At 72.9% G+C, this 56651-nt stretch carries 51 protein-coding genes and 2 pseudogenes (1 of these 53 running past the window's edge); 32 read left to right on the top strand and 21 right to left on the bottom strand.

From position 1 onward, the window contains the following. From ABZ806_RS27105 to ABZ806_RS27080, 6 genes are all read left to right on the top strand, one after another. On the top strand, positions 1-548 hold the end of the coding sequence (locus ABZ806_RS27105; protein WP_500220209.1) for an 8-oxoguanine deaminase. It extends 817 nt beyond the left edge of the window; only the last 548 of its 1365 coding nucleotides appear in the window; its start codon lies off the left edge, out of view; its stop codon occupies positions 546-548. Between the two features lie 62 nt (positions 549-610). Beyond that, a complete protein-coding gene (gene pucD, locus ABZ806_RS27100) occupies positions 611-2878 on the top strand; it encodes a xanthine dehydrogenase subunit D (RefSeq protein WP_500220219.1) in 2268 nt (755 codons plus the stop codon). Continuing rightward, positions 2875-3678, top strand: a complete 804-nt coding sequence (locus tag ABZ806_RS27095) for a hydroxypyruvate isomerase family protein (RefSeq protein ID WP_500220208.1) — start codon at positions 2875-2877, stop codon at positions 3676-3678. Before pucD ends, ABZ806_RS27095 begins: the two co-directional genes overlap by 4 nt. After that, a complete protein-coding gene (locus ABZ806_RS27090; protein WP_500220207.1) occupies positions 3663-5033 on the top strand; it encodes an amidohydrolase family protein in 1371 nt (456 codons plus the stop codon). The genes ABZ806_RS27095 and ABZ806_RS27090 overlap by 16 nt, the downstream gene beginning before the upstream one ends. Then, a complete protein-coding gene (gene alc / locus ABZ806_RS27085) occupies positions 5030-6043 on the top strand; it encodes an allantoicase (protein WP_500220206.1) in 1014 nt (337 codons plus the stop codon). Before ABZ806_RS27090 ends, alc begins: the two co-directional genes overlap by 4 nt. A gap of 154 nt (positions 6044-6197) precedes the next feature. Then, positions 6198-7541, top strand: coding sequence for an alpha/beta fold hydrolase (locus ABZ806_RS27080; protein WP_500220205.1), 1344 nt, complete (start codon positions 6198-6200; stop codon positions 7539-7541). 87 nt (positions 7542-7628) lie between these two features. On the opposite strand, the gene ABZ806_RS27075 is transcribed toward ABZ806_RS27080, so the two are convergent. Together ABZ806_RS27075 and ABZ806_RS27070 are read right to left on the bottom strand one after the other, a co-directional pair. Beyond that, the gene (locus tag ABZ806_RS27075; protein WP_371938953.1) at positions 7629-7865 is read right to left on the bottom strand and encodes a DUF397 domain-containing protein; all 237 of its coding nucleotides are present in this window, start codon (positions 7863-7865) and stop codon (positions 7629-7631) included. An 87-nt stretch (positions 7866-7952) separates the two neighbouring features. Continuing rightward, positions 7953-8600, bottom strand: coding sequence for a TetR family transcriptional regulator (locus tag ABZ806_RS27070; protein ID WP_500220204.1), 648 nt, complete (start codon positions 8598-8600; stop codon positions 7953-7955). Between the two features lie 213 nt (positions 8601-8813). On the opposite strand from ABZ806_RS27070, the gene ABZ806_RS27065 reads away from it, so the two are divergent. The 3 genes from ABZ806_RS27065 to ABZ806_RS27055 are packed head-to-tail and all read left to right on the top strand — an operon-like array spanning position 8814 to position 12743. After that, the gene (locus tag ABZ806_RS27065; protein WP_500220203.1) at positions 8814-10463 is read left to right on the top strand and encodes an AMP-binding protein; all 1650 of its coding nucleotides are present in this window, start codon (positions 8814-8816) and stop codon (positions 10461-10463) included. Next, positions 10464-11570 carry an acyl-CoA dehydrogenase family protein gene (locus ABZ806_RS27060; RefSeq protein ID WP_500220202.1) on the top strand — a complete coding sequence of 369 codons (1107 nt, stop codon included), beginning with the start codon at positions 10464-10466 and terminating at the stop codon, positions 11568-11570. After that, the gene (locus tag ABZ806_RS27055) at positions 11571-12743 is read left to right on the top strand and encodes an acyl-CoA dehydrogenase family protein (RefSeq protein WP_500220201.1); all 1173 of its coding nucleotides are present in this window, start codon (positions 11571-11573) and stop codon (positions 12741-12743) included. Between the two features lie 3 nt (positions 12744-12746). Here ABZ806_RS27055 and gad read toward each other — a convergent pair whose 3' ends face one another. Then, positions 12747-14177, bottom strand: a complete 1431-nt coding sequence (gad, locus tag ABZ806_RS27050; RefSeq protein ID WP_500220200.1) for a glutamate decarboxylase — start codon at positions 14175-14177, stop codon at positions 12747-12749. A 113-nt stretch (positions 14178-14290) separates the two neighbouring features. Next, complete coding sequence (locus tag ABZ806_RS27045) at positions 14291-14962, bottom strand: TetR family transcriptional regulator (protein WP_500220199.1); 672 nt, start codon at positions 14960-14962, stop codon at positions 14291-14293. Positions 14963-15139: 177 nt separating this feature from the next. On the opposite strand from ABZ806_RS27045, the pseudogene ABZ806_RS27040 reads away from it, so the two are divergent. Together ABZ806_RS27040 and ABZ806_RS27035 are read left to right on the top strand one after the other, a co-directional pair. Next, positions 15140-16748: pseudogene (locus ABZ806_RS27040) on the top strand (MFS transporter); the annotation flags it as partial. Between the two features lie 10 nt (positions 16749-16758). Continuing rightward, the gene (locus ABZ806_RS27035) at positions 16759-17442 is read left to right on the top strand and encodes a rhomboid-like protein (RefSeq protein WP_500220218.1); all 684 of its coding nucleotides are present in this window, start codon (positions 16759-16761) and stop codon (positions 17440-17442) included. A 7-nt stretch (positions 17443-17449) separates the two neighbouring features. Here the strand turns inward: ABZ806_RS27035 and ABZ806_RS27030 are convergent, their stop codons facing one another. Beyond that, positions 17450-18706 (bottom strand): RNA polymerase sigma factor, encoded by a 1257-nt coding sequence (locus tag ABZ806_RS27030; protein WP_500220198.1) that lies wholly within the window; start codon positions 18704-18706, stop codon positions 17450-17452. A 274-nt stretch (positions 18707-18980) separates the two neighbouring features. Between ABZ806_RS27030 and egtA the strand changes: the two genes are divergently transcribed. The 4 genes from egtA to egtD are packed head-to-tail and all read left to right on the top strand — an operon-like array spanning position 18981 to position 23267. After that, entirely contained in the window at positions 18981-20189 is a 1209-nt protein-coding gene (gene egtA / locus ABZ806_RS27025; RefSeq protein WP_500220197.1) for an ergothioneine biosynthesis glutamate--cysteine ligase EgtA, read from the top strand. Next, the gene (egtB, locus tag ABZ806_RS27020; protein WP_500220196.1) at positions 20180-21550 is read left to right on the top strand and encodes an ergothioneine biosynthesis protein EgtB; all 1371 of its coding nucleotides are present in this window, start codon (positions 20180-20182) and stop codon (positions 21548-21550) included. The genes egtA and egtB overlap by 10 nt, the downstream gene beginning before the upstream one ends. After that, positions 21551-22300, top strand: a complete 750-nt coding sequence (gene egtC / locus ABZ806_RS27015; protein WP_500220195.1) for an ergothioneine biosynthesis protein EgtC — start codon at positions 21551-21553, stop codon at positions 22298-22300. A 13-nt stretch (positions 22301-22313) separates the two neighbouring features. Beyond that, positions 22314-23267 (top strand): L-histidine N(alpha)-methyltransferase, encoded by a 954-nt coding sequence (gene egtD, locus ABZ806_RS27010; RefSeq protein WP_500220194.1) that lies wholly within the window; start codon positions 22314-22316, stop codon positions 23265-23267. Positions 23268-23294: 27 nt separating this feature from the next. Here egtD and ABZ806_RS27005 read toward each other — a convergent pair whose 3' ends face one another. Beyond that, positions 23295-24098, bottom strand: a complete 804-nt coding sequence (locus ABZ806_RS27005; protein WP_500220193.1) for an SGNH/GDSL hydrolase family protein — start codon at positions 24096-24098, stop codon at positions 23295-23297. Between the two features lie 156 nt (positions 24099-24254). Here ABZ806_RS27005 and ABZ806_RS27000 point away from each other — a divergent pair, with 156 nt between their 5' ends. Continuing rightward, a complete protein-coding gene (locus tag ABZ806_RS27000) occupies positions 24255-25397 on the top strand; it encodes an acyltransferase family protein (protein WP_500220217.1) in 1143 nt (380 codons plus the stop codon). Continuing rightward, a complete protein-coding gene (locus tag ABZ806_RS26995) occupies positions 25321-26496 on the top strand; it encodes a hypothetical protein (RefSeq protein WP_500220192.1) in 1176 nt (391 codons plus the stop codon). The genes ABZ806_RS27000 and ABZ806_RS26995 overlap by 77 nt, the downstream gene beginning before the upstream one ends. Positions 26497-26639: 143 nt before the next feature. On the opposite strand, the gene ABZ806_RS26990 is transcribed toward ABZ806_RS26995, so the two are convergent. Then, positions 26640-27164 (bottom strand): cysteine dioxygenase, encoded by a 525-nt coding sequence (locus ABZ806_RS26990; protein WP_500220191.1) that lies wholly within the window; start codon positions 27162-27164, stop codon positions 26640-26642. A gap of 171 nt (positions 27165-27335) precedes the next feature. Here ABZ806_RS26990 and ABZ806_RS26985 point away from each other — a divergent pair, with 171 nt between their 5' ends. Beyond that, positions 27336-28343: a LacI family DNA-binding transcriptional regulator gene (locus ABZ806_RS26985; RefSeq protein WP_500220190.1), complete on the top strand. Its 1008-nt coding sequence runs from the start codon at positions 27336-27338 to the stop codon at positions 28341-28343. A gap of 5 nt (positions 28344-28348) precedes the next feature. On the opposite strand, the gene ABZ806_RS26980 is transcribed toward ABZ806_RS26985, so the two are convergent. Then, complete coding sequence (locus tag ABZ806_RS26980) at positions 28349-29812, bottom strand: aromatic amino acid ammonia-lyase (protein WP_500220189.1); 1464 nt, start codon at positions 29810-29812, stop codon at positions 28349-28351. Positions 29813-29971: 159 nt separating this feature from the next. Between ABZ806_RS26980 and ABZ806_RS26975 the strand changes: the two genes are divergently transcribed. The 4 genes from ABZ806_RS26975 to ABZ806_RS26960 are packed head-to-tail and all read left to right on the top strand — an operon-like array spanning position 29972 to position 33399. After that, entirely contained in the window at positions 29972-31126 is a 1155-nt protein-coding gene (locus tag ABZ806_RS26975) for an ABC transporter ATP-binding protein (RefSeq protein ID WP_500220188.1), read from the top strand. Next, complete coding sequence (locus ABZ806_RS26970) at positions 31126-31776, top strand: ABC transporter permease (RefSeq protein WP_500220187.1); 651 nt, start codon at positions 31126-31128, stop codon at positions 31774-31776. The genes ABZ806_RS26975 and ABZ806_RS26970 overlap by 1 nt, the downstream gene beginning before the upstream one ends. Continuing rightward, complete coding sequence (locus tag ABZ806_RS26965) at positions 31773-32459, top strand: ABC transporter permease (protein ID WP_500220186.1); 687 nt, start codon at positions 31773-31775, stop codon at positions 32457-32459. The genes ABZ806_RS26970 and ABZ806_RS26965 overlap by 4 nt, the downstream gene beginning before the upstream one ends. 16 nt (positions 32460-32475) lie before the next feature. After that, the gene (locus ABZ806_RS26960) at positions 32476-33399 is read left to right on the top strand and encodes an ABC transporter substrate-binding protein (protein WP_500220185.1); all 924 of its coding nucleotides are present in this window, start codon (positions 32476-32478) and stop codon (positions 33397-33399) included. A 56-nt stretch (positions 33400-33455) separates the two neighbouring features. Here ABZ806_RS26960 and ABZ806_RS26955 read toward each other — a convergent pair whose 3' ends face one another. Together ABZ806_RS26955 and ABZ806_RS26950 are read right to left on the bottom strand one after the other, a co-directional pair. Next, positions 33456-34430 (bottom strand): hypothetical protein, encoded by a 975-nt coding sequence (locus tag ABZ806_RS26955; protein WP_500220184.1) that lies wholly within the window; start codon positions 34428-34430, stop codon positions 33456-33458. A 67-nt stretch (positions 34431-34497) separates the two neighbouring features. Beyond that, positions 34498-35451, bottom strand: coding sequence for an Lrp/AsnC family transcriptional regulator (locus tag ABZ806_RS26950; protein ID WP_500220183.1), 954 nt, complete (start codon positions 35449-35451; stop codon positions 34498-34500). A gap of 85 nt (positions 35452-35536) precedes the next feature. On the opposite strand from ABZ806_RS26950, the gene ABZ806_RS26945 reads away from it, so the two are divergent. The 3 genes from ABZ806_RS26945 to ABZ806_RS26935 all read left to right on the top strand — a co-directional run bounded on the left by ABZ806_RS26945 (position 35537) and on the right by ABZ806_RS26935 (position 38923). Further along, complete coding sequence (locus tag ABZ806_RS26945) at positions 35537-36421, top strand: VOC family protein (protein WP_500220182.1); 885 nt, start codon at positions 35537-35539, stop codon at positions 36419-36421. Continuing rightward, positions 36418-37761, top strand: coding sequence for a carboxylesterase family protein (locus ABZ806_RS26940; RefSeq protein WP_500220181.1), 1344 nt, complete (start codon positions 36418-36420; stop codon positions 37759-37761). The genes ABZ806_RS26945 and ABZ806_RS26940 overlap by 4 nt, the downstream gene beginning before the upstream one ends. Positions 37762-37837: 76 nt before the next feature. Continuing rightward, on the top strand, positions 37838-38923 hold the full coding sequence (locus tag ABZ806_RS26935; protein ID WP_500220180.1) for an SDR family oxidoreductase: 1086 nt from the start codon (positions 37838-37840) through the stop codon (positions 38921-38923). 34 nt (positions 38924-38957) lie between these two features. Here the strand turns inward: ABZ806_RS26935 and ABZ806_RS26930 are convergent, their stop codons facing one another. From ABZ806_RS26930 to ABZ806_RS26920, 3 genes are all read right to left on the bottom strand, one after another. Further along, a complete protein-coding gene (locus ABZ806_RS26930) occupies positions 38958-39842 on the bottom strand; it encodes an endonuclease/exonuclease/phosphatase family protein (RefSeq protein ID WP_500220179.1) in 885 nt (294 codons plus the stop codon). Positions 39843-39907: 65 nt separating this feature from the next. After that, entirely contained in the window at positions 39908-40879 is a 972-nt protein-coding gene (locus ABZ806_RS26925; protein WP_500220178.1) for a hypothetical protein, read from the bottom strand. 206 nt (positions 40880-41085) lie between these two features. Beyond that, positions 41086-41502 carry a hypothetical protein gene (locus ABZ806_RS26920; RefSeq protein WP_500220177.1) on the bottom strand — a complete coding sequence of 139 codons (417 nt, stop codon included), beginning with the start codon at positions 41500-41502 and terminating at the stop codon, positions 41086-41088. Between the two features lie 248 nt (positions 41503-41750). On the opposite strand from ABZ806_RS26920, the gene ABZ806_RS26915 reads away from it, so the two are divergent. After that, the gene (locus tag ABZ806_RS26915; protein ID WP_500220176.1) at positions 41751-44045 is read left to right on the top strand and encodes an MMPL family transporter; all 2295 of its coding nucleotides are present in this window, start codon (positions 41751-41753) and stop codon (positions 44043-44045) included. 199 nt (positions 44046-44244) lie between these two features. Here ABZ806_RS26915 and ABZ806_RS26910 read toward each other — a convergent pair. Further along, positions 44245-44625 (bottom strand): annotated as a pseudogene (locus ABZ806_RS26910) (DsbA family protein); the annotation flags it as partial. A gap of 260 nt (positions 44626-44885) precedes the next feature. Here ABZ806_RS26910 and ABZ806_RS26905 point away from each other — a divergent pair. Further along, positions 44886-45284 carry a hypothetical protein gene (locus ABZ806_RS26905; RefSeq protein WP_500220175.1) on the top strand — a complete coding sequence of 133 codons (399 nt, stop codon included), beginning with the start codon at positions 44886-44888 and terminating at the stop codon, positions 45282-45284. 35 nt (positions 45285-45319) lie between these two features. Here the strand turns inward: ABZ806_RS26905 and ABZ806_RS26900 are convergent, their stop codons facing one another. Together ABZ806_RS26900 and ABZ806_RS26895 are read right to left on the bottom strand one after the other, a co-directional pair. Next, on the bottom strand, positions 45320-45508 hold the full coding sequence (locus ABZ806_RS26900) for a DUF397 domain-containing protein (RefSeq protein ID WP_500220174.1): 189 nt from the start codon (positions 45506-45508) through the stop codon (positions 45320-45322). A gap of 2 nt (positions 45509-45510) precedes the next feature. Then, positions 45511-46386: a helix-turn-helix domain-containing protein gene (locus tag ABZ806_RS26895; RefSeq protein WP_500220173.1), complete on the bottom strand. Its 876-nt coding sequence runs from the start codon at positions 46384-46386 to the stop codon at positions 45511-45513. Positions 46387-46679: 293 nt separating this feature from the next. On the opposite strand from ABZ806_RS26895, the gene ABZ806_RS26890 reads away from it, so the two are divergent. Continuing rightward, on the top strand, positions 46680-47111 hold the full coding sequence (locus tag ABZ806_RS26890) for an ATP-binding protein (RefSeq protein ID WP_500220172.1): 432 nt from the start codon (positions 46680-46682) through the stop codon (positions 47109-47111). A gap of 47 nt (positions 47112-47158) precedes the next feature. Here ABZ806_RS26890 and ABZ806_RS26885 read toward each other — a convergent pair whose 3' ends face one another. Both ABZ806_RS26885 and ABZ806_RS26880 read right to left on the bottom strand, forming a co-directional pair. Continuing rightward, positions 47159-47644, bottom strand: a complete 486-nt coding sequence (locus ABZ806_RS26885) for a DUF4189 domain-containing protein (protein WP_500220171.1) — start codon at positions 47642-47644, stop codon at positions 47159-47161. 386 nt (positions 47645-48030) lie between these two features. Beyond that, positions 48031-48657, bottom strand: coding sequence for a TetR/AcrR family transcriptional regulator (locus ABZ806_RS26880; protein ID WP_500220170.1), 627 nt, complete (start codon positions 48655-48657; stop codon positions 48031-48033). A 75-nt stretch (positions 48658-48732) separates the two neighbouring features. On the opposite strand from ABZ806_RS26880, the gene ABZ806_RS26875 reads away from it, so the two are divergent. Further along, positions 48733-49569, top strand: coding sequence for an SDR family oxidoreductase (locus ABZ806_RS26875; protein ID WP_500220169.1), 837 nt, complete (start codon positions 48733-48735; stop codon positions 49567-49569). Then, positions 49562-50671, top strand: coding sequence for an MBL fold metallo-hydrolase (locus ABZ806_RS26870; protein WP_500220168.1), 1110 nt, complete (start codon positions 49562-49564; stop codon positions 50669-50671). The genes ABZ806_RS26875 and ABZ806_RS26870 overlap by 8 nt, the downstream gene beginning before the upstream one ends. Positions 50672-50692: 21 nt before the next feature. On the opposite strand, the gene ABZ806_RS26865 is transcribed toward ABZ806_RS26870, so the two are convergent. The 3 genes from ABZ806_RS26865 to ABZ806_RS26855 form a co-directional block, all read right to left on the bottom strand. Continuing rightward, on the bottom strand, positions 50693-51463 hold the full coding sequence (locus ABZ806_RS26865; protein ID WP_500220167.1) for an ABC transporter permease: 771 nt from the start codon (positions 51461-51463) through the stop codon (positions 50693-50695). After that, positions 51460-52365 carry an ABC transporter ATP-binding protein gene (locus ABZ806_RS26860; RefSeq protein ID WP_500220166.1) on the bottom strand — a complete coding sequence of 302 codons (906 nt, stop codon included), beginning with the start codon at positions 52363-52365 and terminating at the stop codon, positions 51460-51462. The genes ABZ806_RS26865 and ABZ806_RS26860 overlap by 4 nt, the downstream gene beginning before the upstream one ends. Before the next feature lie 131 nt (positions 52366-52496). Beyond that, positions 52497-53264, bottom strand: coding sequence for an IclR family transcriptional regulator (locus ABZ806_RS26855; protein ID WP_500220165.1), 768 nt, complete (start codon positions 53262-53264; stop codon positions 52497-52499). A gap of 80 nt (positions 53265-53344) precedes the next feature. On the opposite strand from ABZ806_RS26855, the gene hutH reads away from it, so the two are divergent. Next, a complete protein-coding gene (gene hutH, locus ABZ806_RS26850; protein ID WP_500220164.1) occupies positions 53345-54889 on the top strand; it encodes a histidine ammonia-lyase in 1545 nt (514 codons plus the stop codon). Between the two features lie 12 nt (positions 54890-54901). Beyond that, a complete protein-coding gene (gene hutU / locus ABZ806_RS26845; RefSeq protein ID WP_500220163.1) occupies positions 54902-56554 on the top strand; it encodes a urocanate hydratase in 1653 nt (550 codons plus the stop codon). The last annotated feature ends 97 nt before the right edge of the window (positions 56555-56651 follow it).

Here is a 56651-nt window from a genome sequence, read left to right as displayed (position 1 = left end):
TCCACGACACCGACGTCAAGCGGCTGGCCGAGACCCGCACCGGCACCGCGCACTGCCCGAGTTCCAACGCCCGCCTCGGCGCCGGGATCGCACGCGTGTCGCACCTGCTGGCGGCGGGCGCGGCGGTCGGCCTCGGCGTGGACGGGGCGGCGTCCGCGGAACTCGTCCCGCTCGCCGGGGAGCTGCGGCAGGCCCTCTACATGCAGCGCGCCCGCTACGGCCCGACGTCCCTGACCGCCCGGCAGGCGCTGGAGATGGCGACGCTCGGCGGCGCCCGCTGCCTCGGCCGCGAGGACGAGATCGGCTCCCTGCGACCCGGCAAGCTCGCCGACATCGCGCTGTGGCGGATGGACGGCTTCCGGGCGGCGATCGACGACCCGGTCGTCGCGTTCGCGTTCGGCCCGGTGCCGCCGCTGGAGCGGCTCCTCGTCGGCGGGCGGACCGTCGTGGACGGCGACGCCCTCGTGACCGTCCCGCAGGACGAGGCCGCGCGGCGCGGAGCCGCCGCCCACCGCCGCCTCATGCGGCTCGCGGAGGAGGTGCTCTGATGGCGTCCCCGCTGGACCGGGCCTCCCCGGTGAAGAGCCCCGGCCACGTCGCCGCGCCCGGAATGGGCGGAGTCGGGGAGAGCCCGCTGCGCCCGGACGGGACGCTCAAGGTCGCGGGCGAGTTCGCGTACGCGTCCGACCTGTGGATGGACGGCATGCTGTGGGGCGCGACGCTGCGCAGCCCGCACCCCCGGGCGTTGATCGGGTCGATCGACATCGGGCCGGCGCTGGCGCTGCCCGGCGTCCGCGCCGTCCTCACCCACGAGGACGTGCCGGGCCGCCCGATGTTCGGCATCGACCACACCGAGGACCAGCCCGTCCTCGCGATCGACCAGGTCCGGCACCAGGGCGAGCCGGTCGCGCTGGTCGCCGCCGACCATCCGGAGACGGCGCGCCGCGCGATGGAGCGGATCGCCGTCGGCTACGAGGTCCTCGAACCGATCACCGACCCGCGCGCCGTGATCGCCGATCCGGAGCGGCTGAAGGTCCAGGACCGGGGCGGCATCACCCGGTACCAGCCCGTCCGGGTCGGGGACGTGGACGCCGCCAGGGCCGGCGCCGACGTGGTCGTCTCGGGGGAGTACGAGGTCGGCATCCAGGACCAGGCGTTCCTCGGGCCCGAGTCGGGGCTGGCGATCCCGTCCGAGGACGGCGGCGTCGACCTGTACGTCTCGACCCAGTGGATCCACAACGACCTCAAGCAGATCGCGCCCTGCCTGGGCCTCACCGAGGACCAGGTGCACATGACGCTCGCGGGCGTCGGCGGCGCGTTCGGCGGGCGCGAGGACCTGTCGATGCAGATCCACGCGGGCATGCTCGCCCTGCACACCGGCCGGCCGGTGAAGATGTCCTACAACCGGTACGAATCGTTCTTCGGGCACGTCCACCGGCATCCCGCCCAGATGCGGTACGAGTACGGCGCCACATCGGACGGCCGCCTCCTGTACGCCGACGTCGAGATCGTCCTGGACGGCGGCGCGTACACGTCGTCCACCATGAACGTCGTCGGCAACGCGGCCTCGCTCGGCGTCGGGCCGTACGAGATCCCCAACATCAGGATCGACGGGTACGGCGTCTACACGAACAACCCGCCGTGCGGGGCGATGCGCGGGTTCGGCGCCGTCCAGGCGTGCTTCGCCTACGAGTCGATGATGGACAGGCTGGGCGACGCCTGCGGGCTCGGTCCGGTCGAGATCCGCCGCCGCAACGCCGTCTCGCAGGGATCGAGGCTCGCGACGGGCCAGGTCATCGAGTCGCCGGCGCCGCTCGCCGCGATGCTGACGCGGCTGGAGGCGATGCCGATGCCCGCCGGCGCCGACACGACCGACCTCCGGAACCTGCCGGGCGGCGTGTCGCAGACGACGCACGGCGAGGGCGTCGTGCGCGGTGTCGGGTACGGCGTCGGCATCAAGAACATCTGCTTCTCCGAGGGCTTCGACGACCTGTCCACGGCCCGGGTCCGGCTGGAGGTCATCGGCGGCGAGGCGACCGCGCTCGTCCACACGGCGGCGGCCGAGGTCGGGCAGGGGCTCGTCACCGTCCAGGCGCAGGTCGCGCGGACGGAGCTGGGCGTCCAGCGGGTCGTGATCGCCCCGGCGGACAACGGGGTCGGCGACGCGGGCTCGTCCAGCGCGTCGCGCCAGACGTACATGACGGGCGGCGCGGTCAAGGCCGCCTGCGAGGCGGTGCGCGCCGAACTGCTGGCGCTCGCCGGACGCCGCCTCGGGCGCGGCGACCTGAACGTCGCCGGCGGCAAGATCGTCTCGCGGGCGGACGGCGTGCTCGGCACCATCGAGGACGTCCTCGGCTCCGCCGTGATCGAGGAGACCCGCGAGTACCACCACCGGCCCACCGCCCGCATGGACCCGGTCACCGGGCAGGGCCGCAGCCACACCCAGCTCGCGCTGTGCGTCCACCGGGCCGTCGTCGACGTGGACGTGGACCTCGGCCTCGTCAAGGTCGTCGAGCTGGCCGCCGTCCAGGACGTCGGCCGGATCATCAACCGGCTGTCCCTGGAGGGCCAGATCCACGGCGGCTCCGCGCAGGGACTCGGCCTCGCCGTGATGGAGGAGATCGTCGTGGCGGACGGGCTCGTCCGGAACCCGTCGTTCACCGACTACCTGATCCCTACCATCCTGGACATGCCGCCCATGCAGCTGGACATCCTGGAGAATCCCGACCCGGAGGCGCCGTACGGCCTGCGCGGCGCGGGCGAACCGCCGACCCTGTCGTCCACGCCCGCCATCGTCGCCGCCATCCGGGACGCGACCGGCCGCGCCCTCGCGCGCGTGCCCGTCCGCCCCGAGCACATCGTCCAGGAAGCCCCATGACCAGGCGGTTCGCGGTCAACTGCTCGATCCTGTTCACCGAGTTCCCGCCGCTGGAGCGTCCGGCGGCGGCGCGGGCGGCGGGGTTCGGGGAGGTGGAGTCCTGGTGGCCGTGGGACGGTGAGCTGGAGCCGTCCGGCGCCGGCGTGGACGCGTTCTGCCGGGCAATCGAGGACGCCGGCGTGCGGCTCATCGCGCTCAACCTGTACGCGGGGGACATGGCGGCGGGGGACCGGGGCGTGCTGTCCGACCCGTCCCGGATCGAGGAGTTCCGCGGCAGCCTCGACGCGCTGCACCGGATCGCCGAGCGCCTGGGCACCCGGTCGTTCAACGCGCTCTACGGGCAGCGGCTGGACGGCGCCGACCCCGCCGAGCAGGACCGGGTCGCGACCTCGAACCTCGTCCACGCCGCCGCACGGGTCGCGGACCTGGGCGGCACGCTGCTGGTCGAGCCGCTGGCGCGCGGCCTCAACGGCGCCTACCCGCTGGAGACCGCGGCCGACGTCGCCGCAGTTTTGGAACGCGTCCGGGCGGAGGGCGCCGAGAACGTCCGGTTCCTGTTCGACACGTTCCACCTGGCGACGAACGGCGACGACCTGGAGAAGGCCGCGCGGGAACACGCCGCCGACATCGGCCACGTCCAGATCGCGGACGCGCCCGGCCGCGGGCGCCCCGGCACGGGCGCCATCGACTTCGACCGCGTCTTCGCCGTCCTCGACGACATCGGCTACGGCGGCCGGATCTCCCTCGAATACGTCCCTCGAGGCCCGTCGGCGGAGGAGTTCGGGTGGACGACCTCCTGATCAGATCGCGCCGGACCGTGCTCCCCGACGGCGAGCGCCCCGCCGCGGTCTCCATCCGGGACGGCCGCATCACCGCGATCTCCGACCACGCGGACGGCAAGCCCGCCGCCGCCTCGGTCGACCTCGGCGACGTGGCGCTGCTCCCCGGCCTCGTCGACACGCACGTCCACATCAACGAGCCCGGCCGCACCGAATGGGAGGGCTTCGCCACCGCCACGCGCGCGGCGGCGGCGGGCGGCGTCACCACGCTCATCGACATGCCGCTCAACTCCCTGCCGCCGACCGTCGACCCGGCCGCGCTGGCCGCCAAGCGGGAGGCCGCCGAGGCCGCGTGCGCCGTGGACGTCGGCTTCTGGGGCGGGGCCGTCCCCGGCAACCGGGCCGCCCTGCGCCCGCTGCACGACCTGGGCGTCTTCGGGTTCAAGTGCTTCACCTCCGACTCCGGCGTCCCGGAGTTCCCGCCGCTCTCCCACGATGAGATGAGGGAGGCGTTCCAGGAGATCGCCTCCTTCGGCGGGCTGGTCATCGTCCACGCCGAGGACCCGGCCGCGCTGAGCACGCCCTCCGGCGGCGGCTATCCGGAGTTCCTCGCGTCGCGGCCCCCGTCCGCCGAACGCCGCGCCGTGGAGCAGGTCGTCCGGTTGGCGGCGGACACCGGCGTGCGCGCCCACATCCTGCACCTGTCCGCCGCGGACTGCTTGGACGTCCTCGCAAAGGCCCAAGCGGACGGCCTCCCCGTCACCGCCGAAACCTGCCCTCACTACCTAACCCTCGACCAAGCAGATGCTGCTCATCTGGGGGGCGACCCCCAGACCCCCGAGGGGCGGTCACCGGAGCCGCTTGCTCCGCTGCGCTCACCGGTGACCGCGTTCAAGTGCTGCCCGCCCATCCGCGATGCCGCCAACCGCGAGCGGCTCTGGCAGGGGCTCGCCTCCGGTGTGGTCTCCTGTGTCGTCACCGACCACTCGCCCTGCACGCCGGAGTTGAAGCGCGGCGACTTCGCGACCGCGTGGGGCGGCATCGCGTCCCTCCAGTTGGGCCTGCCCATCGTGTGGACGGCCGCGCGCGAACGCGGGTACCGCCTGCACGACGTCGTCCGCTGGATGTCCGAGGCGCCCGCTGCCCTGGCCGCCGTCCCCGGCAAGGGCGGCATCGCCGTCGGCAACGACGCCGACCTGGTCGCCTTCGCCCCCGACACCCCGCTCACCGTCGACCCGGCGGCCCTCCACCACCGGCACCCGGTCACCCCCTACGAAGGCCGGACGCTGACGGGCGCCGTCCAGACCACCTGGCTGCGCGGCGTCCCCGTCGGGGACCGGTCCGCCGGACGGCTCCTCGCGCGGGAGGCGAGATGACTGAGTTCACGTCACTGCCGGACCTGGCCGTCCGCACGCTCGGCGGCGCGGTCATCGCCGCGAGCGACGAGTCCTTCGCGGAGAAGGAGAACCTGGTCAACCCGTGGGCGCCGGCGTTCGCGCCGGAGACCTTCGGGCCGAAGGGCCAGCTGTACGACGGCTGGGAGACGGCCCGGCGCCGCGGCGGCGGCCACGACTGGGCGCTGATCAGGCTCGGCCTTCCCGGCGTCGTCCGCGGCGTCGTGATCGACACCGCCTGGTTCAAGGGCAACTACCCGCCGCGCGCGTCCGTCGAGGGCTGCGCCGTGGACGGCTACCCGGCCGACCTCTCCGGCGCCGACTGGGTGGAGATCGTCCCGGAAAGCCCGCTGAAGGGCGATACGGCGCATGCCTTCCCGGTCCCGGTGGAACGCCTGTTCACCCACGTCCGGCTGAACATGTTCCCGGACGGCGGCATCGCCCGGCTCCGCGTCCACGGCGAGGTGGTCCCCGACCCGCGCCTCCTGTCCGGGCTGACCGTCGACCTCGCCGCCCTGGAGAACGGCGCCCGCGTCGTCGAGTGCTCGGACATGTTCTACTCCTCGCCCGACAACATGCTGTTCCCCGGCCTGGCCCGCAACCAGGCCGAAGGATGGGAGACGGCCCGCCGCCGCGACGGCGGCCACGACTGGGCGGTGGTCCGCCTCGCGGCCCCCGGCGTGATCAGGCTCGCCGAGATCGACACCGCGAACCTGAAGTTCAACGCGCCCGCCGCCGCCGCGCTGCAGGGCCTCGACGCCCGCATCGCCGCCCCCGACGACTGGCGCCCGCTCCTGCCCCGCACCGCCCTCCTGCCCGACACCCGGCACCGGTTCCGCCTCACCACGCCCGAGGTGACCCACGTCCGACTGGACATCCACCCGGACGGCGGCATAGCCCGCCTCCGCCTCCTGGGCGACCTGACCCCGGACGGCACCCGGGAACTCGCCGCCCGCCGGGCCGCGCTGACCCGGCAGGCGAAGCCGCGCTGACGCAACATTCGGCAGAGTATTGACCGCCGCTAGAAATCTGCCTACATTCTGAGCACTCCGCCCACCCGAGTCGCGCCGGCGTCCCGCAATATTCGACAAAAATCTGACGCCCGCGACTGGGGGATTGTGAAAATCCGGCCCAGGAGGAACCCTCATGACACGACTCCAGGCAGGTCTCCTCGCCGTCGTCCTGGCGGCGCCCGTGGCCCTCGCACCCGCCACCGCCCACGCCTCCGCAGACCCCGCGCACTACACCGGGACCCTTCCCGACGGCGCGACCTGGATCGCGGACGTCCCCGCCCGCTGGAACGGCACACTCATCCTGTTCAGCCACGGGTTCGGATCGCTCAGCCCCGCGAACCGCCCGAGCGACGCCGCCGGGAAGGCCCTCCTCGACCGCGGCTACGCCCTCGCCGGCTCGTCCTACGACCCGGACGGCTCGCTCTGGGCGCTCGGCAGCGCCGTCCGCGACCAGATCGGCACCGGTGCGGCCGTCGCAAAGATCATCGGCAGCCCCCGCCGCACCCTCGCGCTCGGCCAGTCCATGGGCGGCCTGGTCAGCGCCAAGCTCGCCGAGACCCGGGCCGTGGACGGCGTCCTCACCACCTGCGGCATCGTCGGCGGCGGCGTCGACCTGAACAACTACCAGCTGAACGCGGGCCACGCCATCGCGACGCTCCTCGCCCCGGACGAGGACATCAAGCTCGCCGACTACACGTCCCCCGCCGAAGGCGCCGTCGCCGGCGCCCAGCTCACCCAGGCCGTGCAGGGCGCGCAGGCCACCCCGGCGGGCCGGGCCCGCATCGCTCTCGCCTCCGCCTTCCTGAACCAGTCGTCATGGTTCGACGGCGACACCGAACCGCCCCGCCACGACTACGCCGCCCAGGAGGTGCAGCAGTACCGGTGGCTGGCCTCCGGTGTCCTCGGCTTCGTCTTCGGCGGCCGCTACTCCATCGACCAGGCCGCCGGCGGCGACAGCGCATGGAACCAGGGCCTGGACTACTCGCGCCTGCTCCGCGAGTCCGCCAACCTCCGCCAGGTCGGCGCCCTCTACAAGAAGGCGGGCCTGAGCCTGAAGGCCGACCTGTCCGAACTCACCGCGACGGCCGCGAAGCAGGTCGAACCCGGGCCCCTCGCCTGGATGACCCGGACGTCCGAACCCACCGGGCGCCTGACCGTCCCGACGCTGACCATCCACACGGTCTCCGACCAGCTCGTCCCGGTCGAGCACGAGAACGAGTACGCCAGGGCCGTCCGCGCCGCGGGCCGCACCCGCCTCCTGCGCCAGGCCTACGTCCACCGCGTCGGCCACTGCAACTTCACGGCGTCCGAATACGTGGCGTCCCTCCAGGCCCTGGAGAAGCGCGTCACGACCGGCCACTGGCCCGGCACGAGCGCCGAGTCGCTGAACAGGGCCGCCGCGACCCTCTCCCTGGACGCCTCGGCCTTCCTCCGCTACCGGCCGAGCCGCCTGGTGGCGCAACCGTCCCGTCCGTGACCGAAAGGGCCACCGACGTCGAGGACGGCCGACACGAGAACGCCCCCGGCCGGGGGCTGGGGGCTGGGGGCGTTCTCGTGTTCGGCGTCAGGGGGCCTCGGTGGGGTCCTCTTCCAGGAGGTCGTCGAACTCGCCGTCCTTGACGCCGGCGATGAAGGCGTCCCACTCGGCCTCGGTGAAGTAGAGGATCGGGCCCTCGGGGTTCTTGGCGTCGCGCATGACGACGGCCCGCTCACCGAAGTCCTTGTGCTGGACGGGGACGTCCTTGCCATCGACGAACTCGATGATGACCCCGTCGCTGAGGATCGGTTCCTGCTCGGTCACTGGCACACCTTCTTCTTCCCGGCTCCTGTCGGGACCCAAGGCTAGTGGGGAAGCGGGCCGCGACACAGGGGAACGGGTCGGCGACGGTCAGGGATCGATGAGCAGGCGGGCGGCGGTGATCTCCAGCCGGGACTGGATCTCCTCGGCGGTGGCGTTGCCGCGCAGCATCTCGATCATCTCCATGGTCCAGATGCCGGACAGCGCGCGGGACGCGAGGCGGCGCGGGTCGTCGGCGGGGATGTCCTCCGGCGGGCCGGACGCGGTGCGCAGCAGCAGCTCGCTCATGCGCTCGCCGAAGTCGGTCTTGACGTCCGACAGCAGCAGGGAGCGGATCAGCGCCTCGGCCAGCTCGGGCTCGCGCATGAGCCCGCGAGTGGCGCGCATCAGCACCTCGACCGCGCGCTCGGGGGCGGCGCCGCCGCGGGGCGGGCGGCGCTCGATGCTGCCTTCGAGGAGGTCGATCTCCTCGCTGACGACGGCGACGACCAGGTCCATCTTGGACGGGAAGTAGCGGTACAGCGTGCCGAGCGCGACCCCGGCCCGCTCGGAGACGGTGCGCATCTGCATCGCCTCGATGCCGCCGCGCGAGGCGAGCGCCGCGGCGGCCTGCACGATACGCTTGCGCCGCTGGTGCTGGCTGCGGGAGCGCACGCCCTGCCCGCTCGCGGGGCCGGCCGCCTGTCCCGCCGGCTGACCCCGGGTCCCGTCCCCGGTCACTGTCGGCTCTGCGGTCACGGTCGTCATCCCTTCTGTGCGGGCTCGGTCGCCCGACGCGTCGCCCTCCAGCGTACAGCCTTGTGAGAACGTGTTATCTGAACGGCCGACTGCGGCCGTGCGCGGGCGGTCCCCGGTTCGCCCGATCGGCCGTGCCCCAGCAGGGTAAGGGGCTGGTGAATCAGGACGATCAGGCCTCTGGACACAGACTAGAATCTGTTCTACTTTTTCGCCGTGGGCGGGGTCCGGGAGGTGGGCATGGTGAGCGTCGCGGCGCTGCTGGAGGCGCGGGCCGGGGACGGCCGGCCGGGGCTGCGGTCCGCCGGCGATGGCCGCGCCTGGACATGGCGCGAGGTCGTCGCCGAATGCGCCGTCCGCGCCGCCTGGATGGCGGGCCGGAAGGGCGCGGAGCGGCCCGTCCACGTGGGCGTGCTCCTCGACAACCTGCCGGAGCTGGTCTTCCTGCTCGGCGGCGCGGCCCTGTCGGGCTCGGTGGTCGTCGCCCTGAACCCGACCCGGAGCGCGGCCGAACTGGCGGGCGACGCCGAGCGCGCCGACTGCGACCTCGTCGTCGCGCAGTCGCGCTACGCCGGGCAGGCCGCCGCCCTCGGGGTGCCCGTCCACGATGTGGACGCCCTGCCCGCCGAGCTGGCCCCGTTCGCGGGGGCCCCGCTGCCGGACACCTCGGCGATCGGCCCGGCCACGCTGCTCATGCTGATCTTCACGTCCGGGACGTCCGGACGGCCCCGCGCGGTCCGCGTCACCCACCGCAAGATGGTCGTGCCGGGGGAGATGCTCGCCGAGCGCATGCTGTCGGCCGAGTCGGTCGTCTACTGCCCCATGCCGCTGTTCCACTCCGGCGCGGTCATGGCGGCCTACGCGCCCGCGCTCGCGGCGGGCGCCGAGCTGGTGCTGCGGGCGCGGTTCTCGGCTTCCGGCGTCCTGCCGGACGTGCGCGCCCACGGCTGCACCTACCTGCACTACGTCGGCAAGGCGCTGTCCTACGTGCTGGCCACACCGGCCGCCGAGGACGACGCCGAGAACCCGCTGCGGTTCGCGTTCGGGAACGAGGCCGCGCCGCTGGAGCAGAAGACGTTCGGAGAGCGTTTCGGCTGTTTCGTCATCGACGGCTACGGCTCGACCGAGACCGCGATCTCGCTGGCGCCCGACCCGTTCGGGCCGTCCGGGGCGCTCGGGAAACTGCCCGGCGACGTCGCGGTCCTCGACCCGGCGACCGGCGAGCCCTGCCCGCCCGCCGTGTTCGACGGCGCGGGACGGGTGGTGAACGGCGACGAGGCCATCGGCGAGCTGGTCAAGCTGGGCGACCTCGGCCTGTTCGACGGCTACTACAAGGAGGACGCCCCCGACCGGCTCCGCGACGGCAAGTTCTGGAGCGGCGACCTCGCCTATGCCGACGGCGACGGCTACGTCTTCTTCGCCGGGCGCAGCGCCGACCGGCTCCGCGTGGACGGCGAGAACTTCGGCGCCGTCCAGGTGGAGCGCGTGCTGGCGGAGCTGCCCGGCGTCCGACAGCTCGCGGTGTACGGGGTCCCGGACGCGGCGTCCGGCGACCAGGTGATGCTGGCCATCGCCGCCGACGGCTTCGACCCCGACGCGTTCGCCGGCTACCTGCGCGGGCGCGCCGACCTGAGCCCCAAGTGGCCGCCCCGGTACGTGCGGGTGGCGCGGGACCTGCCCGCGACCGCATCCAACAAGATCCTCAAGCGCCGGCTGGCCAAGGACGGCTGGCGCACCGAAGACCCGGTGTGGTGGCGGCCCGGACGCGACCTCGCCTACCGCCGGATGACCGCCGAGGACGCCGCCCGCCTACGGGCCGAGTTCGAGCGGTGCGGCCGGCTGCACCTCCTGGAAGGGAGCGGATGAGTGGACTTCAACCTCGACGAGACCCAGCAAGAGATCAAGGGCCTCGCCGCCGGAGTGCTCGGGCGCGAGGCCGCGCAGGAGCGGCTGGAGGCGTTCGAGAAGAGCGGCGCGCCCTATGACGACGTGGCGTGGAAGGCGCTCGCGCAGGCGGGGCTGCTCGGCATCGTGCTGCCCGAGGACGCCGGCGGCGCCGGGCTCGGCCCGGTCGAGCTGGCGGTGATCCTGCGCGAGGTCGGCCGGCATGCCGCGCCCGTCCCGGTGTACGCCTCGCTCGCGCTCGCGGCCGTCCCGATCGGCGCGCACGGCACGCCGGAACAGCGCGCCCTGCTCGCGCCGCTGACCGAGGGCGCGACGATCCTGACCGGCGCCTACCGCGAGGTCGGCCCGGCCGGCGAGATCGCCGCGACGGCCCGCAGGGACGGCGACGGCTACGTCCTCGACGGGGTGAAGACGTTCGTCCCATACGCGCGCGAGGCGTCGCGGATCCTCGTCCCCGCGCGGGTCGAGGGCGAGGGCGTCGGGGTCTTCCTCGTCGAGCCCGGCGCCGTGACGATCACCGGGCAGCCGTCGGCGACGAGCGAGCCCCTGTCCCGCGTCGCGCTGGACGGCACGCGGGTCGGCGCCGGCGCGCTGCTCGGCGGGACGGCGGACGGCGCCGCCTGGGACACCCTCCGCCGCTCGGCCGTCGCCGGCGCGGTCGCGATCTCGTCCGGCGTCATCGAGGGCGCGCTGGAGCTGACGAAGGAGTACACCAAGACCCGCGAGCAGTTCGACCGGGCGCTCGCGCAGTTCCAGGCCGTCACGATGCAGATCGGCGACGTCTACATCGCCAAGCGCGCGCTGGACGTCGCCGTCTGGGCGGGCGTGTGGCGGCTCGCGCAGGGCGCCGGCGACGCCGAGGAGGTCCTCACCGTCGCGGCCTACAACGCGTGCGACCCCGTCATCAAGGCCCTGTACACCTGCCAGCACCTGCACGGCGGCATCGGCCTGGACGTCACCTACCCGCTGCACCGCTACTTCGCCTGGGGCAAGCACTGCGGCCACCTGCTCGGCGGCGCGGAAGACCGGCTCGACGCGCTCGGCGCGCTCATCGCTCAGGAGGCCTGAATGTTCATCGACCTGACCGACGAGCAGAAGAAGCTCCGCGCCGAACTGCGCGAGTACTTCGAGAACTGCCTGACCGCCGAGCAGCGCGCCGCGATCGCCGCCGACCCGTTCGGCACCGCCTACATGGAGCACTGCCGGCGGCTCGGCCGCGACGGGATGCTCGGCGTCGCGCTGCCGAAGGAGTACGGCGGGCGCGGCTACGGACCCGTCGAGCAGACGATCTTCGCGAACGAGATCGCCCGCGCCGAGGTCACCTACCCGCTGATCACGCTGAACTCGGTCGCGCCGACGATCCTGCAGTACGGGTCGGACGCGCACAAGGAGTTCTTCATCCCGCGCATCCTCGCGGGGGAGTGCCACTTCGCGATCGGCTACAGCGAGCCGGGCGCCGGCACCGACCTCGCCGCGCTGCGCACCACCGCGGTGAAGGACGGCGACCACTACGTCGTCAACGGCCAGAAGATCTTCACGTCCGGCGCGCACTACGCCGACTACGTGTGGCTCGCGGCCCGCACCGACCCGTCCGCGAAGAAGCACAAGGGCATCTCGATGTTCATCGTCGACTGCGCCGACCCGGGCTTCTCCTGGACGCCGATCATCACGATGGACGGCGCGCACCACACCAACTCGACGTACTTCCAGGACATCCGCGTCCCGGCGGACATGCTCATCGGCGAGGAGAACAAGGGCTGGGACCTCATCGTCAACCAGCTCAACCACGAGCGGGTCACGCTCGGCCCGGCCGGCAACATCGGGCACACCCGCATCCGGTTCGAGCGCTGGGCGCGGGCCGCGTCCGGGCGGGACGGGCGCCCGCTCATCGAGGAGCCCGCCGTCCGCCGCGCGCTCGCCCAGGTGCACGCCTACCTGCGCGTCAACGAGATGCTCAACTGGCAGGTCGCCGCGAACCAGGACCTCGGCTGGCTCGGCGCCGCCGACGCGTCCGCCACGAAGATCTACTCCTCGGAGCGGATGCAGGAGGTCGGCCGCATCGTCGGCGACGTCCTCGCCCGCTACGGCGACCCCGGCGACCCGGAGACCGCGGACTTCACGGCCTCGCTCGACCGGCTCGCCAAGGGCGCGCTCGTGCTGACGTTCGGCGGCGGCGTCAACGAGATCCAGCGCGAGCTGATCGCGATGATCGGCCTCGGCCTGCCCCGCGCGCCCCGCTGACCGTCAGGAGGTCTTCGCCGCCGGCGCCTTCTTGGGTTCGGCGCCGTGCGCGAAACCGGTCGTCCCGTCCGCGCCCCGCCGCGGCTCCCGCTGGGCCTCCAGCCGGGGCAGGGCGCGGCGGAGGTCGTCCAGGAACAGGTCGGCGAGGTCGTGCCCGAACCCGTTGCGCACCACCACGCGCAGGACGGCGAGGTCGGTGCGGTTCTCCGGGAAGGTGTAGGCGGGCACGAGCCAGCCCGCCTCGCGCAGCGCCGCCGACACGTCGAACACGGTGAAGCCGCGGACGTCCTCCCGCGCCCGGAACGCGAACACCGGGATGTCGCCGCCGTCGGTGAGCGGCTCGAACGGGCCGAGCCGGCCGATCTCGGACGCCAGCCGCGTCGCGACGTCCCGGCACGTCCGCTGGACGCGGCGGTACCCGTCGAAGCCGAGCCGCAGGAAGTTGTAGTACTGGGCGACGACCTGCGCGCCGGGGCGGGAGAAGTTCAGCGCGAACGTCGGCATGTCGCCGCCGAGGTAGTTCACCCGGAAGACCAGGTCCTCCGGCAGGGCCTCCTCGTCCCGCCACAGCGCCCAGCCCACGCCCGGCATGACCAGCCCGTACTTGTGGCCGGAGGTGTTGATGGACGCGACGCGCGGCAGCCGGAAGTCCCAGACCAGGTCGGGGTCGAGGAACGGCGCCACCATCGCGCCGGACGCGCCGTCCACGTGGACCGGCACGTCCAGGCCGGTGCGCCGCTCCAGGTCGTCGAGCGCGGCGGCGATCTCCGCGACGGGCTCGTAGCTGCCGTCGAACGTCGACCCGAGGACGGCGACGACCCCGATGGTGTTCTCGTCGCACAGCTCGACGGCCTCGCGCGCGCCGAGGTGGTAGCGGTCGCCCTCCATCGGCACGTAGCGGGGCTCGACCTCGAAGTAGTTCGCGAACTTCTCCCAGCAGATCTGCACGTTGACGCCCATGACGATGTTCGGCCGGTCCGCGGGCTCGCCCGCGGCGCGCCGCCGCCGCTGCCAGCGCCGCTTGAGGGCGAGGCCGCCGAGCATCGCCGCCTCGCTGGACCCGGTGGTCGAGCAGCCCACCGCGCGGCGCGGGTCGGCGGCGTGCCACAGCCGGGCGAGCATGTGCACGCAGCGCAGCTCCAGCTCGGCGGTGCGCGGGTACTCGTCCTTGTCGATCATGTTCTTGTCGGCGGACTCGGCCATCAGCCGCGCCGCCTCCGGCTCCGCCCACGTCGACACGAACGTCGCGAGGTTGAGCCGCGCGTTCCCGTCCAGCATCAGCTCGTCGTGGACGACCTGGTACGCGGTGCCCGGGTCGAGCTCGCCGGCGGGCAGCGCGTAGCGCGGGATCGTCAGCGGTTCGCGGCTGAAGATCGGGTTGACCTCCAGGTCGCGGCGGCCGCCCCCGCCGCCATGCGGATGCTTCAGCGCCATGCCGCGCACCTACCCCCGCCCCCGGCCGCCACACTCGGCGCGCGGTATCGCTACTCGGCCGGGACCGCCGGGTCGTCGAGGCGGGCCGTCGAGGCGGGCCGTCGCGGGGACGGCTACTCGGCGGGGTTCACCGGGTCGTTGAGGCCGTTCTCCAGGATGGCGAACGCCTGGTCGACCGCCTCGGAGAGGGTGGCGAACGTCCCGCCCATGCGGCCGACGGCGTCGGCGGCGGACTGGAAGCCGCAGTGCGCGGCGGCGGTGACGACGTGCGGGCGCAGGTCGGCGGCCGGGTCGAGGCCCATCCGCCGCGCGACGATGTCGGTCAGCAGCGCCTGCTTGCGCTGCGCGTGCTCCAGGCTGCCCGCCATCAGCGCGGGGCTGTCCTTCACCAGCGTCAGCATGCACTCGAAGCGCCCCGGCTCGAAGCCGAGTTCGCCCGCCTCGCAGGCGCGGGCGATCTCCACCGCGGTGCGCCGCAGCGCGGTCATGATCGGCTCGTCGGCGGGACGCGCGGCCAGCGCCGCCGCCACGGCCTGGACCTGCTCCTCCTGGAAGGTGAGCGCGACGTCCTCCTTCGAGGCGAAGTAGCGGAAGAAGGTGCGGGACGAGACGTCCACGGCGTCGGCGATCTCCTCGACGGTGGTGGCGTCGAACCCCTTCTCGGCGAAGAGGACGAACGCGGCGTCGATGAGCGCCTCGCGGGTGCGCTGCTTCTTGCGCTCGCGCCTGCCCGGGGGCTGGGGTCCGAGACAGGACGCGCCGGTCTCGGGGGCGGTCGCGGTCATGGGCGCAGTGTAACCAGCGGGTGAACGCACGCCAAGTGGCGGACGGCGAATTCTGTCGTAAGCTGAATCCTGTCCTTGTGTGACCTCAGGCAGTTGACGACAAGTGTCATGCCATGACACTTTGAACCCCTACCAAGCCGGAGGTCGCAGATGACTCATTCCCAAGGCGCCGACATCCTGGAGAGCGGCGCCGCCGACGTCCCGCCGCGCGACCGGACCCGTGCCCGACCATCGAGGCGCGGGCACGGGCATCCATGGCTCACCCTCGCCGCCGTCGCACTCGGCGTGATGATGGTCGGCCTGGACGCGACCGTCGTGTCCATCGCCAACCCTGCGATCGCCAAGGACCTGGACGCGAGCCTGTCCGGCCTGCAGTGGGTGACCAACGCCTACCTGCTGGCGCTCGCCGTCACGCTGATCCCCGCCGGGAAGATCGCCGACCGGTTCGGGCGCAAGCGGACGTTCCTCGCCGGAGTCATCGGGTTCGCCGTCTCCTCGGTGCTGATCGGGCTGTCCGGCGGGCTCGGCATGGTGATCTTCTGGCGGGTCGTGCAGGGCTTCGCGGGGGCGCTGCTGCAGCCCGCCAGCCTCGCCATCCTGCGCAACACCTTCCCCGCCGAGCGGCTCAACACCGCGATCGGCGTCTGGGGCGGCACGCTCGGCGTCTCCATCGCGGGCGGCCCGATCGTCGCGGGCCTGCTGGTCGAGAACGTCAACTGGGAGTCGGTGTTCTTCCTCAACGCCCCGCTCGGGCTGGTCGCGCTGCTGGTCGGCTTCTGGGTGATCCGCGAGTCGCGGGACGAGCAGGCCGCCGGCTCGTTCGACCTGAGCGGCGTCGCGCTGCTCAGCGGCGCGCTGTTCGCCCTGGTCTGGGGCCTGATCAAGGCCGGTGAGAACGGGTTCGGGGACGCCGTCCCGCTGGTCTCGTTCGTCGCGTCCGCCGTGCTGTTCGCCGTGTTCGTCTGGAACGAGCAGTGGGTGGAGAGCCCGCTGCTGCCGCTCGGCCTGTTCCGCTCGGTGTCGCTGTCGGCGGCGACCGGGCTCATCGTCCTCGGCTTCTTCGCGATGTTCGGGACGATCTTCTTCCTCACCCTCTACCTGCAACAGGTGCACGGCATGAGCCCGGTGGACGCCGGCGTCCGGCTGCTGCCGATGACCGCCGTGTTCATCGTCGCGTCCCCGATCGCGGGCGCGCTGACCAGCAGGTTCGGCCCGCGGCTGCCGCTCGTCCTCGGGATGGTCTTCACCGCCGTCGCGATGTTCGGCCTGTCCCGGATCGGGGTGGACGCCGCCTACGTGCAGCTCTGGCCGTGGTTCATCCTCATCGGCCTGGCGTTCGGGATGGTCCTCGTCGCCGGGACCGAGGCCATCGTCGGCAACGCGCCCGCCCACCTCGCGGGCGTCGCGGGCGGCTTGCAGCAGACCGCCTCGCAGGTCGGCGGCGTCCTCGGCACGTCGGTGCTGGGTGTGCTGCTGTCCACCAGGGTCGGCGACGTGCTGTTCGGGCGGCTGACCGGCGCGGGCGTCCCCGCGCCCGCGGCCCAGCAGCTGGAGGGCGCCGGCGGGCTCGTGTCGCAGGGCGTCGCGCCCGTCCCGCCCGGCACACCGGACCAGACCGCGGACGCCATCACCACCGGAAGCCACCTCGCGTTCATGGACGGCTTCCAGGAGTCGCTGAGCGTCGCGGCGGCGGTCGCGCTCGTCGCCGTCCTCGCGGCGCTGCTCGTGCGGCGCGGCAACGCCCCGGTCGACGGCGCCGCGGCCGTCTGAGGGCGCCGGGTTAGGCTGCCGGTGTGATGGGTGCGGGTGGGCCGGCCGCGTTCGCGAGGCGGTACGCGATGCCGCTGACGTTCCTCGGGCTGTTCGCCGCCGTGTGGACGGTGCAGGCCCTCGTCCTGCCGCCGCACGCCCGGCACGCGCTGATCGCCTGGGCCAGCACCAACCTGGCCAACCTCGCGGTCGACCCGGTCGGGACGATGGTCGCGTCGGCGTTCGTCGCCGAGGGGGCGCAGGGCGTGCTGATGGTCGCGGCGGCGATCGGGCTGTTCCCGCTCACCCGCCGGTTCGGGAACCTGCGGGCCGTGGTGCTCGTCGCCGCCTCGCACGTCCTCGGCACGCTGGTCAGCCAGGGCATCGTGCTCGTGCGGCTGGAGGCGGGGCTGCTGTCGGACTCGATCCGCACGATCCCGGACGTCGGCCCGTCCTACGTGCTGTGCGCGGCGCTCGTCGCGGCGTTCCTGTACGGGCGCGGGCGGGTGCGGCGGCTGCTGGCGCTGGCCGGCTGGTGCGCGCTCGTGCCCGTCCTGCTGGACGGCCTGCTCGCGCTGCGGGTCGCCGCCGTCGGGCATCTGACCGCGATGCTCGCCGGCGCGCTGATCGGCGGGCTGCTCCTGCTGCTGGAACGCCGCCGCGCGGTGGTGCCCGCCGCCGGCACCGCTGCCGCCGGCACCGCGCGGCCCGGACGGGTCGCGGGCGCCTGACGCGCTGTCAGCCCTGCCCCGGCTCCGGGGCGGGGTTGGCGGTCGGGCTCGGGCTCGCCGTCCCGGAGCCGTCCGCGGGCGGGGTCGACGGGGGATCCGTCGGCGGCGTGGCGGGCGGCGTCGAGCCGTCGTCCGGCGGCGTCGCCGGGTCGGTGGACGGCGGCGGTGTGGTCGCCGGGGGAGTCGTCCCCGGGTCGTCCGGCGTGGTGGACGGCGCCTCCGGCCGCGACGGCGTGTCCGACACGGGCTTCTTGTCCGGAGACGGCTTGCCGGCGGGCGACGTCGCGGGCGGCGCGGGCGCCGTCCCGCCCGGGGTACCGCCCGCCTGCTGCGGCGGGTCGTCGTAGGCGCTGGTCACCGGGTTCCCGGACGGGCTCGGCGAACCGCCCGTCGACCGCTCGGCCCCGGTGCGGCCGGGCAGCGGGTTCTGCGGGACGCCGCTGGTCTGCGCGGACGCCGGGTGCGTCTGGCCCTCGCTCGCCGACGGCACCATCGAGGCGCTGCCGCCGCCCTTGGCCGTCGGCCAGGAGACGAGCAGCCCGATGACGGCGGCGGCCGACGCGGCGACGCCCGCGGCGGCGCCGAGGCCCTTGGACATGCCGCCCGAGATGCCGCGCTTCGGACGCTCCCTGCGCTCCCCGCCGATGACGACGAGCGGGCTCGGCGCGGCGACGCTCGGCAGCGGCCGGGTGGCCTCCTCCTCGCAGGCGGCCAGGACGCGGTCGCGCAGCCAGCCGGGCGCGTGCGCCGGGGCGCGGCGGGCCAGCAGCCGCGGCAGCCGGCCCTTCTCGAACGCGGCGATCAGGTCGAGCTGCGGCTCGGTGGTGCCGCGCATGAGGAGGTCGAGGACGGCCCGCTCCAGCCGCGTCCGCGCGGCGGCGAGCAGCTGCAGGACGGTGTCGGGGGCGATACCGAGGACGCGGGCGATGTCGTGGGGTTCGAGCCATTCGCCCGCCCACAGCAGCAGGACCTCGCGGTGGTCGGAGCGCAGCCCGCCGGCGGCGCGCAGCAGCGGGTCCGGGTCGGCGAACAGCATCCCGCCCTGGACGGCGAGCTCGCCGGTGAAGGCGCCGCGCTCGGCGCAGGCCGTCCGGGACAGCGCGTACAGCCAGAGCACGCTGTCGCCGCGCGGCGGCTGGTGCACGGCCGCGTTGAAGGTGTCGCCGACGGCCGCCGCCGCCAGCTGGTCGCCGACGAGCGACCAGCAGTACGCGTACAGGCGGTCGGCGTGCGCGTCGTACAGCGAGCCCAGGTCCCCGCGCATGTGCCCTCCCGTTCCCGCCCGCCTCGTCCGGCCGTCCGACTGGTCGGCTGACAAATGGTTCATACAGCAGATCAACGGGACTCTAGCGCTTCAGGTCCATGCCTGAGAAGTCCGAGATCGGACGGTATGTCGAATAGCACGGAAGGTAGCCGGGGTCCCTGCGGACGGTGATGTTCACGGAGATTTAAGGAAGTTCCCGAAAATCGGCGGATTCCTGATGCGGTTCAGCAGGGAAGGATTCGAACTCGTTGTCGATTTACCCGAGGAGTCAACGGTGACGCGCCTGACGGTTGATAGTGTCTACCAGCACATTCGCGGTGTCTGCTTCAAGACCGGCCCGCCCGGGACGGTGGGTGCCGAGACCGAGTGGTTCGTGGTCGACGCCGCCGACGCGGCCGCGCACGTCCCGGCCCGGCGGGTGCGCGCGCTCGTCGACCGGGCCGGCCCCCCGGCCGCCGGAAGCAAGATCACCTACGAGCCGGGCGGGCAGCTGGAACTCAGCTCCGCGCCCTTCCGCGGGCTCGGCGCGCTGCACGGCGCGCTCGGCCGCGACATCGCGCACGTGCGCGACGCGCTCGGCGCGGACGGGCTGGCGCTCGCCGGGCACGGCGTCGACCCCGTCCGGCGGCCCCGCTTCCAGGCCGACCATCCCCGCTACGCGTGCATGCGCGACTACTTCCGCGCCGGCGGCTTCCCCGACGCGGGCCTGGCGATGATGTGCTCGACCGCGTCCGTCCAGGTGAACCTGGACATCGGCGCCGACGACCCGGACGCGTCCCGCCGCTGGCGGCTCGCGCACGCGCTCGGGCCGGTGCTGGTCGCCGCGTTCGCCAACTCGCCGCTGCGGGCCGGCCGCCGCACCGGGATGCGCTCGTCCCGGCAGGGCATCTGGACCGAGCTCGACCCGTGCCGCACCCTGCCCGTCCTGCGCGACGGCGCGGACGGCGACCCGGCCGAGGCGTGGACGCGGTACGCGCTCGACGCCCGGGTCATGCTCGTCCACACTGCCGACGGCGCGTGGGTGTCCGACCCGGGCATGTCGTTCCTGGAGTGGCTCGCCAAGGGCGAGCCCGGCGAGGACGACCTGGCCTACCACCTGTCCACGCTGTTCCCGCCGGTCCGGCCGCGCGGCTGGCTGGAGCTGCGGATGATCGACGCGCCGCCCGGCCGGTACTGGGCCGTCCCCGTCGCGGTCGCGACCGCGCTGCTGGACGACCCGGCCGCGTCCCGCGCCGCCGAGGCCGCCGTCGAGCCGGTCGCCGAGCGGTGGGCGGAGGCGGCCCGCCGCGGGCTGTCGGACGCGCCGCTCGCCGCCGCCGCGCGGGCCTGCTTCACCGCCGCCCTCGACGCGCTGCCGCGGCTCGGCGCGTCCGGGCTCGTCCCGGTGGTCGAGGAGTACGCCCGCCGCTACGTCGACCGGGGCCGCAGCCCCGCCGACGACGCACCATCACCCCTGTCCGAGGAGGAACAGACATGGCCCTGACGGACTCCCCGGGCCCGACCGACATGCACGGCATCGACACGCATGACGAGGACGCGCTCAAGGAACTCATCGCCGGCGAACTGGGCGCGGCGCGGGACCGCAGCTTCGGCCTCACCACCGACGTCCTCGCCGTGGACGACCTCACCGCGCAGGTGTCGCCGCTGATGTCGCCGCTCGTGTGGGACCTCGCCCACATCGGCAACTACGAGGAACTGTGGCTGCTGCGCGCGGCGGCGGGCCGGGAGGCGATGCGCCCGGAGATCGACGACCTGTACGACGCGTTCGAGCATCCGCGCGCGGAGCGCCCGGCACTGCCGCTCCTGGCACCGGACGAGGCCCGCTCCTACATCGGCACGGTCCGCGCCAAGGTCCTCGACTCGCTGGGGTCCGCGCGGTTCGACACGGCGAATCCGCTCACGTCGGGCGGGTTTGTGTACGGGATGGTCGTCCAGCACGAGCACATGCACGACGAGACCATGCTCGCCACCCATCAGCTGCGCCAGGGCGCTCCCGCGTTGCTCGACCCCTTGGCCGAGCCACTGCAGAAGCCCGCCGGAGCCGCCGTGGCGGACGAGGTGCTCATCGAGGCGGGCCCCTTCCTGATGGGTACCTCGGACGACCCGTGGGCGTACGACAACGAACGTCCCGTACACCTCGTCGACCTGCCTGCGTACTACATCGACGCGGAGCCGGTGTCCAACGCCGCCTACATCGCCTTCATGGAGGCGGGCGGATACGACGACCCGCGCTGGTGGGACCCCGCCGGATGGGACTGGCGCAACAGCAGCGGCAAACGCGCCCCCGCCTTTTGGACGAGGGAGGGAGGGCAGTGGATGCGGCGCCGGTTCGGACGGACGGAACCCGTCCCGCCCGGCGAGTCCGTCCAGCACGTGTGCTGGTACGAGGCCGACGCCTACGCGCGGTGGGCCGGCAAGCGGCTGCCGACCGAGGCCGAATGGGAGAAGGCAGCCCGCTGGGACCCCGCCACGCAGCACTCAAGGCGCTACCCCTGGGGCGAGGTGTACGAGGAGGGACGCGCGAACCTCGGGCAGCGCACGCTGCACCCGTCCGATGCCGGCTCCTACGCGTCGGGTGCCTCGGCCTACGGAGTGAGGCGCCTCCTAGGGGACGTGTGGGAGTGGACGTCGACCGACTTCCACGGCTACCCCGGCTTCCGCTCCTTCCCCTACAAGGAGTACTCGGAGGTCTTCTTCGGCCCCGACTACAAGGTGCTGAGGGGCGGTTCCTGGGCGACGCACCCGCTCGCCGTACGCGGATCGTTCCGCAACTGGGACTACCCCGTCCGGCGGCAGATCTTCTCCGGTTTCCGCTGCGCCCGCACCCCGGGGGAGGTCCACTGAATGTGCCGCCACCTCGGCTACCTCGGGCCTGAGCGGACCCTGCACTCGCTCGTCTACGACGGCGAGCACTCGCTGGAGACCCAGGCGTACGCGCCGCGCATGACGCAGGGCAACCTGCTGAACGCCGACGGGTTCGGCGTCGGCTGGTACCAGGACGGCGCGCCCGTCCGGTTCCGCCGCGCCCAGCCCCTGTGGACCGACCAGTCGTTCCGCGAGGTCGCCGGAGCCGTCCGGGCGTCCTGCGCGGTCGCGGCGATCCGGTCGGCGACCGCCGGGTTCCCCGTGGACGAGTCGTGCGCCCAGCCGTTCCGCGCCGGGCGCTGGCTGTTCAGCCACAACGGCATCGTCGAGGGCTTCGGCGGCGTCGAGGCCAAGCTCCGCGAGATGGCCGGCGACGTCGTCCAGTCGTTCGGCGAAGGGGTGCCCGACGCCCGTGCCCCGGTCGACTCGGCGCCGCTGTTCGCGCTCGCCGTCCGGCACTGGCGGGACGGCCAGCCGCTCGGCGACGGCCTCGCCGCCGTCGTCACCGCGATCACCGCGCTCGCCCCCGGCCGCTACAACCTGCTCGCCTCCGACGGCACCGCCCTGGCCGCCACGACCTGGGGCGACTCCCTGTTCGTCCGGGAGGACGGGGACGCGGTCCAGATCGCGTCCGAGCCCCTCGACGGCACCCCCGGCTGGCGGCGGGTGCCCGACCGCTCCCTCGTCACCACCGGACCCGGCACCGGCGTCCGCATCGCCTCCCTGTGAAGGAGAACCACCCGTGGATCGGTTCCTGACCGCCGACGACCTCGCCAAGACGCTCCGCCAGGACGTCCGGGCGGGGCTCACCGGCACACCCAAGACCCTGCCGCCCAAGTGGTTCTACGACGAACGCGGCAGCGCGCTCTTCGAGGAGATCACCAAGCTGGCGGAGTACTACCCGACGCGGCGCGAGCGGGAGATCCTCGCCGCGCACGCGCCCGGCATCGCCGCGGCCACCGGCGCCCGGACCCTGCTCGAACTCGGCGCCGGATCGGGGGAGAAGACCCGCCTGCTGCTCGACGCCCTCGCCGGCACGCTCCGCTCCTACGTGCCGGTGGACGTGAGCGGCGAGTTCCTCGACGAGGCCGCCGCCGGGATCGCCGCCGACCACCCGGGCCTGGCCGTCCGGGCCGTCGCCGCCGACTACGAGCAGCACCTGCCGCTGCTGCCCGGCGGCGAGCGGCGGCTCATCGCCTTCCTCGGCGGGACGATCGGCAACATGCCGCCCGCCGAGCGGATCGGGTTCCTCGGCGGCGTCCGCGCCACCATGGACGACGGCGACTTCCTGCTGCTCGGCGCCGACCTCGTCAAGGACGAGGGGCGCCTCGTCCGCGCCTACGACGACGCGGCCGGCATCACCGCCGAGTTCAACCGCAACGTCCTCTATGTCATCAACCGGGAACTGGACGCCGACTTCGACCCGGAGGCGTTCGAGCACGTCGCCGCCTGGAACGCGGCGGAGGAGTGGATCGAGATGCGGCTGCGGTCCACGCGCGACCAGGACGTCCGCGTCGGTGGGCTCGACCTCGCCGTGTCGTTCGCGGCGGGGGAGGAGATGCGTACCGAGATCTCCGCCAAGTTCCGCCGCGAGCGCCTCGCGGCCGAACTCGGCGCGGCCGGCATGGAGATCGCCGAGTTCTGGACGGACGGGAACGGCGACTTCTCCCTCACCCTCGCCCGCCCCGCCGGCTGAGCGCCGGCTCCTCCGGACCGGGCGGGCTCAGCCCTTCCGGACCGGGTGGGCGAGGCCCAGCCGCTTGATGTCCGCGGCCAGGCGGGTCGCCACGTACCGGTGGCCCGCCGGGGTCGGATGGGTCCGGTCGGCCTTGATGAAGTACGCCGCGTTGCCGGTGCCCGCCGGCCGGTCGCCGGTGATCCACTTCTCGCCGATCGGGTCGATGAACGGGACGCCGAGCTGCCCGGCGAGGCCCTTCAGCGCGTCCCGGACCGCGATCGCCCCCGGCACCGGGGAGCCCGTCCCCCACAGCGGCCCGAGCAGCACGATGTGCGTGCCGGGCCAGCGCTGCCGGGCGCGTTCGAGCAGCAGGTGCGCCGCCGCCGCGACCTGCGGCGCCGGGACCCGCCAGTCGTTGTGGCCGCCGGACACGATCAGCATGTCCGGCGCGGGGCGCCAGCCGAGCTGGCTCTCGAACAGGCCGAGGAACGCCTGCGGCCCGCGCCCCTTCACGACGTACCCGGTGCCGGAGCGGCCGCCGACGACGACCTGCCAGCCGAACAGCCGCGCGGTCGCGGACGCGTACGTCGACTCCGGCTGGACGCCCCGGTCGCCGACCGTGTAGCTGTCGCCGAGGAACATCACCACGGACGGGGCCCTGCGGGCCTCCGCGTCCTTCGCGGAGCCCTTGACGGCGCCCTTGGCGGGCCCGCTCCCCGGGCCGTCGGCCGCGGCCGGCTTGTGCACCGAACCCGCGAGCACGGAGCAGCCGGTGGCCGGCAGGACCGCCACCAGGCAGAGGCACAGCACGAAAGTCGCCGCGCCGCGTCGGCCGCGGCGAGATGTCATGGAGGACCACCCAAAAAGTTCCAGGGGATGCACCCTGCATATTACTGATTCGCCGCCCTCGCCGGGGCTCGTCGCGGTCTACATCGTCCGTTCACCGCGGGCTCACCTCGCGGATCGCGGCGGGAAACCCGGGGGCGGGAGGGTGCCGCGGTGACGATGACCGGGCGGGAACGGCTGAGCGAACTCGACCTGCTGCGCTTCGCGGCGGCGCTGGCGGTGGTGCTGTACCACTTCACGGGCTTCGGCGGCGCCGGGCCGTGGCCGTCGCCCGCGCGCGAGGTGTTCCCCGAGATCGCGGCGGTCACCCGGTTCGGGTACCTCGGCGTCGACCTGTTCTTCGTGATCAGCGGGTTCGTGATCCTGATGAGCGCGTGGGGGCGCGGGCCGGGCGAGTTCGGGGTGTCGCGGCTCGTCCGGCTGATGCCGGCGTACTGGGCGAGCGTGCTGCTGGGCGCGGTCGTGTACGCGCTGTTCCGGCAGGGGAACGGTGTGCCGGGCCTCGTCCTGCCGAACCTGACCATGCTGCAGGGCGGGCTCGGCCTGCGGAACGTGGACGCCGTCTACTGGACGCTCTGGGTCGAGCTCCACTTCTACGTGCTCGTCGCCGTGCTGGCGAGCATCGGCATCACCTACCGGTCGTGCCTCGTCTTCATGGCGGTCTGGCTGTTCGCCGGGGTGTACGCCGACGAGGCCGGCAACGACCTGCTCCAGGTGATGCTGATCCCGACGTGGAGCTGCTACTTCATCGCGGGCATGGCGCTCTACATGATCCACAAGTTCGGGCCGACGCTGCTCCTGTGGGGATACGTGGCCGTGTCGTACCTGATCGCGCTGCACTGGGGCGCCTGGCGGGCCGAGCACGTCTTCCGGGGCGCGAACGAGATCGCGGTCAGCGCCGTCATCACCGGGATCTTCGCGGTGATGATCCTGGTGGCGACCGGCCGGCTGCGGCGGCTGCGGTGGTCCCGGCTGACGGTCCTGGGGGGGCTCACGTATCCGCTCTACCTCGTGCACTCGCAGCTGGCGCTGCCGCTGCTGGACGCGCTGTACCCGTCCGCCGGCCGGTGGACGGCGCTGGCACTGGTGCTCGCAGCGTCGCTGCTCGGCGCGTACGCCGTCCACCGGCTGGTCGAGCGTCCGGGGGCGGTCTGGATGCGCGCCCGCCTGCGCGCTTCGCTGGAGCCCATGCGGCGCCGGGCGGAACCCTCTAGATTTGCCGATCATGGTGGATGGCGCGGTGCTGATCTCAACGCTGATCAGCCTCGTGTGCGCACCCCGGTCGACGCGGCGCGCAGGTGAACCCGGTGCGGCCCGCCGGGCCCGTCGGTGGGCCCGTCCGGAGACGTTCCTCGCCCTGGTGGTCGGGCTCGTGTACGTCAACCAGGTGCTCTTCACCGTCTACATGCTGCGCGTCCACGACGGTGACGCGTCCTTCATCGGCGCGTACCTGCCGGAGGGGTATTTCGCCCTCGCGGACGGTTCGGCCATGCGTGGCCTGGCCGAGCACTTCCCCAAGCCCGAACTGCTCGCACCGTCCCTGCTGCGGGTGCAGGCGTTCCTTGAACTGCCGTTCGCCCTCCTCGCCTACGTAACGGTTCTCCGCTGGCTGGATCGCGGCCTGTACCGGCGCCTGGCGGGTTCATGGCTGGTGTGGGCGGCGTCGCTGTCCTACACGTTCGTCTTCTGCGTGGTGGAGTGGGACCTGCACAACCCCTACACGGTGGACGACATCGTCATCCGGGTGTGCTCAGCTGTGCTCACACCCTTCCTCCTCCAGTGGTTGGCCAGGCAGGAAGAGGGCGACTCCGAGCGTGCTTCGTTTGCGCAGATGCTTCTCTTCGCCGTATCCACCTGGGCCTTGGGGCACCTCGTCCTGTTCGTGTACGACACCGCCCTGCTCTACAACCTCGGCCATCTGGGCGGACGTCTGCCGAGCGCGCTCGTCGCGCTCTGCGTTCTCGTGGGCGCGCGCGCAGCCTCGTCCCGCCTTCCGGACGGTGAAGCCGGTATCGCGCTGTCGTCCGTGGTCGCCGGTCTGCGGTGGGCGCTGCTGCTCTTCTTCGTCCCGGCCCTGGCAGTCCGGTACGGCGTGAACTTCGGCACACCGCTCATCGCCGCGGCCGCCGGCCTGACCATCTGCCTGGCCGCCGCGACATGCGCCCTGCGGGAGACGCTCTCGGGCACCGGCACGGCGCGCATGGCCGTGTGGGCGGCGCAGACGGCGGCGGCACTCCTTGTAGGGGCCGCGGCCGGGTACGCCGCCCTCCAGTTGGTGACGGACACCTATTACGAAGCGGGCCTTCTCAGGGCGGCGGGCACCGCCTTCGCCGTTGCCGTCGCCGTGTGCGCGGTGACCGACCGGTGGCTCGCCCGCCGCCGTACTCCTACACCTGTGTGACGTTCTCGGCAGGGCCGGCGCTGAAGGAAATGTGAGCGTTCGGCCGATGTGAGCGGGCATCGGCCGAACGCCCTCCCTCCGGCGGGCCCGCATCCCCCGGTCGGGCCCGCCGGAGGCTCCACGACTGGAACGGTCCCGTCAGGTCAGGCGGGGTCGTCCGGCGGCCGCAGCTCGTCGGTGTAGCTCACCGAGAGGCGCCGCATCACGCCCGACTCGTCGAGGGAGTACTGGCCGAGGCGCCACAGCGGCGGCGAGTAGGCGTGGATCGACACGCTCGCGTCCTCGACGCCGGTGAGCCGGTGGATGTGGTCGGGGCCGAAGGCGAACGACTCGCCCTCGGTGACCACCGTCCGCCGCGGCTCGCCGCCCATGCGCGGGTTGTTCTCCTCGATGGCCCCGGCGACGACGCGGACGGCGCCGGAGGACACGTCGTGGTCGTGCCATCCGGTGTCGTTCTCCGGCGTCCAGCACAGCAGCCAGACGTCGACGTGCTCGTCCCGGTGGAGGGACGCGTAGTGGCGGCGCCCCTCGGGGAACGCGACGTGCTGCCGCCACAGGCCGGGCCGCCCGGCCAGGTCGTCGACCAGCTCCCGCAGTTCGCGCTCGTCGAGGGGGCGGCCGGGCAGGTTCTCGAAGCCGGCGGCGCGGGGCAGGACCTCCGAAGACACGGTTCCATTCCTTTCCGTTTCAGTTGCCGGACGCGGTTCCGGGCGCGGAGAATCCGCAGCGCAGAGGGGACTGAACCGCATCAGTAAACCGTTTCAGTGAACCGCTTCAGTCGTCCTTCCGTCAAGGGCGGCTCCGTTGTTCTGTCGGCGGCGGGCTCTAGGGTTGGAGGGATGTCGGAGAAGCGCAAGCGCGCGACCATCCGAGAAGTGGCGCAGGCGACCGGTTTGTCGCCTGCCGCGGTGTCGTACGCGCTGCGCGGCATCCAGACCTCGGAGGAGACGCAGGAGCGGGTCCGCGCCGCGGCGGACGAGCTCGGCTACGAGGCCCACCCGATCGCGCGCGCCCTCGCCAGCGGCCGCACCGGCCAGGTCGGGCTGCTGTGCGGCTCCCTGGAGGACTACTGGCAGCAGTCCCTCGCCGTCGCCATCGGCCGGGCGCTGCTCGCCCGCGACCGCTACGCCCTCATCGTGGACGCGGGCGGCGATCCCGAGCGGGAGCTGGCGCTCGCCCGCCGGCTCCGCGACCAGCGGGTCGACGGCCTGATCGTGCAGCCGCTCGACCCGTCCGCCGCGCTGTGGTCGGAGCTGGCCGCGGCGGTCCCGGTCGTGTCCATCGGCGACGCGCTCCACGGCGGGCAGGCGCAGGGCGAGGTCGTGTTCGACAACCGGCGCGGCGTCACGCTCGCGCTGGAGCACCTGCACGGCCTCGGGCACCAGCGCGTCACCGTGTTCACCCCGACGCGGGCGAGCACCCCCGACCGCCCCGCCGACGTGCACGTCAACGCCGAGGCCGAGCGGCTGGGGCTGCGGGTGGACGTCGTGGTCGTGCCGCAGTCCCTCGGCGCGGCCACCGAGGTCGCGCTGCGGGTGCTCGGCGGCCCAGGCCGCCCGTCCGCCGTGTTCTGCTTCGCCGACTCCATCGCCTACGGGGTCTACGCCGCGACGCGCGAGCTGGGGCTCGCCGTGCCCGGCGACGTGGCGGTCTGCGGCTACGACAACCATCCGATGTCGGCGCTGCTCACCCCGCCGCTCACCACCGTCGACTGGGACATCGACGGCATCGTGCACTCCGCCGTCCGGCTCGTCGTCGACGTCATCGACGGCAAGCCGCGCAAGCGCCGCGTGGTGCGCGAGCCGTCGCTGCGCGTCCGCGCGTCCACGGGCGGCGCGCCCGGGTAGGGGCGCTACGGATGCAGCCGGGCCAGCCGGGGCAGGAGGTCCGCCGCCGCCGCGATGTCGGTGTCGAGCGGCCGGTCCTCGACGCGCGGGTCGAGGACGCCGCCGGCCATGTCGACCGCCGCCCGCAGCGGCCCGCCGGACGGCGCGCGCCCCTGCATCCGCAGCGCCCGGACGGCGGCGACCAGCTCGCAGCCGAGCCCGAGCCGGTAGGCGGCGACGGCGTCGGTCGTGGCTCGCGCCGACTGGGTGGAGAAGCCCGCGTGCTCCTCGACGCCCCGCGACAGGACCGCGCTGCCGAGCGCCGCCGGGGTCGCCAGGCGCCGGACGTCGGCGAGGCACGAGTGCGCCACGTACTCCAGGATCATGATCCCCGACGACGCCTCGGTGGCGCCCTGGAAGGGGTAGAGGCCGGTGAACGACGGCTCGGCGAGCGTCCCGAGCCGGGCGGCGGCGAGCGCCATCGTCTGGAACAGCGCGGCGCGGGCCGAGTCGAGCGCGAGGCCGACGTAGGCGGTGTGGAAGTTGCCGTTGTGCCAGACCGTCCGGCCGGCGGCGTCGACCAGCGGGTTCTCGGCGGCGGCGTTGATCTCGCGGGCGACGACCCGCTCGGCGTGGCCGGCCGCCTCCAGCGCCGGCCCGTGCACCTGCGGGAACGCCCGGTACCCGTAGGGGTCCTGGATGCGCATCGGCGCGGGCTGGTCGAAGGCGAGCAGCGCCCGCATCGCCGCCGCCGCGTCCTGCTGGCCGGGGTGCGGGCAGGCGTCCTGCACCGGCTGCGCGTACGGCTCGCCCGACCCCCGGACGGCGAAGTGCGACAGCGCCGCGACGACCGTGGACGCGCGCAGCATCTCCCGCAGGTCGGCGACCGCGAGCGCCGCCTCACCGAGCGTCGCGGCGTTGGAGCTGATGAACGCGAGCGCGTCGGCGGACTGCAGCCGGTAGCCGGGGCCGCGCGGCGGCGCCTCCTCCGGGTCGGCCAGCCACGGCCGCTCGCCGAGCAGGCACAGCGCGGTCGACGCGAGCGCCGTCAGGTCGCCGGTGCCGATCGCCCCGTACACCGGCACCGGGGGAAGGAGACCCAGATTGAGGACGTCCGCGAGGGCCTGCAGCGCGCCCGGCTCCACCCCCGACCCGCCCGCCGCGATCTGGTTCAGCCGGACGGTCAGCATCGCCCGGACGATCTCCGGCGCGACCAGCGGCCCGGCCCCGGCGGCGTGGCTGCGCAGCAGGCGCAGGCCGTGCGCGTCGGCGTCCTCCCATTCGACGTCCACGACGCGGTTGGCGCCGACCCCGGTGGTCCGCCCGTACACCGGCTGCGACGCGGCGATCTCGCGGGCGGCGCGCCAGGCGGCGCGGGCCCGATCGGCACCGTCCGGGGCTATGGCAACTGTCACATCTTCGCGGGCGGCGCGCACCACCTGGGCGCAGGTGAGCGAGGTCCCGTCGATAACGATTCGGCTGTTCTCCACCCGGCAGCGCTACTTTCCCCGTTTTACCGGTAGTTATGCTCAACATCTCACGTTCCGGACAAGCTGGGACACCGAGGTGACCGTACCCATTGGTTACGGTTGGGTAGTAGGCCGGAATCGATCATCGGCGTCACGGGCGCCCAACGAGGACGTGAATCGTTGATCACCTTTGAGGGCGTCACCAAGCGCTACCCGGGCGGCACCGTCGCCCTGGACGATGTCAGCCTCGAATGCCCCACGGGCCGCATCACGGTGTTCGTCGGCACGTCCGGCGGCGGCAAGACCACGGCGCTGCGGACCATCAACCGGATGGTCGACCCCACCTCCGGCCGGGTCCTCATCGACGGGCAGGACGTCCGCGAGCGCAAGCCCGCCGAGCTGCGGCGCGGCATCGGCTACGTCATCCAGCACGCCGGGCTGTTCCCGCACCGCACCGTCCAGGACAACATCGCCACCGTCCCCTACCTGGTCGGCTGGAACAAGAAGAAGGCGCGGGAGCGGGCACTGGAGCTGATGGAGCGGGTCGGGCTGGAGCCGTCGATGGCCAGGCGCTACCCGTTCCAGCTGTCCGGCGGCCAGCAGCAGCGCGTCGGCGTCGCGCGGGCGCTCGCCGCCGACCCGCCGATCATGCTGATGGACGAGCCGTTCAGCGCCGTCGACCCCGTCGTCCGCGGCGTGCTGCAGGACGAGTTCCTCCGCCTCCAGGACGAACTGCACAAGACGATCGTGTTCGTCACCCACGACATCGACGAGGCCATCAAGCTCGGCGACCGGATCGCGGTGTTCGAGACCGGCGGCAAGCTCGTCCAGGTCGACAGCCCCGAGGACCTGCTGGCCCGCCCGGCGAGCGACTTCGTCGCCGGCTTCATCGGGCACGACCGCGGCATCCGGCGGCTGTCGTTCGTCCCGTCCTCGTCGGTGCCGCTGAACGAGCGGGACGTCCTGCCGTCCGGCACGCCCGTGTCGGAGGCGCCCGCGGAGGGCTGGGTGCTGGTCCTGGACGGCGAGCGGCGCCCGCTGGGCTGGGCCTCGGCGGACGTCCTGCCGCCGTCCGGCGTGCTGGGGGACGCGCGGCTCGCGCCGATCGGGCACACCTTCGACGTCGAGACCGACTCCGTCCGGGCCGCGCTGGACGCCGCGATCCTGTCGCCGTCCGGCCGCGCCGTGAGCGTCGACTCCGGCGGGCGCCTCGTGGGCGTCGCCGACCAGCAGGACCTGAGCGCCGCCATCGCCCGCTCCGGCCGCGACGTCGAACCCGGCGCCGGCGCGGCCGGCGACACGGGCGCGCCGTCCCTCGCGAAGGAGGGCGGCTGATGGACATCGACTGGGGCTGGATCGGCGAGCACACCGACTCGCTCGGCGAGCACGCCGTCCTGCACCTGCGGCTCGCGCTGCTGCCGGTGCTGTTCGGGCTGCTCATCTCGCTGCCGGTCGGCGTGCTGTGCCGCCGCTGGAGCTGGCTGTACCCGCCGGCGCTGACGCTCGCGAACGTGATGTACGCGATCCCGTCGCTCGCGCTGTTCATGCTGTTCATCGACTACACGGGCCTCAACCCGGCCACGGTCATGATCCCGCTGACCCTCTACAGCCTGTCGGTGCTCGTCCCGAACGTGGTGGACGGGCTGGCGTCGGTGTCCGAGCCCGTCCGGCAGGCGGCCACCGCGATGGGGTTCGGGCCGCTGCGCCGGCTGCTGCAGGTCGAGCTGCCGATCGCGGTGCCGATCGTCATCGCCGGGACGCGGGTCGCCGCCGTCTCGTCCATCAGCCTCGTCGCCGTCGGCCAGCTGATCGGGCAGGGCGGGCTCGGCGCCGACATCATCCGCGGCTACCAGCTCCAGTTCCAGACGCAGATCGTCGCCGCGACGGCCCTGATCATCCTGCTGGCCCTCGCGACGGACGCGCTCCTCGTCCTGGTCCAGCGCCTGCTCACCCCGTGGGCCCGAGCCAGGGGAGCGTCCGCGTGAACGGCCTGTGGAACCAGTTCGACCTGTTCTGGAGCTGGCTGACCGCCTCGTCCCAGTGGCACGGCGCCGACGGCATCCCGCACCGGCTGCTCCAGCACCTCTACTACAGCGGCGTGTCGCTGCTGGCCGCCGCCGTGATCGGGCTGGCGCTCGGCCTGCTGATCGGCCACACCGGCCGCGGCGGCTTCCTGGCGATCACCCTCGCGAACTTCGCCCGCGCCATCCCCACGTTCGGGCTCATCCTGTTCATCGTCGTGATCGAGTACAGCATCACGCCGGTGCTGATCGCGCTGGTGGCGCTGGCCGTCCCGCCGATCCTGGTGAACACCTACGAGGGCATCCGCGGGGTCGACGCCGACGCGAAGGACGCGGCGCGCGGCATGGGCATGACCGGCTGGGGCGTGCTGTGGCACGCGGAGCTGCCGATGGCGCTGCCGCTGATCCTGCTCGGGCTGCGCACGTCCGCGATCCAGGTCGTCGCCACCGCCACCATCGCCGCCTACCCGGGGTTCGGCGGCCTCGGCCGCTACATCATCGACGGGCTGGCCCGCAACGACTACCAGCTCGTCATCGGCGGGACCGTGCTCGTCGTGCTGCTGGCCCTGATCGTCCAGCTCGTCTTCGCGGCGCTGCGCCGCGTCGTGATCTCGCCGGGGCTGCTCGGCTCCGCCCGTTCCTCCTGACCGAAGGACAACGACCATGAAGAAACTCATCCGTGGCGCGGCGATCGGCCTCGCGGCCGTCCTGGCGCTGTCGGCCTGCGGCGGCGGAGACTCCGGCGACGACAAGAACCCGCTCTCCGGCGGCGGCAAGAGCGGCACGATCACCGTCGGCGGCGCCAACTTCCCCGAGAGCAACCTGCTCGCCGAGATCTACGCCCAGGCCCTCGAGGCCAAGGACATCAAGGTCACCCGCAAGTTCGACATCGGCGCCCGGGAGATCTACTACGACCAGGTCGTCAAGGGCGGCATCAGCGTGATGCCCGAGTACAACGGCGCCCTGCTGACCACGTCGGTCGACAAGAACAGCACGGCCGCGACCACCGAGGAGATCAACGCCGCCCTCAAGGCGAAGCTGCCGCCGTCGGTGGAGATCCTCGACTCGGCCGCCGCCGAGGACAAGGACTCCGTCACCGTCAACCCGCAGACGGCCGCCAAGTACAACCTGAAGTCCATCGCCGACCTCAAGCCGGTCGCCAAGGACCTCACCATCGCCGGGCCGTCGGAGTTCAAGACCCGCCAGCAGGGCCTGGTCGGCCTGGAGAAGGTCTACGGCCTGGAGTTCAAGAAGTTCCAGCCGTTCGACGCCGGCGCGCAGGCCACCCTGGTGAAGCTCCTCACCGAGAACAAGATCCAGGCCGCCGACCTGTTCACCACCGACCCGACCATCCAGCAGAACAAGCTGGTCGTCCTCGAAGACCCCGAGAACGTCTTCAGCGCCCAGAACGTCACGCCGCTGGTCAACAAGGAGGCGGTGAACGACCAGGCGAAGGCGGCCCTGAACGGCGTCTCCGCCAAGCTCACCACCCAGGATCTCCTGGACATGATGAAGCGCATCGCCATCGACAAGGACGACCAGGAGAAGGTCGCCGAAGACTGGCTGAAGAAGTCCGGCCTCGCCTGACCCCCGCTCCGCAAAAGGCCCGCCGCGCACCGCGCGGCGGGCCTTCGCGCTGCCGGTCACACCGGCGTCGGCACGACCCGGTAGGGCTCGATCCAGTCCCGCACCCGCAGGTCGGGGAAGTCGACGGCGACCCTGATCTTCGTGTTGGAGTCGGATCGGAGCGACTGCTCCAGCAGCCCCTGCGCGACCACGCTGCGGATCGTCAGCCCGTCGGCGATGACGGTCCCGTCGCGCAGGACGCGCGCCCGGTGCCCCACCGCGAGCCCCTCGACGGGGTCCGCGGTCAGCACGTAACTCCTGGTCGGCAGGACCATGCACCGGATCACCGACCCGGTGGACTCCAGGGCGGTGACGCTGAGCGTGGGCGTCCGCTCCTCCGTCGACTCCGGGGCGGGCACGGCGTAGGCGAGGACGGTGTCCCCGTCGCGCAGGTCGGGATGCCCGAGGTAGAGCGTTCCGTGCCCGCCCGCCGCCAACTCGTCCAGCGGCCGTCCGGTGGCATCGGTCAGAAGGATCAGCCGCAGCGCGTCGGCCACCGGCCGGCCGCCGCGCACGACCCGCACTCGGTCGCCCGCCCGCAGGCGTCCCTCGCCGCCCTCGACCTGCGCGCCCGGCCCCGCCAGCGGATCGCCGGCCGCGCCGCGCACCGTCGCCCGCCCGAGCGGCTGCTCCCGCTCGCCCGGCACGGACCAGCACCCCACCGACGGCTCCGCGCGCGTGTAGAACTCGTACTGGTCGTCCACGCGGACCTCGCCGTGCCCGGCCGCCACCGCGACCTTGCGGAACTGGCCGATCGCCGCCCGCGCCTCCAGCCGCGTCCCGATGACCTTCTCCCTGATCAGCGCGCCGGCGCGGAGGTCCTCGGCGATCAGCACCCCGCCCCGGAACAGCCGCGCCCGGACGCCCTGCGCAAGCTCACCGCCCTGCCCCCGGCCCTGGGGCAGCTCGCCGAACCCCGGTACGTCCCGGAAGCTCGACACCCTCATCCAGCAGTGCCGCCGCTCGCCGAGCCAGGCGGAATGCGCAGCCATGAGGTGTCCCCAATCGTCCCGATGCCGCCGGAGATCCGGCAGCCTACCGCCGGTGCGGGCGGCGGGGTCAGGCCGCGGGGGCGACGCGCTTGCTGTAGGACGTGATCGGGGCGGTCTCCACGCGCTCGACGCCGTCCAGCGTCCCGATCCGGTCGGCGAGGTAGGCGTAGAGGGCGTCCTCGTCGCGGCAGACGGCGATGGCGAGAAGGTTGTGCGGTCCGGTGGTCGCGCCGACGAAGGCCGCTTCGGGGTCGCCCGCCAGGGCCCGCGCGATGGCGGTGAGCCGGGACGGGACGACGGTCAGCCAGAGCAGGCACTGGGCCGAGAAGCCGAGCAGCGCCGGGTCGACCTCCACGTCGAAGTGCAGCGCGCCGGACCGGCACAGAGCCTCCAGCCTGCGGCGGACCGCCGATTCCGACCAGCCGACGTGGCGCGCGAGGCTCGGGTAGGCGGCGCGGCCGTCGGCGGCGAGGGCGGGCAGCAGCCGCCGGTCGAGGTCGCCGAGGACGACCGGCGCGGCGCCGGCGGGGGCCGTCGGCGGCGCGAGCGCGCAGACCTGCTCGGCCGTGAGCGCCGACGTCCGGCCGAACCAGCGGCGGTCCATCAGGTGGCGCAGCAGCCGGTCCGCCCGCACATCGAGGATCTGCGGGTGCCGGGTCAGCGCCGCGAGCGGAGCGGGCCGTCCGGCGGGCGCGCGCAGGATGCAGATGACCTCGGTGCCGCTCGACAGCACGGTCACCCACGCGGTGTCGGGCCGCCGCGCCAGCGACCGGGCCAGTGCGCCGGCGGCGGCGGGCGGCACGCGCAGGCGCACGAGCCACTCGGCGTGGCCGAGGCCGCGCGTGTCGACGACGGCGGTGACGCGGGCGGCGCCGGCGGCGCGCAGCCGGGCGAAGCGGCGGGCCACCGTCCGGTCGGACACGTCGAGGACGCCCGCGATCGTGCTGAAGGGGGCACGCCCGTCGAGATGGAGCGCGTGCAGCAGCCGCAGGTCGACCGGGTCGAGGATGACCGAATCCACCCGCCCATGGTAGTTCGACGTCGGATCGCGGCGTCTCCGGCGCCCGCGGGGGACGGGGCGACGGCCGCCGTCGCAGCATCCCCGTATGGCAGACGACAAGCACGACATCCGCGGTTTCCACCACGCCGGCATCGTGACCCGCGACCTGGACGCGCTGGAGCGCACCTACCTCTCCTTCGGGTTCACCCTGAGCCCCCGTTCACGGCACCTGCTGAACGAGCGTCCCGGCGAGCCGCCGGTTCCGGGATGCACGGCCAACCGGTGCGCGCTCTTCGGCGGCGCGTACATCGAACTGCTGGGCATCGTGGACGAGTCGGCGCCCGACCCCTGGCGCACCAAGGCGATGATCGCCGACTACGCGGGGTTCCGGCTGCTGAACTTCGACACCGGCGACGCCGTGGCCACCGACCGGCGGCTGACCGCCGGCGGGCTGCGCACCTCCGGCGTCCTCGACCTGGAACGCGACGTGGACACCGAGGACGGGACCCGCACCATGCGGGCCCGCGCCCTGCACCTCGACCCCCGCACGACCCCCGAGGCGTACGTGGGGATCGCGCAGCACCTCACCCGCGAGTACGTCCACCAGCCGCGCTACCTGCGGCATCCCAACGGCGCGCGCGCCCTGGAGGCGGTGCTGATCGTGGTCGACGACGGCGCGGCCGACGCGGTCATCGCCCGGTACGCCCGCATCCTGCGGACCGAGCCCCGGATGCACGGACCGCGCACAGTGCTGGAGCTGGCGGCCGGGCGCCTGGAACTCGTCCGGGCCTCGCGGGCGGAGGAGGTGCTGCCCGGCGAGCCCGTCCCGGCTGAGTCCTACCTGGCCGCGATGACCGTCGCGGTCGACGACGTCGCCGCCGCGCGCACGATCGTCGAGAACGGCGGCACAGCGACCCGCGCCGTCGACGGAGGCTTCACCGTGTCCGCCCGCGACGCCCACGGCGCCGCGCTGCTCTTCACCGCCCGATGATCGCCGAGACGGCCGCGGGCCGCGTCCGCGGCGTCCCCGCCGGCCCGGTCACCGCCTTCCGCGGCATCCCCTACGTGCTCGCCGACCGGTTCGCCCCGCCCCGGCCGGTGCCGCCGCGGCCCGGCGTGCGGGACGCCGCCGCGCCCGGCCCGGCCGCACCGCAGCACCCCTCCCGGCTGGAACGCGTGATGGGCGCCTTCCGGACGCCGCAGGCCGAGCAGTGCCTCTACCTGAACGTATGGGCACCGCCCGGCGAGGGCCGTCCGGTCCTGGTGTTCGTGCACGGCGGCGGCTTCATGAGCGGCTCCGGCGGACTGGACTGGTACGACGGGGCGGAGCTGGCCGCGAGCGGCGACATGGTGGTGGTGACCCTCAACTACCGCCTCGGCGCGCTCGGGTTCCTCCGCCTGCCCGGAGTGAGCGACGGCAATCTCGGGCTGCTCGACCAGCTGGCCGCGCTGCACTGGATCCGCGACAACATCGCGGCCTTCGGCGGCGACCCCGGCAACGTCACGGTGTCCGGGCAGTCCGCGGGTGCCCAGTCCATCCTGGCGCTGCTCTCCGGCGGGCGGGCGCGGGGGCTGTTCCGGCGCGCGATCCTGCAGAGCGCCCCCGCCGGCATGCTCCCCGCCCCGCCGGACGAGGCCGAGCGCACGAGCCGCCTCCTGCTGGACGAACTGGGCATCGAGCCGGACCGCGCCGACCGGCTCGCGGACGTCCCGGTCGCCGGCCTGTTGGCCGCCCAGGGCGCCGTCGCCCGCCGCACCGCCGTCCCGCTCAGCGCCGTCCCGCCGTTCCAGCTCGTCGCCGACGGGGATCTGGTGGCGGCGGACCCGGTGCGCGAGGTCGGCGTGCGCGGCGCCGACGGCACCGCACTGCTGATGGGCACCAGCCGCGACGAGGCGGCGGCGTTCTTCGCGCGCAACGACCAGGTGGCGGCACTCGCCCCGGAAGATCTGGCGGGCATCGCCGCCGACTGGTTCGGCGACCCGGGCCGCGCGGCACCGGACGGCCGGACCACGGCGCGGATCGCCATCGACATGGCCACCGACCAGCTGTTCCGCGAACCGATGCTGGGCCTGGCGCGATCGCTCGCCGACGCCGGCGCGGCGCCGTGGCTGTACCGCTTCGACTGGCACCCGCCGCGCAGCGCCTACGGTGCCTGCCACTGCATCGAACTGCCGTTCACCCTGGGAACCGCGGCCGCCTGGCGCGACGCGCCCATGCTCGACGGCGCCGCGCCCGCCGACCTGGTCCGCCGGGTACGCGGCGCCTGGAGCGGCTTCGTCCGGCGGGGCGACCCGGGCTGGCCGGTGGGCACCACCCACCAGTTCGCCTGATGTCCGGGGGCTGCGGCTCCGACCGCGGGCGTCCCGCGCGTCGACAGAATAGGTAGACCGGTCTAGTATTTCCGGAATGGATCACACGGAGAACGCGCCGGACGCCGATGCCCTGGTCGTCGGCGCGACGGGCCTGATCGGACGCTGGCTGGCGGCGGAGCTGCTCCGCCGGGGGCGGCCGGTCGCGGTGACCGTCCGGGGAGGTCCGGGCCGGGCCGGGGAGCTGCGGAACTGGCTGCGCGAGCACGGCGCCGACGGCCGGGGCCTCACGGTCGTCGGCGCCGACATCACCCGGCCCGGTCTCGCGCTGGCCGCGCGGGACCGGGACCGGCTGGCCTCGGTGCGGGACGTCTACAACACCGCCGCCCTGTTCCGCTTCGGGCTCGGCCGCGACGAGGCCAGGCGGGCGAACGTCGACGGCGCGGTCAACGTGGTCCGCTGGGCCGCCGAGCGCCCCCGCCTGCGGCGCGTGGTCCACGTCTCCGGCTACCGCGTCGCGGCGGGCGGGGAGCCGGTGGAGGAGACGGCCGCCCTCTACCGGAGGCTCGGCGCGTACGAGGCGTCCAAACGCGAGGGGGACGCGGCGGTGCGGGCCGCGGCGAGGGAGCTGGGGGCACCGGTCACCGCCGTCCATCCCGCCACCGTGATCGGCCACTCGGCCACGGGTGAGGCCGGGCAGTACATCGGCCTGGCGCAGACCGTGGAGAGCCTGTGGGCGGGTCGCCTGCCGGCGCTGGCCGGCACCCGCCGCACGTTCGTCCCGGTCGTCACGGTCGACCACCTCGCCCGCTTCATGGCCGCCGTCCCCGAGCACGACGAGGGGCCGTACCGCGCGCACTGGGTCCTGGACGAGTCCACTCCGGACCTGCCCGACCTGGTCGCGCTCCTCGCGCGGCACCTCGGCCGCCGCCCGCCTCGCGTCCTGCTGCCGGTCGGCCTGGTGCGGCGGCTGCCCCGCGCGCTCACCGGAGTCGAACCCGAGACGCTGACCTTCCTCGCCGAGGACCGCTACGACACGTCCTCGGCGAACGCGCTGGCCGCCGCGGCGGGGCTCGCCCACCCGCCGGTGGAGGACGCCCTGCGGCGCTGGGCCGACCGCCTCGTCGCGGACCGCTTCGGCGCCGTCCAGGAGTCCGCGCCCGGCGCGGACGCGCCCGCCTGAGGACTGCCCGGCCACGTGGGGCCGCGGCCTCCCGTCAGCCCACCTTCAGGTCGGCGATCACGGGGTCGTGGTCGGACGGGTAGACGCCCTTGGCGCGGTATGGGTCGATCTCCGTCCAGGACGTGCGGATGTTGCCGCGCGTCAGGATCCAGTCGATCCGCCTGCCGTTCCGCTGCGGCGGTTCCCAGTGGTTCTCGGTGCGGTACTGCGGGCCGCGCCGGGCGGCCGTCGTCCACGTGTCACGGAATCCGTCGGCACCGGTGAGGATCGAGTACACCGGCGAGGTGCCGGCGGCGGAATTGAAATCACCGGTCAGCACCACGGGGACGCCCGCCTGGAACGCGCGGACACGGTCGAGGATCAGCCGGGCGCTCTTCACCCGCGAGTCCGCCGACATGTTGTCCAGGTGCGTGTTGGCCTGGTACAGCACCGCTCCGGTGCGGCGGTCGCGGAACTTCGCCCACGTCACCATCCGGACGTACCGGTTCCCCCAGGTGGCCGAGCCGATGACGGACGGGGTGTCGGAGAGCCAGAAGTGGTCGAAGTCCAGGACCTCGAACCGCTGCTTCCGATAGAAGATCGACAGGAACTGGTCGCGGGTGCCGCCCTGCGTGCCGAGGCCGATCCAGCCGTAGTCGGGCAGCGCCCGCGCCAGATCGCGCACCTGGTACCAGCGCGCCTCCTGCACGCCCAGCAGGTCAGGCCGGTGGTCCTCCAGCAGGTGCCGGACGAGGGGCAGGCGGGTCTTCCAGTCCCTTGGCGGGGGATCGTTGACGCCGCGCAGGTTGAAGGTCATCACGCGGACCGTCCCATCGTCATCGGCCTTGGGCTCGGCCAGCACGAACCCCGAGACGAGCAGCGCCACCGCGGCCGCGACCCCCGGCCAGAACCACCGCCGCCGCAGGACGCGTCCGAGCATCAGTCCCCTCCCGCCGCTTTCAGACTGGCATATTTCGACGGGAATTCAATTCGCTGTTCAACCCGTCATCCGAGAATGCGGAAGACGCCGATGTCGTCGGCGTCGCGTCCCTCGGACGTGGTCTGGTTCAGGGACGCCTCGACACCCACCCAGCCGTGGAAGCCGCCGTCGTCGTCCACGACCTGGATCATGGGTTTCACATGCGAGTTACCGGTGTAGCAGTTTTCCTCGCGTCCGTCGGCGAGGGCGGTGCGCCAGTGCCACAGGGTGTCGCGCCGATGGCCGGACGCGGTGTCCGCCGGAGCGATGTAGTACACGGTGTGCGCCGGGTCGCGCTCCCGGTGCGTCCGCGCGCCCAGGCACCGGCCGTCCGCGCAGAGTCTCCAGCGGGTGACCCAGAACGGTGAGCCGTCACCGTGGTCGATGTACGGCGACCCCGAACGGGTCTTCCACAGGTAGTAGCGGTGGGCGAAGGTGGCATGGTCGGCGGCGGCGATGCCGGACGCCGGGACGCGCGCGGTCCATGGCGCGTTACTGCCGTTGCCGAAGCCGTGCGTGGCTCCGAGGTCGTTGGCAGCGAGTTCGACGTCGGCGAGTTCGCCGCCCGATAGGGAGGTGAGCGTCCAGTCCTCCCAGTGGCCGTCGTCCCAGGCGATGTGCAGTTCGCCGTTGCGAACGCGGTATCGGCCCGTCAGCGCTCGCGCCGCATCGGCGGACTGCCAGCCGGACGCGGTGAGCACCGTGCAGTCGCGTCCCGTGCAGCCCCAGGCGGGATTTCCGGTGGAGACTCGCCGGACGCGGACCGACTGCCGCCAGGTCCAGTACACCTCCAGGACGCCCCCGTCCGCGGTGAAGGTGTACTCGCCGAGGCGGACCCAGTTGTCCCGCGACGCCGGGTCGAGCCCGCCGAGGGCGATGGCGAAGTTCGACTTGCCCAGCGGCGTCCCCTCCTGCCGCGCGCTGGATTGGGGTGCGGGCGGGGCGACGAGCAGGACCGCGGCGGCGAGGACGGCCGCCGCCGCGCTGGAGACGCGCATGCTTCCCTCGGGATCGGAACCGGTTCGCTGACCTGCGCGCCGGTGCCGTCCGGCCGCCCGACCACCCTCACCGGGCCGCCGCGCACCGGACGGCCGACACCCCGTCCTTGATCATCGGAGTGCGATGCGCTGATCGGCCCGGGACGCCCGCTTCATCGCCGCTTGACCCGGCGGCCGCCACCCGCCCCGGTGAACGGCGACCCGCGTCAGCGAACGAACGGCAGCAATTCGTGGCTCGCGCCCGGTGTCGGCTGCGCGGTGATGCGGACACCGTCCTCCTGATGCCAGTAAAAACCCAGGATGACGGTGGCGGCCAGACCGAGAACCCATGCGATCGGGGTCACGATGGACAGGAACTCCGGATCTCCATAATGGCCGGACTCGAAACGGTATATCTCGAACGACCCCGCCGCGACGACCAGCAGTGCCAGCGCGACCATGCCCAACCAGCGACGCCGCGCCCTCTTCGTGTACCGGATGGAGTGGACCCGCAACTGGATCACACCGTCGCACGCGCCGCAGCGCACCTCGGTAACGCTGCTTCCCCGGTCGGGTCGCCGGACTTCCAGCGGAGACACCCGGTAATTGTTCACGATCGTGTCGCCGAACTTGCGGGTGTCCACCTTGTGGTGCAACTGAACGGAGTGGTATCTACCTATCGCTCGCAACTCCCACTCTCCTCACGTGCGCCGCGATCCGGTCCGGACCGGCGGCAGCGCGTCCCATTGATCCATGGTCTCCAACAACGGGCCCGGAGTGAAGGAGATCCGGGATCCTGCGGATTTCCGCAGGACGGGGAGTGCGGTGATGCGGCGGGATTCGATGGTCTGCCGCATGGGACGGGGAAGGGCGCGGAAATAGCGTCGTCCGGGTGAAGATCAAGAAACCGGTGACGGTGCGGGTGGCGCGGTGGAGCGCACGCAGGCCCTGGACGGCGATCGGGCTGTGGGTCCTGTTCGTCGGGCTGTGCCTGGTGCTGGGCGGCGCGGCCGGCACCAACAAGATCAGCGATGCGGAGTCGGGCGTCGGGGAGTCGGGACGGGCCGGCCGCATCGCGGCGTCCGGGCACTTCCCCGAGAAGCCGGAGGAGAGCGTCCTCATCACGCGGGCCGAGGGCGGGAGGCTCGACGCCCGGACGGGCCGCGCGGCGGCCGCGGACGTCGCCCGCCGGATGAAGGCGCTGCCGGAGGTCGAGGCGGTGGGACGCCCCGTCCGGTCGCCGGACGGCACGGCGGTGCTGGTGCCGGTCACCATGAAGGGCGACACCGAGACCGCCGACCGGCGCGTGGACCCGCTGCTGGAGCAGAGCGCGGCGGTGCAGCGAGCACACCCGGGTCTGCGTGTGGAGCAGGTGGGAACGGGATCGACGGCCAAGGGGCTGGGCGAGACGCTCGGCGAGGACTTCAAGCGGGCCGAGTTCATCAGCCTTCCGCTCACCCTGCTGATCATGCTGGTGGTGTTCGGGGCGGTGATCGCCGCGGGCGTCCCGGTGGCGCTGGCGCTGTCGTCGGTGGCCGCCGCGATGGGCCTGTCGGCGCTGGTCTCGCACGTGCTGCCCGCGACGAGCGCGATCGGCAACGTGATCTTGCTGATGGGCATGGCGGTCGGCGTCGACTACTCGCTCTTCTACCTCAAGCGCGAGCGGGAGGAGCGGCGCCGGGGCAGGCCGGACGCGATCGAGATCGCGGCGGAGACGTCCGGGCACACGGTCGTGGTGTCGGGCGTGACGGTGATCGTCGCGATGGCCGGGCTCTACCTGGCGGGGGAGGCGACGTTCTCCTCCCTCGCCACCGGGGCGATCATCGTGGTGGCGGCCGCCGTCCTCGCGTCCCTCACCGTGCTGCCCGCGCTGCTGGCCAAGCTGGGCCGCTGGACGGACCGGCCGCGGGTGCCGGTGCTGTGGCGGCTCAGCATGAGGCCGGGCGGTTCGCGGCTGTGGCCCGCGCTGCTGCGCCCGGCCCTCGACCACCCGGCGGTGACCCTCATAGTCTCCGCGGGGCTGCTCGTCCTGCTCGCCGTCCCGGCCCTCGACATGCGCCTCAAGCAGCCGGGCTCGGACGACCTTTCGCGCGACATCGCCGTCGTCCAGTCCATGGACCGGCTGACCCGCGCGTTCCCGAGCGAGGGAACCGTCCACCAGGTCGCGGTGCGCGCGCCGGCCGACCAGGCGGGCGAGGTGGAGGCGGCCCTCACCGCCCTGGCCCGCCGGACCGCCGCCGACCCCCTCTTCGCGCACGACCGGCGTCCGGCGATCAGGACATCGGACGACCGCCGGGTTCACGTGATCGACATCGCGACGCCGCACACGCCCAACAGCGACGGCGCCCGCCGCTCGCTGGAGACACTGCGGGCCTGGGTGCCGCAGGCGGTCGGCGCCGTCCCGGACGCGGAGTACGGCGTCACGGGCAAGGTCGCCGAAGGCGTCGACTTCACCGGGCACCTAGAACGGAGACTGCCCCTCGTGGTGGGTTTCGTCCTTCTGCTGACACTGGCGACGATGGGCATCATCTTCCGCTCGCCCGCGATCGCCGTCGCCACCACGCTGCTCAACCTGCTGTCGGCGGGCGCCGCGTTCGGCGTGCTCGTGGCGGTCTTCCAGCACACCTGGGCGGAGAACCTCCTGGACTTCACGTCGTCGGGCGCGGTCGTCTCGTGGCTGCCGCTGTTCCTGTTCGTGATGCTGTTCGGGCTGTCGATGGACTACCACGTGTTCGTCGTCAGCCGGATCCGCGAGGCCGCGGAGCGCGGGCTGCCGACGAGGGACGCCGTCCGCGAGGGCATCACCCGTTCGGCGGGCGTCGTCACCAGCGCCGCGATCGTGATGGTCGGCGTGTTCTCCATCTTCGGGACGCTCAGCATGGTCGAGTTCAAACAGCTCGGCGTCGGCCTGGCCGCCGCCATCCTGATCGACGCGCTGGTCATCCGCGTCTTCGTCCTGCCGTCCCTGATGGCGCTCCTCGGCGCGTGGAACTGGTGGCCCCGCCGCTTCGTCCGGACGGGCCCGGGCACCGCCGTCACGCGGCCCGAGCGAGTCCCAGCCCCGCATCGGGGGGCGCGGCAGCGGCCGGCGGCGGCCCGTCCAGCAGGTCGGCCAGCCGCGTCAGCCCGTCGAGGCCAGGAAGGACGACCCCGTCCGGGCACACGACCGCCGGGACCACCGGCGTGAGGGTCCGCCACTCGGCGCGCCACCGCTCGACGCGCCGCTGACCGGCCACGGTCAGCGGCCCGCCGAGGACGCTGACCGTGGCGCCGAAGCGGCGCTCGGTCCCGTCGGCGACCCGTCCGGCGTCGACCGGCATCGGCAGGTCGGGGCCGTACCGGTGGCCGTCCGGGAGAGTTCGCGGATACATCAGTTCCGCGACGATGCGGCGGATCTCGTAGGGGCTGCTGACGTGCCGTCCCTCCACCCAGATCGCGCGGAAGAGCGCCCGCCGCACCTCGTCGGCCAGGCCGTCGGTCAGTGCTTCGGCATAGGCGGCCACGGCCGCGCCGGTGTTGCTGACGACGGCCGGCGGCGCGTCCGGCACCCGTTCAGCGGGCCGCGCGACACCGGCGATCTCCCGCAGCTCACGGGCCCACTCGTCCGCCGCGGCACCGCTGGGCGACCCGGTCAGCGGCAGCCGCGGATCATGCTCGACCGCCCGCCACTCGATGCCGGACGCGCCCCGCCGGACGACTTCGTCCACGCGCAGGCTCGCAAGGTAGGAGTAGGGGCAGTTGAAGTCCCCGTAGACGACGTAGGCCATCGCGTCCCTCCTCGAACGATGACGGCAGCCCGAAGGCCGTAGTTTTTACAGTGTCTACTAGTAAAAACTAAAAAACCACCCCCGCCCGCGTGACCCGGCTCTCGTCCCCGCTTACGAAGGACGCGGACGCCGACCGTCCAGCATGATCGGGAAGGGCGGCTCTTCGAGCGGCCCGCCCGCCGGGCTGGAAGATCCTCAAGGGAGGTCCTGTGAGATTCGGTAGACGACGTGGCAAAGAGTCCAGGGAACTGGATCCATCGGTGACGCAGGGGTTGCAGGCCCTCCAGGAAAGGCATGCCGAACTGCTCGCGGAGCTGACGGGGCTTCAGCGAGAAGTCGCCGCCATAGGCTCCACGCGCAGGACGTTCGAGGGCCAGTTGGCGGTCCTGGCCGAGCAGCACGAGGGGCTGACCGCCGACGAGAGGAAGGCGGCCGAGCGCGGCAGGGACGACCTCGTCGCGCGGGCGCGCGAGCTGATGAGGCGGTTGGAGGCCAAGTCCGCAGAGATAGAAGGCCTCCACCGCGAAACTGTGCAGACCGAAGCGAGCCTGATACAGGCCGAAAGAAAAGCGCGCCAGGCTGTGGACGAACTCACCGCTCAGAAGGCTGGGATAGAAGATCACGTAGCCCAGCTGAGAAACCTGCTAGGACCCGGCTGAATCGCGTCGCACGCCCGCACGTGTCAAGCCCAGCTTCAGTCGGACCGAACGGCCTGCATGAAGGCGGCCCATTCACGCCGAGTGAAGCCCAAGACGGGCCCTGCGCCGCCATGTTTGGTGTCACGTACGCCGATGGCGCCCCGGGGGGAGCGGCCGACCTCGACGCAGTCACCGTTCGGGGCGCTGTAGCTGGATTTGCGCCAGCTCTTGTACGGGGAGTCCATGCCTACGATTCTGCCAGTCCGGCCAGGCGCTTGGTGGCGTCCTCCAGAAGCGTCAGACTGCTGACTGCAGAGAGTGACGCGGCCTGGAGGCGGCTATAGAGCTCGACGTAGCGGGTCACCTCCGATTCGTCTGTGTGCACCACGTCGGCGTTCACCGTGTCAGCGATGGCCACAGGCGAGTCTTGTTTGTCCGGGAATGTGTAGATCGAGAAGGTGGAGCGAGCGAGGAAGCCGCCCTCAACGCGTGCATCGATCGGAAGGACGCGGACGGTGAGGCGCGGCTCGTTCGTGGCCTTCTCGATCAAGTAGGCGAGTTGCCTGCTCATCACATGCGCGGGCACGGCTAGCCGACGTATGACGAACTCGTCCAGCACGAGTTCGTAGGAAGGGCCGGTCGGTCCGAGGGCGTGCTCTTGGCGTCGTTGCCGAGCGGCCATCATCCGGTCGGGGCTGTAAGCCAGTGGCCCATCGGCCTTATCCAGTTCGATCAAAGCGAACGAGAACTCGGGAGTTTGCAAGATCCCTGGGATGCCGAACTGGTTATAGCCGTGGATGGTGGCCGCGCCGGATTCGAGGTCGGCGTAGATGCGCTGGCGGGGGCCCATGGCGTCGCCGTAGGAGTCCCACCAGCCTCGGTTGGCGGCGTCGCAGGCGATCTTGAGGATCTCGTGGAACTTCTCGCCGGTGACGCCGAGGATGCCCATCATCTGGACGATGTCGCGGACGTCGGGGCGGGTGCGGGCGTTCTCGAGTTTGGACACCGTCATGCGGGAGCGGTAGATGCGGCCGGCCAGTTCGTCGGCGGTCATCCCGCTCCGCTCGCGGAGCGTCCGGAGTTCGGTGGCGAGTCGGCGCCGGCGGACGAACGGGCTGGTCACCGGGAACCTCCTGGGGCGGGGGCGGCGCCGACCGGGGGAGTCAGCGTGTCAACTCTGTGTTATCACGTGATCTCGTAGCGTGTCTTCGATGGCGAGAGGCTCGAACGACCCGCAGCGAGATGAACGCTCGTCCGGCGCGGTGTTCCGGTCGTTTACGTAAACGAGGGCGCACGTTCGAGGGTGAGGCGTGCCGGGGTGCCGGGCGGACCGCTGACCTCGTCCTTTTCCAGACCGGATTCGCGCGGTTACTCAAGATGGAACGGCTCATGACACACCGTTCCGAGAGGTGATCAATGCTGCTCGCCGTTGGCGTCCCACCGGCGCACGAGGCCCCGATGTACTGGCGTCGCGAGTTTCGCGGCAAGCCGGAGCAAATCCGATTTGTCCGGGCGTTCGCCGCGCACCTTCTGGCCGACTTCCCGGCCCTGGACGACGTCCTCCTCGTCCTGGACGAACTGGCGGTGAACGCCGTCCAGCACACCCGCTCCGGCCAGGACGGCGGCCGGTTCACCGTCGACATCAACATGGACGTCGCCGGTGTCATCGTCTACGTGACCGACCAGGGCGGTCCGGGGGAGCCGTGCCTGCGCAACCTGGCCGAACTCGCCGAGGGCGGCCGCGGCCTCCTCACCGTGAGCGCCCTCGCCACCACCTGGTCCTGGGCCGGCACCCCGGAGTCCCGCACCATCCGCGCCACCTTTCCCCGCGCGGACCGGCACGGTTGAGTCATGTCCGGTCCGCCGCGGGGTGGTGAGATGCGCGCGGAGTGTCGTTAGCGGGTGGTGCAGACCCAGCTGATCCAGCGGCCGCCGCCGGCGTTGGAGATCGCGTTCTTCTGGGCCGCGGACTTCGTCGGGCCGTGGCCGCCCCAGTACTTGTTCGTCTTGGAGTTGTAGGCGACCGCGCCGCAGCCGTTGACGAACGTCGTGAGGACCTTGCAGCCGGACGTGGGGCACTCGTTCAGCGCCCGGCGCTTGGCGGCCGCCGCGGAGTCGTAGTCCCATGCCTTGCCGACGGCGCCGTTGCGGCCCACCGCGATGGCGCCGTAGTTCCGCGGCGGCGGCGAGTACGTCGGTTCCGGAGTGTTCGGCTCCGGCGTGGACGGCTCCGAGGTGGGCAGGCTCGGCGGGCTGTAGGTGCGGGTCGGCAGGTCCGCGTCCGTGGGCGTCGCGGCCAGCGGCCTGATCGGCGGGTCATCGTCGTCGCCGCCCCCGGCCACGAGGAAGACACCGCCGCCGATCACCACCAGGACGGCCACGATGGCCAGGATGGCGATGACCGGGCCGTTGCCGCCCGACCGCCGCGGCGGACCGGGCGGTCCCCAGCCCGGAGGGCCGGACGGCGGCTGGCCGCCCCATCCCGGAGGGCCGGGCGGGCCGCCGGGGCCGGGAGGACCGTAGGGCGGACGGCCGCCAGGCGGCGGAGGTGGAGGTTGCACTGGACCGCTCCCCGAAACGTATCGATATCCGGAAGATCATAGCGATTCCCGATTGGAACGGTTAGACGTCCGCCCAGATCGGCAGGTTCCGGCCGCGCGTGGTCAAGTCGGGCGGTGAAAGAGAGGCGGGTGGTTCGAAAACCTTCGTCCATTTGTCCGGAAGTCTCGTCGAAATGTTCCGGCGGCGAACTGGGGATCGTCTCCGGTCAGGTGGTCCTCTCGCGCGCCGCCGAGAACAGCGAGGAGCAGACGGCGGCGAGGGTGTCCGGGGGCGTCGCGCGGCCGCTCAGCAGCCAGTCGACCAGGAGGTGGTTGACGGCTCCGACCAGGCCGACCGCCGTGAGCCGCTGCGCCTCGGCGGGGGCCTCCGACGCCGTCCAGACCGAGGTGATGAGCTCGGCGAACTCGCGCAGGACGCCGTGGCGGCGCGCCTCCAGTTCCTCGGACACGCCGACCACCTCGACGAGCACCACGCGGGCGCGCCGCGGGTCGTCGGTGAGGAAGCCGATGAAGGCGGCGAGACCGGACTCGGCGACCGCGTCGAGGTCGGCGCCGGCCGCGCGGTCGATCGCGGTCAGCGTCGCGGTGCGCAGGCCGCCGGTGAGCTCGGTGTAGAGCTGCGCCAGGCAGTCGTGGCGGTCCCGGAAGGACGCGTAGAAGTACCGCTCGGTGAGCCCCGCCTCCTTGCAGATCTTCTTGACCGAGGTCGGCGGGTAGCCGTCGGTGCCGAACAGCTCCAGGGCGGCGGCGAGGAACGCCTCGTGCCGCCGTCTGGCGCGCTCGGCGGGCGCCACCCCCGAGTAGCGCCGTCCCTCGTTCTGCGTCTGCACCATTTGCGCGGTCCCCTTCCCGCCTGGCAGTCTAGGGAACGATCTGACATGTGAGCGTGTCAGAATGGAGGTACACGGATGGCGAGACCACTCGCCGGCCGCGTGGTCGCCGTGACCGGCGGCGCGCACGGGATCGGACGGGAGACGTCCCGGCGGCTCGCCCTGGCCGGTGCGCGCGTGGCCATCGGCGACCGGGACGCCGACGGGGCGCGGGCGGCCGCCGCGGAACTGCCGGACGACGCGGCCGGGTTCGCGCTGGACGTCACCGACTCCGCGTCGTTCACCGCCTTCCTCGACGCCGTCGAGGAGCGCTGGGGCCGCATCGACGTGCTCGTCAACAACGCGGGCGTGATGTGGGTCGGCGGGTTCGCCGACGAGCCCGAGTCCGCCACCGCGCGGCAGCTGGAGGTCAACCTGCACGGCGTGATCAGGGGCGTGAAGCTCGCCGCGCCCCGGATGCGGGAGCGCGGCCGGGGCCACATCGTCACGATCGCGTCCGCCGCCTCGAAGCTGTCTCCGCCCGGCGAGGCGACCTACGCCGCGACCAAGCACGGCGTGTACGGCTACCTGAAGGGCGTCCGGGCGGAACTGCGCGGCACCGGCGTCCGGATCTCGGTGATCATGCCGGGCGTGGTCGACACCGAGCTCGCGGCGGGCACGGCGACGGGGGCGGCCAGGCTGCTCAAGCCCGCCGACGTGGCGCGCGCCGTCGTCACGGTGATCGAGCGCCCACGCTTCCAGGTGTCGGTGCCCAGCCACGTCGGGCCGCTGGCCGACTGGGCGGACGTCCTGCCGCAGCGGGCCCGCGACCTCCTCTTCCGCCTTCTGGTGCCGAACCAGGTCCGGGCGGTGTCGGGGACGTCCGCCCGGCGGGCCTACGAATCACGCAATCTGACCGGAGGGAACGATGACTGACACGCTGCCGGCCCGGCAGGCCGTCCGGCCCATTCCCGAGTTCGACGGGGTGCACGACATCTGGCCGCGCGGCGAGCGGCTGAAGGCGGTCCGCGCGGCCGCGGAGCGCTATCGCGACCGGTTCGCCGGGCAGGGGACGGTCAGGGCGGTCAGGAGCATCGACATCGCCGCCGCGCCCTATCCCGCGCGGTTCGCGTTCCAGGGCTACTCGGTCAACCTCAACCCGCTGATCACCATCATCAACCGGATGTTCGTCATCCAGTTCGACGGGTTCGACGGGCGCATGAAGACGCTCGTCTGGGAGCCGACCGTGGCCGCGGGTTCGGCGGAGGCGCCGTTCTACCGCAAGCTGCAGGCGCTCTCCCGCCGGATGCGCGCCGAACGCCTGTTCGTCAAGTACTACAACGACCCCGACAAGGTCCTGCCCGGCCTGGGGCTGTCCAACGGCGACATCGACTACGTCAGCTTCGACCACCTGCACGTCCAGGACGTGCGCATGATCATGGGAAGCGACAGGCCGATCGAGGGCGAGGCGGCGCCGCGCGACGCGCTCTTCCCGAACGCCAGGCTCCTCGTGCACCGCAGGGAACTCGGCACGTTCGAGTCCATGCACCCCATGCAGTGGGCCTGGTACGTCGACGGCGGCATGGACGGGGTCCCGGCGGAGCGGCTGGAGGTCTTCGACGGCGACGTGGAACTCGGCGTCGGCGTCAGCCTGCTGTGGACGCCCGGCCACACCGACGGCAACCACTCCCTCGTCCTCAACACCCCGGACGGGATCTGGGTGTCGTCGGAGAACGGCATGGCGGCCGACAACTGGCAGCCTGAGCTGTCGAGGATCCCCGGCGTGCGGCAGCAGGCGTCCTTCTACGGGCGCGAGGTCGTCCTCAACGCCAACACCCTGGAGGACTCCCTCGACCAGTACGACTCGATGGTCAAGGAGAAGACCCTGGCCTCGCCGTCGCCCCGCGACCCGCGGTGGCTGCAGATCATCCCGTCCTCGGAATGCGCGGACTGGAGGCGGCAGTGGCCGCTCGTCCCGACCCACAGCCACGGGGGCCTGAACTACGGCACCATCACCACGCCGGGGGCGGACGGCTGACGCCCGCCCCCGGGCCAAGGGTCAGGCGTCCCGGCGGCGCAGGACGGTGATCCCGCCCAGCAGCGCCGCCGCCGTCCACGCGGCGATGATCAGCAGGGCGACCGCCGCCGGGTAGGGGCCGTCGCCGTTCAGCAAATGCCGCCCGGCGGTGCTCGGCAGCCCGTCGGCGACGTCCTTCATCAGCTCCGACGGCCCGTTCACCAGCGTGATCGGCAGCACGAGGACGAACAGGAACGCGGTCGTGATCGTCGCCGCGGTGCTGCGCAGCATCGCCGCGACGCCCAGGATGAACGCGCTCATCACCGCCAGGTACACGCCCGTCAGCAGCGCGTCGCGCACGACGTCGCCGGCGTCCAGGCGCCCCCACTTCCCGAGCATCGGGCCGGCCACCGCCGTGCCGGTCAGCGCGAGGAGCACGCCGGCGGGGAACATGACCGCCATCGCGACGGCCGCCTTCGCCGACAGCATCCGGGTGCGCGGCGGCACCCACTGGAGGGTCGCCCGGATGCTGCCCGTCGCGTACTCGCCGGTGACCATCAGGATGGCGAGGGCGAGGACGACGAACTGCACCATGTCCACCGAGCCGGCGGCGGTCCCGCTCACCGACACCACGCCGGGAGGCGCCTCGCCCGCGGGCGGGTGGGTGTTGTTCGCGACCGTGCCCGTCGCGAGGATCATCGACATCAGGGCCATCAGCAGCACCGCGCAGGCCAGCCCCCACCAGGTGGACCGGATCGACCACAGCTTCGTCCACTCCGCCGCCAGCGCCCCCGGCATACCGCCGCGCGTCATCGTCCCACCCCGTACTCCACGCTCGCCCCGGTCAGTTCCATGTACGCCTCTTCGAGCGACGCCTCGACGGCGCGCAACTCCAGCACCGGCACCCCCGCTTCGTAGGCGATGAGCCCGACCCGGTCGACCGGCACGCCCCGCACCTCCAGTTCGTCCTCGTCCACCCGGCTGACCTCGGCCTGGACGGCGGTGAGCCGCGCCGCCAGATCGCCGGCGCCCGGCGTGCGGACCCGGACCGCGTTGCCGGAACCGCCGGCGATGACCTCGCTCATCGGGGCGTCCGCGAGCAGCCGTCCCCGGCCGATCACGACGAGGCGGTCCGCCGTCAGCTGCATCTCGCTCATCAGATGCGACGACACGAACACCGTGCGGCCGTCCGCCGCCAGGCCGCGCATCAGCCCGCGCACCCACAGCACCCCGTCCGGGTCGAGCCCGTTCACCGGCTCGTCGAACATCAGCACCGGCGGATCGCCGAGCAGCGCGCCCGCGATGCCGAGCCGCTGCCGCATCCCGAGCGAGTACGACCCGACCCGCTTGCCCGCGACCGCCTCCAGCCCGACCATGGCCAGAACCTCCTCGACCCGCGCCCGGTCGATGCCGTTGCTGCGCGCCATCGCCAGCAGATGCGCCCGCGCCGGCCGCCCGGGGTGGACGAAGCCGGCGTCCAGCAGCGCCCCGACCTCCCGCAGCGGACGCGGCAGCCCCGCATACCTCCGCCCGCCGACCAGCGCCTCACCCGCACTGGGCCGGTCCAGCCCGACGATCATCCGCATCGTCGTGGACTTCCCGGCGCCGTTCGGCCCGAGGAACCCGGTGACCTTCCCGGCCGCCACCTCCAGTGTCAGCCCGTCCACCGCCGTCTTGTCCCCGTACCGCTTCGTCAGTCCCCGCAACGTGATCAAAGGGTCTCCCACCGCTCGTCCACCATCACGCGACCGAACCTAGAGACCCGCCACCCCCCACCACATCGCCCGAACGCCACCCCCCACCCCTGCCTTTCGACAGCATTCGCCCGATCGGCGGGCCTGTCGCACTACCGGGGTGCGGGTGGGCGGCCGGTCAGGCGGGTGGTCAGGGTGGTGGCGATGGTCTGGATGTGGGCCGCCAGGTCCGGCCAGGTTTCCGGCGGGTGGTCTTCGCGGCGGAACGTCACCGTTATCGCGGCGGTGGGGTGGCCGGTGTGGTCGAAGGCGCAGGCGGCGATGCTGGCGAAGGTCTCGGTGATGTGGCCGTCCTCCACGGACCAGCCCCGGCGGGCGTCGGCGGCGAGGGTGCGGCGCAGTTCGCGCAGGGACGTGGGGCCGAGGCCCGTGCGGTTCACGAAGCGGCCCGGGAACAGGGCGCGCACCTGGGCGGGCGGCAGGTGCGCCAGGAGGGACAGGCCGCTGGCGGTCAGGTGCGCGGGCATGCGGACGCCCACGTCGGTGACCAGGGTGGCGTGCCGGGGCGGCTGCTCCTTGAGGAGGTAGAGGGTCTCGGCGCCGTGCAGGACGCCCAACTGGGCGATCTCGCCGGTCTGGTCGACCAGGCGGCGCAGGAGGGGGCGGGCCAGGCGCTCCAGGGGCTCGTGGCGCAGGTAGGCGGAGCCGATCTCGAAGGCCGCCACGCCGAGGCCCCAGCGGCGCTCCTCCGGGATGTAGGCGACGAAGCCGTCGTCCGCCATGGCGGTGAGCAGGTGGTACGTGCTGGAGCGGGGGAGGTCCAGCGCCCGGGCGATCGAGGACGCGGGGAGCGGGCCGGGGGCGGCGGCCAGCAGGCGCAGCACCGCTAGGGCGCGGCGGGCGGCGGGGACCTTGGACATGGGCGCATTGTCTCGTATCTGAGACAGATGGGGCCTCGCGGGGGTGGGACGGGCGGCGGCGACCGGGTCCAATGGTGGGTATGGGTGTTCCTATGGTTGAGGTCGGGCCGGAAGCGCTGACGTTCGCGCAGGTCGCCGCCGTCGCGCGGGACGGTGCGCAGGTCGTGCTGACCGATGAGGCGTTGAAGCTGATCGGGGAGGCGCGGGCCCATATCGAGGAGCTGTCGGCGCGCCCGACACCTGTTTATGGGGTCTCGACCGGGTTCGGAGCGCTCGCCACGCGGCACATCGCCCCCGAGTTGCGCGACCAGTTGCAGCTCAACATCGTCCGGTCGCATGCCGCCGGGTCGGGGCCCGAGGTGGAGAGGGAGGTCGTCCGGGCGCTGATGCTGCTCAGGCTGCGGACGCTCGCCACGGGGCGGACGGGCGTCCAGCCCACGACGGCCCGGACGCTCGCCGCCCTGCTCAACGCCGGCCTCACCCCGCAGGTCTTCGAGTACGGCAGCCTCGGCTGCTCCGGGGACCTCGCGCCGCTCGCCCATGTCGCGCTCGCGCTGATCGGCGAGGGGTCGGTCAGGGACGCCGGCGGCGAGCTGAAGCCGGCGGCCGACGCGCTCGCGGCGGCCGGGATCACGCCGGTCAAGCTCGCGGCCAAGGAGGGGCTCGCCCTCCTCAACGGGACCGACGGGATGCTCGGCATGCTCGTCCTCGCCATGGAGGACCTGCGGAGGCTGCTCCGGGCGGCCGACGTCGCCGCCGCCATGACCGTCGAGGCCCTGCTCGGGACGGACCGCGTCTTCGCCGCCGACCTGCAGGCGCTGCGGCCCCACCCAGGGCAGGCCGCGAGCGCCGCGAACCTGCGGGCGCTGCTCGCCGCGTCCGAGATCATGGAGTCGCATCGCGGGCCCGACTGCACCCGCGTCCAGGACGCCTACTCGCTGCGCTGCGCGCCGCAGGTGAACGGCGCGGCGCGGGACACGCTCCAGCACGCGGAGCTGGTCGCCGGACGGGAGATGGCGTCCGCCATCGACAACCCCGTGGTGCTGCCCGACGGGCGCGTCGAGTCCAACGGGAACTTCCATGGGGCGCCTATCGCGTACGTGCTCGACTTCCTCGCCGTGCCGGTCGCCGATGTCGCGTCCATGTCGGAGCGGCGCACCGACCGGATGCTCGACAAGGGGCGGTCCGGCGGGCTGCCCGCCTTCCTCGCCGACGATCCCGGCGTCGACTCCGGGCACATGATCGCCCAGTACACGCAGGCCGGGATCGTGTCGGAGCTGAAGCGGCTCGCGGTCCCGGCGAGCGCCGACTCGATCCCCAGCTCGGCCATGCAGGAGGACCACGTCTCGATGGGCTGGAACGCGGCCCGCAAGCTGCGCAAGGGCGTGGACGGGCTGGCCCAGGTGATCGCCATCGAGATCCTCACCGCCGCGCGGGCGCTGGACCTGCGCACCCCGCTGCGCCCCGGCCCGGCCACCGGCGCCGTCGTCGCCAAGCTGCGCGAGGCCGTCCCGCCGCCCGGCCCGGACCGCTACCTCGCCCCCGAGATCGCCGCCGCCACCGCGATGGTGCGGGACGGCTCCCTCACCGCCGCCGCCGAAGCCGTCACCGGCCCCCTCTCCTAAGGAGCACCGCAGATGTCCGGTCCCCGACCCGTCCGCGCGCCGCGCGGCACCGCGCTGACCGCCGCGAAGGGCTGGCCGCAGGAGGCCGCCCTCCGCATGATCCAGAACAACCTCGACCCCGAGGTCGCCGAGCACCCCGACGAACTGGTCGTCTACGGCGGTTCCGGGAAGGCCGCCCGGAACTGGGACGCCTTCGACGGCATCATCCGGTCCCTGGCGGACCTGGAAGGGGACGAGACGCTGCTCGTCCAGTCCGGCAAGCCGGTCGGGATCTTCCGGACGCACGAGTGGGCGCCGCGCGTCCTCATCGCGAACTCCAACCTCGTCCCGCAGTGGGCGACCTGGGAGGAGTTCCGCCGGCTGGAGTCGCTCGGCCTGACGATGTTCGGCCAGATGACCGCCGGGTCGTGGATCTACATCGGGACGCAGGGCATCCTCCAGGGGACCTACGAGACGTTCGCGGCCGTCGCGGAGAAGCGGTTCGACGGCACCCTCGCCGGCACCATCACGCTGACCGCCGGGCTCGGCGGGATGGGCGGCGCGCAGCCCCTCGCCGTCACGATGAACGGCGGCGTCGCGATCTGCGTCGAGTGCGACCCGTCCCGGATCGAGCGGCGCGTCGCGCACCGGTACTGCGACGTCGCGGCCGACTCGCTGGACGAGGCGCTGCGCCTGGCCGAGGAGGCGAGGGACGCGCGGCGCCCGCTGTCGGTCGCCGTGCTCGGCAACGCCGCCGACATCGTCCCCGAACTGCTGCGGCGCGGCGCGCCGATCGACATCGTCACCGACCAGACCAGCGCGCACGACCCGCTGATGTACCTGCCGAGCGGCGTCGCGTTCGCGGACATGGCCGCCGAGCGCGACAAGGACCGGGACGGCTTCATCGCCAAGGCCCGCACCTCCATGGCCGTCCACGTCGAGGCGATGGTCGGGTTCCAGGACGCGGGCGCCGAGGTCTTCGACTACGGCAACTCCATCCGCGGCGAGGCGCAGCTCGCCGGGTACGCGCGGGCGTTCGAGTTCCCCGGGTTCGTGCCCGCCTACATCCGGCCGCTGTTCTGCGAGGGCAAGGGGCCGTTCCGGTGGGCGGCGCTGTCGGGCGACCCGAAGGACATCGCCCGCACCGACCGGGCGATCCTCGACCTGTTCCCCGACAACGAGCCGCTGACCCGCTGGATCAGGATGGCGCAGGAGAAGGTGCACTTCCAGGGGTTGCCGTCCCGGATCTGCTGGCTCGGCTACGGCGAGCGCGACAAGGCCGGCGCCGTCTTCAACGACCTGGTGGCGCGCGGCGAGATCAGCGCGCCGATCGTGCTCGGCCGCGACCACCTCGACTGCGGCTCCGTCGCCAGCCCGTACCGGGAGACCGAGGGCATGAAGGACGGCTCCGACGCGATCGCCGACTGGCCGCTGCTGAACGCCATGCTCAACACCGCGTCCGGCGCGACCTGGGTGTCGATCCACCACGGCGGCGGCGTCGGGATCGGCCGGTCCATCCACGCGGGCCAGGTCTGCGTCGCGGACGGGACGGCCCTCGCCGGAGAGAAGCTCCAGCGCGTCCTGACCAACGACCCCGGCACCGGCGTCATGCGCCACGTAGACGCGGGCTACGACCGCGCCGCCGAGGTCGCAGCCGACCGCAACGTCCGCATCCCGATGCGTTGATCTGCGGCGGGGGTGTGTTTTTTTGTGGGGGGGCCCAACAAAAAAAACCCCCACAAAAAAACAACATGTGAAGAGGATATATTAAATATGGTTGGGG

This window comes from Spirillospora sp. NPDC047418, from assembly GCF_040643275.1.
GTDB lineage: Bacteria > Actinomycetota > Actinomycetes > Streptosporangiales > Streptosporangiaceae > Spirillospora.
Note: the sequence above shows the minus strand (reverse complement) of the source record. Positions and strands in the feature narration are given on the sequence as shown.

What these genes read in the sequence shown, in the direction of transcription:
- pucD (WP_500220219.1), top strand. Translation starts at nt 611, where the DNA reads ATGGGCGGAGTCGGGGAGAGCCCGCTGCGCCCGGACGGGACGCTCAAG.
- ABZ806_RS27095 (WP_500220208.1), top strand. Translation starts at nt 2,875, where the DNA reads ATGACCAGGCGGTTCGCGGTCAACTGCTCGATCCTGTTCACCGAGTTC.
- alc (WP_500220206.1), top strand. Translation starts at nt 5,030, where the DNA reads ATGACTGAGTTCACGTCACTGCCGGACCTGGCCGTCCGCACGCTCGGC.
- ABZ806_RS27080 (WP_500220205.1), top strand. Translation starts at nt 6,198, where the DNA reads ATGACACGACTCCAGGCAGGTCTCCTCGCCGTCGTCCTGGCGGCGCCC.
- ABZ806_RS27055 (WP_500220201.1), top strand. Translation starts at nt 11,571, where the DNA reads ATGTTCATCGACCTGACCGACGAGCAGAAGAAGCTCCGCGCCGAACTG.
- gad (WP_500220200.1), bottom strand. Translation starts at nt 14,177, where the DNA reads ATGGCGCTGAAGCATCCGCATGGCGGCGGGGGCGGCCGCCGCGACCTG.
- ABZ806_RS27045 (WP_500220199.1), bottom strand. Translation starts at nt 14,962, where the DNA reads ATGACCGCGACCGCCCCCGAGACCGGCGCGTCCTGTCTCGGACCCCAG.
- ABZ806_RS27035 (WP_500220218.1), top strand. Translation starts at nt 16,759, where the DNA reads ATGGGTGCGGGTGGGCCGGCCGCGTTCGCGAGGCGGTACGCGATGCCG.
- ABZ806_RS27030 (WP_500220198.1), bottom strand. Translation starts at nt 18,706, where the DNA reads ATGCGCGGGGACCTGGGCTCGCTGTACGACGCGCACGCCGACCGCCTG.
- egtB (WP_500220196.1), top strand. Translation starts at nt 20,180, where the DNA reads ATGGCCCTGACGGACTCCCCGGGCCCGACCGACATGCACGGCATCGAC.
- egtC (WP_500220195.1), top strand. Translation starts at nt 21,551, where the DNA reads ATGTGCCGCCACCTCGGCTACCTCGGGCCTGAGCGGACCCTGCACTCG.
- ABZ806_RS27005 (WP_500220193.1), bottom strand. Translation starts at nt 24,098, where the DNA reads ATGACATCTCGCCGCGGCCGACGCGGCGCGGCGACTTTCGTGCTGTGC.
- ABZ806_RS27000 (WP_500220217.1), top strand. Translation starts at nt 24,255, where the DNA reads ATGACCGGGCGGGAACGGCTGAGCGAACTCGACCTGCTGCGCTTCGCG.
- ABZ806_RS26995 (WP_500220192.1), top strand. Translation starts at nt 25,321, where the DNA reads ATGGTGGATGGCGCGGTGCTGATCTCAACGCTGATCAGCCTCGTGTGC.
- ABZ806_RS26985 (WP_500220190.1), top strand. Translation starts at nt 27,336, where the DNA reads ATGTCGGAGAAGCGCAAGCGCGCGACCATCCGAGAAGTGGCGCAGGCG.
- ABZ806_RS26970 (WP_500220187.1), top strand. Translation starts at nt 31,126, where the DNA reads ATGGACATCGACTGGGGCTGGATCGGCGAGCACACCGACTCGCTCGGC.
- ABZ806_RS26960 (WP_500220185.1), top strand. Translation starts at nt 32,476, where the DNA reads ATGAAGAAACTCATCCGTGGCGCGGCGATCGGCCTCGCGGCCGTCCTG.
- ABZ806_RS26955 (WP_500220184.1), bottom strand. Translation starts at nt 34,430, where the DNA reads ATGGCTGCGCATTCCGCCTGGCTCGGCGAGCGGCGGCACTGCTGGATG.
- ABZ806_RS26945 (WP_500220182.1), top strand. Translation starts at nt 35,537, where the DNA reads ATGGCAGACGACAAGCACGACATCCGCGGTTTCCACCACGCCGGCATC.
- ABZ806_RS26940 (WP_500220181.1), top strand. Translation starts at nt 36,418, where the DNA reads ATGATCGCCGAGACGGCCGCGGGCCGCGTCCGCGGCGTCCCCGCCGGC.
- ABZ806_RS26935 (WP_500220180.1), top strand. Translation starts at nt 37,838, where the DNA reads ATGGATCACACGGAGAACGCGCCGGACGCCGATGCCCTGGTCGTCGGC.
- ABZ806_RS26930 (WP_500220179.1), bottom strand. Translation starts at nt 39,842, where the DNA reads ATGCTCGGACGCGTCCTGCGGCGGCGGTGGTTCTGGCCGGGGGTCGCG.
- ABZ806_RS26925 (WP_500220178.1), bottom strand. Translation starts at nt 40,879, where the DNA reads ATGCGCGTCTCCAGCGCGGCGGCGGCCGTCCTCGCCGCCGCGGTCCTG.
- ABZ806_RS26900 (WP_500220174.1), bottom strand. Translation starts at nt 45,508, where the DNA reads ATGGACTCCCCGTACAAGAGCTGGCGCAAATCCAGCTACAGCGCCCCG.
- ABZ806_RS26890 (WP_500220172.1), top strand. Translation starts at nt 46,680, where the DNA reads ATGCTGCTCGCCGTTGGCGTCCCACCGGCGCACGAGGCCCCGATGTAC.
- ABZ806_RS26880 (WP_500220170.1), bottom strand. Translation starts at nt 48,657, where the DNA reads ATGGTGCAGACGCAGAACGAGGGACGGCGCTACTCGGGGGTGGCGCCC.
- ABZ806_RS26875 (WP_500220169.1), top strand. Translation starts at nt 48,733, where the DNA reads ATGGCGAGACCACTCGCCGGCCGCGTGGTCGCCGTGACCGGCGGCGCG.
- ABZ806_RS26870 (WP_500220168.1), top strand. Translation starts at nt 49,562, where the DNA reads ATGACTGACACGCTGCCGGCCCGGCAGGCCGTCCGGCCCATTCCCGAG.
- ABZ806_RS26865 (WP_500220167.1), bottom strand. Translation starts at nt 51,463, where the DNA reads ATGACGCGCGGCGGTATGCCGGGGGCGCTGGCGGCGGAGTGGACGAAG.
- ABZ806_RS26855 (WP_500220165.1), bottom strand. Translation starts at nt 53,264, where the DNA reads ATGTCCAAGGTCCCCGCCGCCCGCCGCGCCCTAGCGGTGCTGCGCCTG.
- hutH (WP_500220164.1), top strand. Translation starts at nt 53,345, where the DNA reads ATGGGTGTTCCTATGGTTGAGGTCGGGCCGGAAGCGCTGACGTTCGCG.
- hutU (WP_500220163.1), top strand. Translation starts at nt 54,902, where the DNA reads ATGTCCGGTCCCCGACCCGTCCGCGCGCCGCGCGGCACCGCGCTGACC.